Raw genomic sequence first — 57,671 nt, forward strand, 5'->3', positions numbered from 1 at the left:
CGTGGCCCGTGGCGTCTGGTGCTTCCCCAAGCTCTCGGCTTCGCTCGACCAGGGGAGACCCCATTTCTCGGCGTGCCGGCCGACATCCCTCGTACTGGATGTACTTGGGATTTCGGCCGGTGCGGCGAGAGTGCGTGCCAGGCGTCACGGGCCAGGCGGGACTTTGCGGACACGACCTAGGCGCAGAACCTTTCCCACAGAGGTACTTGACCTGGAGCGCGCTCCAGATCCGAGAGTGGAGGGCATGAACACCACAGCTCCTCAGATCGTCCTCGGAACCATGGACTTCGGCACCCGCGTCGCCCCCGAACAGGCCTTCGCGATCCTCGACGCCTTCGTCGCAGGCGGCGGTGTCTGGCTCGACACCGCGAACTGCTACTCCTTCTGGGCCGACCCCAGCGGCGTCGGCGGCGCCAGCGAGCGCGTCATCGGCGCCTGGCTCAGGGCCCGCCCCGGCGCCCGCGACGCGGTGCGCATCGCCACGAAGGTCCGGCAGAACCCGCTCGTCGCGCACTCCTGGCCGCAGAGCGCCGAAGGGCTCTCCGCCGACGCCGTCCGCGCCGGAGCGCAGGAGAGCCTCGGGCGTCTCGGGGTCGACTACGTCGACCTGCTCTGGGCCCACGCCGAGGACCGGGGCGTGCCGTTGGAGGAGACGGTCGGCGCCTTCGGTGAACTGGTCGCCAAGGGAACGGCGCTACGGGTCGGCGCGGCGAACCACGCGGCATGGCGGGTCGAGCGCGCCCGGTCACTCGCACAGGAGCAGGGCGTGGAACCGTGGACGGCCCTCCAATTGCGCCACTCCCTCGTCCAGCCCCGCCCCCTCACCCCGCTCGCGGAGGCCGGCCACCGCCTGCTCACCGCGGATGACCTGGACCTGGCGCAGGATCAGGGGCTCACCGTGTGGGCGTACACCGCGCTGATGTGGGGTTCCTACGTGCGGGCGGACAAGCCGCTGCCGGAGCCCTATGATCACCCCGGCAACACCCGGGTGCTCTCGGTCCTGGACGACACGGCCAACGACGTCTCGGCCTCTCCGAATCAGGTCGTCCTGGCCTGGCTGATGCGGCAGGGCATCGATCCCATCGTCGGCGTGAGCCGGGTGGAGCAGATCGAGCAGGCACTCGCCGCACGCGATGTGCGGCTCGGTGACGACCACGTGGAGCGCTTCGCCCAGGCGCGGTAGCAGCAGCCGGAAAGAGAGTCCATGACCACCACCGCCCTCACCCCCGCGACAGCCGCAGAGCGCACCGGCGTCTCCATCGACACCCTGCGCTACTACGAACGCGAGGGGCTCATCGGCCCGATCCGGCGCTCCTCCGGCGGGCGCCGCGAGTACACCGACGACGACGTCTTCTGGATCGGCCTGGTCACCTGCTTCCGCGAGGCCGGCCTCGGCATCGCGGACCTGCGGGGCTTCGTCGCCATCCTGCGCGCCGAGCACCCCGCGCGGGACCGGGTCGCCTTCCTGCGCGAGCACCGTGCCGAGCTGGAGCGGCGGGTGACGGCGCTGCGCCGGGCCATGGAGGTCCTCGACGGGAAGATCGCCTACTACAGCTGAGCTGCCACAGTCGAGTGCGAAGGGCTCGCTGCCGGTTCCGGTCCGTGCAACCAATGGAGTGGCGGAGCAGAGGCCCGAGGTATGTCATATGCCTGCGATCTTATTATTTACGTACTTTGCTCGGTATGAGTCTGAGTCTGAGAGCATTCCGCGCGACGCGTACCGGTGCCAGACGCACTCCGGCGAAACGGTGGGCCGCCACCGGGCTCGGCGTGCTCGGCCTGGCGGCTGCCGGGCTGGGCCTGCCGGGGCAGATGGCCGCCGCACAGCCCGTGGGCGTCCCACTGATCGACGAGACGTTCACCGGAGCCGAAGCGCAGGCGGGGTTCGAGGCGTTCGGACCCGCGTGTCTGACCGGTGCCCCGCAGGGCCCGGCCGCCGGACCTGGAACGCATCCCCTCTCGGGATGTCCCGCCGGCGCGACCGGGCCGGTGCCGCCGGACAACGCGGCACCGAAGGGCTACCTGCGCCTGACCGACGCATCGAACGACCAGTCGGCAGCGGTCCTCTACAACCACGCACTGCCCGCCAACCAGGGGCTGGTCACCAGCTTCGACCAGTGGCAGTACGGCGGAACGACCAACCCTCCCGCCGACGGAATCTCCTTCTTCCTCATCGACGGCGCGGCGTCACTGACCTCGCCGGGAGCTTTCGGCGGCAGCCTCGGCTACGCACAGAAGCTGCCCGACGACAACCCCGGCAATACGTTCCTGCCGGGTGTCAACCGGGGCTATCTCGGGGTCGGTCTGGACGTCCTCGGCAACTACTTCGGGGACTGGGAGCACCGCGGCAACGGCTGTGCCACCCGGTCACCGGCCGGCACCTCGTTCCGTATCCCCGCACCGGGGCAGAACATGGTGACGCTGCGGGGGCCGGGGGACGGCACAGAGGGGTACTGCTTCCTCGACGCCACCACCAGCAACCACTCGACGACCGGGCCCTGGCCCTCCACCCTGCCAGGGCAGCTGCACGGGCCCACGGCCTCGATCCCGCCCGGCTCCACCCCGGACGAGGCGGAGGCCCTGCTGGAGCCGTCGCGCCGCACCGTGACCGTGGAGATCTCCCCGTCCCCCGATCCGGTGATCACGGTCTCCATCGATTTCCATGACGGCGGCGGCAGTCGGCAGGTGCTCTCGGCTCCGGCCCCGCAGCCCGTGCCGGACACGTACAAGTTCGGCTTCGCCGCGTCCACCGGCCTCTTCACCGACGTCCACCTGATCCGTAACCTCACGGTTCACCCGGCGGCCGCGTTGCCCCAGCTCAACCTCGTCAAGCAGGTGTCCCAGGAGCCGCCGCCGCCCTCACCGCTGACCCCGGGCACCAAAGTCCCCTACGAGTACGTGGCCACCAACAGCGGCAACGTCCCGCTGACCGACGTGAACGTGACCGACGACAAGGTCACGGACATCAGCTGCCCCCGGACCACGCTCGGTGTGGGCGAGACGATGACCTGTACCGGTACGTACACCGTCACCGACGCCGACGGCACGGCGGGCTCCGTCACCAACACCGCCACCGCACAGGGCAAGGACGGTGAGACCCCGGTCGTCTCACCGCCCGACGACGTCACGCTGCCCGTCCGGGCCGGGCCCGGTGTGCGGCTGGAGAAGTCGGCCGACGACACCCGGGTGTACCGGGCGGGCGACGAGGTGACGTACACCTACACCGTCACCAACACAGGGCCCGAGCAGCTGACCGGGGTCGGTGTCACCGACGACCGGGTGAGCGATGTGACGTGCGGTGCGACGACACTGGCGCCGGCCGGGCAGGCGGGTGACAGCACCACCTGTACCGGCGTCTACACCGTCACGGACGCGGACGCGGCCCAGGGGTCCGTCACCAACACCGCGACCGCGCAGGGGCAGGCCGGTGAGACCCCGGTCGTCTCGGAGCCCGACGATGTCACCGTGGTCGTCGGGTCCGAGCTGAGCCTCCGCCTGGAGAAGTCGGCCGACGACACCCGGGTGTACCGGGCCGGTGACGAGGTGACGTACACCTATACCGTCACCAACACAGGCGACACCCCGCTGACGGACATCGCGGTCACGGACGATCTCGTACCGGACGTCACCTGCCGGTCCACCACCCTCGCGCCGGGAGCCACCACCACCTGCACCGGGACCTACACCGTCACGGAGGCGGACGCGGCCCGCGGCACCGTCATCAACGTGGCCGCCGCGCGCGGTGAGGCCGGCGGAACCGAGGTCACCTCGCCGCCCGACGACGTCACACTCACGGTCAAGGGCAAGGAACCGTGTCACGGCAAGGGCTGTCACAAGCCGCACCCGTGCCACGACGACAAGGGCTGTCACAAGCCGCACCCGTGCCACGACGACAAGGGCTGCCACAAGCCGCAACCGTGCCACGACAAGGGCTGCCACAAGCCCACTCCCACTCCCACCCCGACACCGACGCACACCAAGAGTCCCGCGCCGCACCCCGGTCACGACACCCACCACGGCGGCGGCCACCTCGCCGATACCGGCGCGGGAACGACGCTCCTGGCCGGCGGTGCCGGTCTGGCGGGCGCCGGTCTGCTGCTGAAGGCCGCGTTGACGGTGCGTTCCCGTCGCACCCGGACCCGGCTGTGAACCAGCTCTGAGCTCCCCTTTCGTCCCCCGCTTTGCTCCGGTGGGCCACCTTGCGACTAGTTTGTGTGCAGCACAGGTACGCAGGCCCGTGGTGTCAGAGGTGCACGGGGGACGGGAGGTCGGGGAGAGTGTCGCTTCGCGGAGGTGATCCAGCCGAGATCGGCGGCTATCCGCTGGAGGCGCGGCTCGGCTCGGGTGGCATGGGCACGGTCTTTCTGGGCCGGACCAGTTCGGGGCGGCCCGTCGCCATCAAGCTGATCCACCAGCAGTACGCCGGGGACGACGAGTTCCGCATCCGCTTCCGGCAGGAGGTGGCGGCGGCCAGGCGGGTGAGCGGCGCGTTCACCGCCGCCGTGGTCGACGCCGCCCCGGAGGCCGAGCAGCCGTGGATGGCGACGACCTACATCGAGGGGCACACGCTCGCCCAGCACATCGCGGAGAAGGGCCCGCTGAACGGGGCGGAGCTGAGGCTGCTCGCCATCGGACTGGCCGAGGCGCTGCGCGACATCCACCGGGTGGGCGTCGTCCACCGGGACCTGAAGCCCTCCAACGTCGTGCTCTCGCCCGAGGGCCCGCGCGTCATCGACTTCGGCATCTCGCGCGCCGCGGACCAGCAGACGCTGACGATGACGGGGCGGGTCATCGGGACGCCGCCCTTCATGTCTCCGGAGCAGCTCCAGGCCCCGCGCGGGGTCGGGCCGCGCTCCGATGTCTTCTCGCTGGGGACACTGCTGGTGTACTCGGCGACGGGACACGGGCCGTTCGACGCGGACAGCCCGTACATGACGGCGTACCAGGTGGTGCACGAGGAACCGTCGCTGGGCGCCGTGCCGGCGGCCCTGCGCGCGGTCGTCGAATCGTGCCTGGGCAAGGATCCCGAAGAGCGCCCCTCGGCGGACGAGCTCCTCGTGCTGCTGCGGGACCTGCCCGCCGACCTCGGCGGCACCGAGGCGAACGGGGCCGGTACGGGCCGCACCCGCGACGTGATCACCCAGGCCCACCTCGCGACGCGTGGCACCGGGGCGTCGTCCGGCCCGGAAGGTCCCGGTACGGGCAGCCCAGTCGCCGGCCGGCTGCGCCGTAACTGGCGCCCCGTGCTCGCGGCCGCCGTCGCGGTCGCGGCGATCGGCGGGGGAGCCGCCGCACTGAACGCGGGCGGCCTCGGTGCCGGCGGCGACGACGGCAGGGGCACCACCGTCGCGGCGCCGGGTGCCGCGCTCCCCGCCGGCTTCCGGCCGTGGCACAGGACCGTGCCGAGCGGTCGTGCGGACATCTCGGACGAACTGCGGTGTGTCTCGCGCGGCGAGGCGCTGTTCTGCGGTGGCGGCGGCGTGGTCGCGACCCGCGTCCGGGCTCAGGACGGCTCGCGGGTGTGGACGGCGAAGAGCCCGGGAGTGCCCGTTCAGGGCATGCACCTGGTCGGCGCCACCGACGACACGGTACTCGGCTACCGCTTCGCGGACCAGGACGCCCCGCAAGGCCCGCCCAGCGAGGTGGTTGCCCTCGACGCGGACACCGGCCGCGAGCTGTGGTCCGTGCCCTCCGGCGCCCAGTCGACGGCCGTCACGGGCCGCACCCAGGACGCCGTCGTGGCCGGATCCGCCGTCGTGACGGTCGACTCCTCCGGCTCCCGCTTCGAGGCCCGGGACGCGCACAGCGGGAAGACCGTCTGGACGACGCCGTTCCCCTCGGGTACGCAGTGCGCTCCCGTCGAGGCCGGCCCGCGGCTGATGGCGATGTGTGCGACGAACACGGAGGTGGACGACCTGGATGTGCGCCACCCCACCCTGTACACGGTCGACCGCGCCTCGGGGACGCTGGGCAGGCCCATCGAGGTCGACGGCCCGGCCGTTCCGGTGGGCGCCGCCGACGGCAGGCTCGTCCTCCTCCAGGAGCGCCGGGAGGGCACGGCGACGGTCGGCTACCGGGGCGTGGCGCGGGTCGACCCGCGCTCGCGGAAGGTCACGTACTCCGCACTGGCCAGGACGTACGAGGGAACGCCCGGCATGGCCGGCGGCACTCTCTGCGTGAGCGGCCAGACCGGGCTCATCACCGCGTTCGACCCCGCCACCGGCCGGGAGAAGTGGTCTCGGCAGACGAACGTGGAGGGCGCGTCTGGGCCCGTCGCGGGAGGCGGCGCGCTGTACTTCAGCTCGGCCACCGGCCGGGTCGTCGCGCTGTCACCGTCCGACGGCAAGGCCCTGTGGTCGACGGACCCGCAGGCCGACGGCCTCACGGGCGAGTCGGGCGCGGACCCGCGGGTGACCGTCGTGGGGCGGGCGCTGGTCGTCGCCGCGGACAAGAACACCCTCTTCGCCTTCGACACGCAGCACCCGCCGAAGTCGGGCTGACGCCCGGCGGCACTGCCACCGGGCGTCTTCCGGGCCGGGATATGGCTCCGGGGGTGGCACGCGCCACCCCCGGAGCCATATCCCGGCCCGCTCTCAGGTCTGCGGACGGCTGCCGTGGTTCGCGCTGTTCTTGCGGCGGGCCTTCTTCTTGCGACGTCGCTTCGAGGACATGGATATCTCCTTGATCTGCCGTTCTGCCTCAGTATCCAACGGAATGCGTTCCGCTGCGATCGCTGTGCCCCTACCCACGGAAACGATGTCAAACATCCGGTGTGTCCCCTCGGCCGTCGGTCAGGAGAGGGGCGGCCGCCACTCGAACATGAGGATCGTCGCGTCGTCCCGCAGGCCCGTGCTGCCGGAGTCCAGGATCGCGTGGATGAGGCGGCGCAGCGTCTCCGGTGCCAGCTCACCGGCGGCCGAGGCCCGCACGACGTAGTCGACGAAACGCTCCAGGCCGAACTCGGTGCCGTTGCGCATGCGGGACTCCGTCGCCCCGTCGGTGTACAGCAGTACGCGGTCCCCGGGCTCCAGCGAGATGCGGTGCACCTGGCGGGTCGCGGCGCTCAGCGTGGACAGCAGGCCCATCGGCGGTTCCGGGTCGCGTTCCATCGCGCCCGGCACCAGTGTCTGCTCCCGGATCAGCAGCGGGGCGGGGTGTCCGCAGTTGCTCCAGCGCAGTACTCCGCCGGCCAGGTCCAGCTGGAGCAGCACGCCCGTACAGAACTGGTCGGGCAGCCAGGTGGCCAGTGCCGTATCGACGCTCTCGACGAGTTGCGGCAGGTCGGCACCGGTGCGGCGGGCGTTGCGGCAGGTGGCGAGGGAGACGGCCGTGGTGAGCCCGGAGGCGAGATTGTGCCCCATGGAATCGAGGATCGCGGCGTGCAGGGTCGTCTCGGTCAGCGCGTGATCGAACGCGTCCCCGCCGATCTCGTAGGCGGGCTCCAGCACCGCGGTCGAGACGACCGACGCCGTGCCGATCGTCCGGGGCGGCAGGAACGCCCGCAGCATCTCGGCGGGCAGCCGCATCGGTTCGGTCCGGGTGCGCCGTACGAAGCTGTCCTTGTAGGAGCGCTTCGACGTGATCATCATGGCGAGCAGCGAGGCCAGTGTGCGGGCGCGGCGCAGGGTGACCGGGTCCAGGCCGGGGGAGTGCACGGCGACGACCCCGAGCCGTTCCGCCCCGTCCAGGAGGGGCAGCCAGGCGATCAGTTGCCCGGTGCCGGAGTCCTCGACCCGCAGGGACTGTGTGCGGTAGGCCCAGCCCGCCAGGGAGTCGTCGATGGTCAGCTGAGAGGTGCTGAGGGTCAACGGGACCAGCAGGCGCTGCTGGAGGTCGGAGAGATAGACCACGGACTGCCGCAGCCCCAGCGCCTCCGAGCAGCGCGCCGCGGCGGTGGCCAGGTCGAGCGTCGAGTTGGCCGGATCGGCGAGGAACTCGCCCAGCAGGCCGTCAGCGGCCTCGGAGGACCACACGTCAGCTCCCTTCGCCGCGATCCGGGACGGCCTGCGTCCCGCACACCCGGCGGACGCGGGCGATGCGCGGCGTGCACGATTCTGCTGGGACATATCCCGGGCCGCACACGCGGCGCCGCTGTTCGGAGCAGCGGCGCCGCAGGTGCGGTGCCCGGCCGGGGCAGAGCTGCGGGTACCCGTCGCGTACCTTGGCGACTGTTCTCGCGGAGTCCGGCCGCCACCGGCCGGGACGGCCCTGACCAGGGCTGTTTGACGGTCCGGCCCGGCGGACGAGACCTGGACGCTGCCGGACGGGCGGCGGCCGCGACACCTGAGTCGAGATCGGAGCGCACGATGAAGGCAGTCCGTTTCAGCCGGTTCGGAGGCCCGGAGGTCCTGGAGATCGTGGATCTTCCCGATCCGCACCCGGGTCCGGGGCAGGTCCGGATCGCCGTGCGCGCGGCCGGGATCAACGCCAGCGACTGGAAGAAGCGCCAGGGGCTGATGGACCAGGAGCTCCCGCAGACCATGGGCTACGAGGCGGCGGGCATCGTCGACGAGCTCGGTGCGGGCGTCGCGGACCTGGCCGTCGGTGACCGGGTGTTCGGCTTCTCCGCCGACGGGGTGGCCCAGGCGGAGCTGGCGGTGCTGTCCGCCTGGGCGCCGGTTCCGCCGTCGCTCGGCTTCGCCGCGGCCGCCGCGCTGCCGGCCGCCGTCGAGACGGCCACCCGGGCGCTCGACCAGCTGGGTGTGGGGGCGAGGGCCGCCGGGGCGGGACGAGACGGCGAGCCCGGGGGCGGCGGCACGCTGCTCATCAGCGGCGCGTCCGGAAGCGTCGGCAGCGCCGCCGTACAGCTCGCCGTGGTGCGCGGCGCACGCGTGATCGGCACCGCCAGTCCGGCGAACCACGGGTATCTCCGCTCGCTGGGGGCCGAGCCGGTCGCCTACGGCGAGAGCCTCGCCGAGCGGGTCCGCGCGCTCGCACCGGACGGCGTCGACCTCGCGCTCGACGTGGCCGGGAGCGGTGTCCTGCCCGAGCTGACCGAGCTGGCGGGCGGCGCCGGGAACGTCGTGACGCTCGCGGACTTCATGGGCGCGCGGGAGCACGGGGTCCGGTTCAGCAGCGGGGACGTCGGACGCGCGCTGCACGCGCTCGGCGGGATCGGCGAGCTGATCGAGTCCGGGCGCTTCGCCCTCCCGGTCGCGGAGACCTTCCCACTCACCGAGGTCGCGGAGGCGCACCGGGCCGGGGAGGGCGGCCACGCGCGCGGGAAGCTCGTGCTGCTCGTCGACGGCCCCGCGCCCGGGGCCCAGTGACACGTACGCCGGGCCGGCCGGCGTCGCCGGGCAGCCCGACGACGCCGGCACACGGCAGACCGGTCAGGCTCCTTCGAACACGGCTCGGGTGCTGGTGACGACGGCACACTTGCCGGCCGCCCAGCGCAGTGCCATCGCATGGTCCCCGGCGGAGAAGTCGGCCACCGCGTCGGCCACCACGAAGGCCTGGATGTCCTGCATCCAGGCGTCGCACGCGGTCATCAGGACGCCGATGTGGGCGTAGACGCCGGTGATGACGATCTGGTCCCGGCCCTGTTCGCGCAGCCGCTCCAGGAGATCGGTGCGCACGAAGCCGCTGTACTTCCACTTGGTGAGCACCGCGTCGTCATCGTCGGGCGCGATGTCGTCCGCGATGGCGGCGGCGTGCGGGTCGTCGGGCAGGCCAGGACCCCAGAAGTCCTGCTGCAGGCCGCGCTCGTCGGGGCTCTGCCCGCCGGGCTGCGCGGTGTACAGCACCGGTACGCCGAGCCGCTTCGCCTCCTTCCTCAACTGGGCCACATGCGCGAGCAGTTCGGGGACGGGTGAGGACCGGCGGTCGTAGGCGGACAGGAAGTAGTTCTGCAGATCGTGGACGAGGAGTACCGCGCGTGCGGGGTCGACGGTCCACTCGACCCGGTTGGCGGGCAGTTCCTCCGCGCTCGGCATGGGGTACGGGGCGATGGCGGGCAGGGCCATGGTGCTGGGTTCCGTTCGGGTTCGTCAGGTTCGTCTGGTTCGGGGAGAGGGCCGGGCGGCCGGCGGAGGGGGTCAGACGGCCGGGGCGGCGGCCGCGGCGGTCCGCAGTTCCTTCTTGGAGATCTTCCCGACGCCGGTCTGCGGGAACGTCTCCACGAACTCGACCCGGTCCGGCACCTTGTACGCGGCCAGCCCCCGTTCCCGTACAAAACGTTTGATGTCCACCGGCTTCACCGGGCCCTCGCCCGGGTGCAGGATCACGTACGCGCAGACGCGTTCGCCCAGATACGGGTCGGGCTCGGCCACCACATTGGCGTCGTGCACCGACGGGTGGGCGAGGAGGTGGTTCTCCACCTCCTCGGCGGCGATCTTCTCGCCACCCCGGTTGATCTGGTCCTTGGCGCGTCCTTCGACGACGAGGTGACCGCTTCCGGTGACGCGGACCACGTCGCCCGTGCGGTAGAAGCCGTCCTCTGTGAACGAGCGGGCGTTGTGCTCGGGCGCCCGCCAGTAGCCGCGGATCGTGTAGGGCCCCCGCGTCAGCAGGTGACCCGTCTCGCCCGGGGCGACCTCGCGGTCCTCGTCGTCCACGACCAGGATCTCGTCGTCCGGCGAGATGGGCCGCCCCTGCGTGGTGACGATCGTCTCGACCGGGTCGTCCAGCCGGGTGTAGTTGACCAGGCCCTCGGCCATTCCGAAGACCTGCTGCAGGGTGCAGCCGAGCGCCGGGCGGACCCGCCGTGCCGCCTCCTCGCTGAACTTGGCGCCACCCACCAGCAGGACGTCCAGGCTGCTGAGGTCGTGCGCGGTAGTGGTGGCCGCACGGGTCCACAGCAGGGCGAGCGGGGGGACCAGGCCGGTGATGGTGACCTTCTCCCGTTCGATCAGCGGGAAGGCGGCCTCGGGGGACGGCCGGGGGCACAGCACCACGCGCCCGCCGGCGTAGAGGGTGCCGAGCGAACCGGGGGAGGAGAGCGGGAAGTTGTGGGCGGCGGGCAGCGCGCAGAGGTAGACGCTCGTCTCGTCGACGCCGCAGATCTCGTTGGAGCCGCGCAGCGAGTAGATGTAGTCGTCGTGGGTGCGCGGAATCAGCTTGGGAACGCCGGTGCTGCCGCCGGACAGCTGGAGAAAGGCCAGTTCGTCCGGGCGCGGGGCGCCGTAGCCGACCGGATTCTCCGCGATGTCTGCCAGCGCTTCGAACTCGCCGGGGTCGCCTGCCGCGACGAACACGTGCCGCAGCGTTCCGGCGCCCGCGCGCGCCTTCGCCGCCAGCTCGCGGTAGTCGTAGCCCTCGTGCTCGGCCGGGATGACGTACGCGACCGCCTCGGTGAACTCGCAGAAGTACGAGATCTCCGTCTCACGGTGGGCGGGCAGGGCGAAGACAGGCAGTGCGCCGATCCGGAACAGCGCGAAGACGACCTCGAAGAACTCGGCGATATTGGGCAGTTGCACCACCACCCGGTCGCCCTTGGTGATGTTCCGGGCGAGGAGGCCCGCGGCCAGCCGGTCGGCGCGCCGGTCCAGTTCTCCGTAGCTCCAGCGTTTTCCGGCGGCCGGATCGACCACGGCGATCCGGTCCGGGTGCGCCTCGGCGCGCTCCCGGAGCATGGAGCCGAACGTCTCTCCGCGCCACCAGCCGGCCCGCCGGTACCGCTCGGCGAAATCGGCCGGCCAGGTGGGTGCGTCGTGCGGGCTCACAGCTCGGCCCCCACAGCGCTGAGGAAGGTACGGAACTTGGCCGCCGTCTCCGCGGTCTCCGCCTCCGGCTCCGACGCGGCCACGATGCCGGCGCCCGCGTAGAGGCGCAGCGTGCGCTCCTCGGCCTCGGCGCAGCGGATCGTGACGACCCACTCGCCGTCGCCTCCGGCGTTGCCCCAGCCCACCACTCCGGTGAAGAAGCCGCGGTCGAACGGCTCGGTCTCCGCGATGACCTGACGGGCCGTCGCGGTGGGTGTGCCGCACACCGCGGGTGTCGGGTGCAGGGCGCACGCGAGCGCCAGGGCCGAGATGTCGGGGGAGGAGAGCGTTCCGGTCACCGTGGTGGACAGGTGCCACATGGTGGCGGTGCGGATCAGGGTCGGCCGGGCCGGGACGGTCAGCTCGGCGCAGTGCGGAGCGAGGGCCTGGTGGACGGCGTCCACGACGACGGCGTGCTCGTGCAGGTCCTTCACGGACTCCAGCAGGGTGGCGGCGCGGCGGACGTCCTCGGCCAGGTCGCTGCTGCGGGGGGTGGACCCGGCGAGCGGATTGGCGACGACCTGCTGTCCATGCCGGGAGACCAGCAGTTCGGGGCTGGCGCCGATGAGGGTGCGGCCCTGGCCGGTGGGCAGCGCGAAGGTGTAGCCGACCGGGTCGCGGCGGGCCAGCCGCTGGAGCATCGCGGGCAGGTCCAGCGGTTCGGTGGAGGTGAGTTCGAGGGTGCGGGCGAGCACCACCTTGCTGAATTCCCCGCGCCACATGCGCTCCACCGCGGCGGCGACGCCCGCTCCGTAGACCTCGGGTGCCGGCACCGGGCGTATCCGCCAGTTCGCGGAGCCGGAGATGCCGACGGGCAGGGCGATCAGGGGGTCGGAGGCGAGCGGCGGCGCGATCCGCAGCTCCGCCGGCACGGCGAGGGCGGCCGGTGACTCGTGGTCGAAGGGGACGGCGCCGATGACCACCGGCGATTCCTGCCCGGACGCACGGGCCTCGGCCAGGGTCGCGGTCACCCGCTCGTCGAGCGGCCGTCTGTCGTGCGGCACGGGGCGTGCCGTACCGGATGCCAGCAGGGTGCGGCCGGGGGTGGCGAGGAAACGGTCACCGGGCCGGTAGCCGTCCAGCAGCGAGGTGGCCGCGCCTACGGCCGGGTGGGCCGGATCGGCCGGGGGTACGTGCGTGGCGACCTGGGATGCCGTCGGCACAGGGACTCCATTCTCGATGTTCCGTCAGTGGGGGTACGTACGGGCTGGGCGCGGTTCAGCGCAGGGTCGCGCCGCCGTCGACGTACAGCTCCTGCAGGGTGATGTGGCGGGCGCGGTCCGAGGCGAGGAAGGCGACGGCGTCGGCGATGTCCTCGGGGGCGGCGATCCGGCCGAGCGGTATGCCGGTCCGGTAGGAGGCCTGGTCCCCGTCGATGACCCGCTGCTCCGCGCCGGAGTCGGTCCACAGGGCGCGTTGCATCGCCGTGTCGGTGGACCCGGGCGCGACGACGTTGCAGCGGACGCCGCTGCGGGCGAGTTCGAGGCCGAGACATCGGGTGAACATGGCGGCCGCCGCCTTCGACGCGGCGTAGGCGGCCATGCCGGTGCGAGGAATCCCGGCGGCGTTGGAACCGACCGTGATGACACTGCCGTTGCCCCGTCCGGCCATCAGCGGTGCGACGGTCTGCGAGACGTGGAAGACGCCGGTCGTGTTCACCGCGAACGTCTCCGACCAGTCCTCTGCGCGGAGTTGGGTGGCCGGGCCGGTGCGCAGGATGCCCGCGACGTTCACGAGTACGTCCACCGGGCCGAGTTCGCGCTCGACGCCCGCCACGGTGCGCTCCACGGAAGGCCGGTCGGTGACGTCCATGACGTACGGCTCCAGCCGGCCCGCCGAGGACGTGTCCCCCGGCTTCTCGGCCTGTAGCCGGTTCCACCGCAGGGCCAGGGCGTCGATGCCCTCCTGCGCACGGTCGGTAGCGGCCACCCGGGCGCCGAGGCCGGCGAACAGCTCAGCGACGGCCGCTCCGATGCCTTGTGCGGCACCGGTCACCAGGACAGTACGGCCATCGAACTCGCCGATTCCGCCCGGTATGCGCTCAAACATGAGCAACCTCCTACGGGGTAGTTAGGTAAGGGTAACCTAACTTATTCCGCCGATCGATGCGAGGAGGTCGATGGGCGTCAGTGCGTGCAGAGGTGACGGTCAGTCATGGAGGCGCGCGGGGTTCGAGAGGGGGAGTGGTGCCGGGATCGCGTTCGGGTGTTCGGTGTCAATGGGTTAGGTTAGCCTTGCCTGACCTTGAACGGGAGAGGGGGGCGGTCATGCGTGCGGAACCATCGAGGGGGACGTGCGAGTGCCTTCTCCGTCGGCACCGGGGTGAGCGGACCGAGCGGCCGCGCAACCTGGTGGGTTCGCCCGCGGAACGGCCAAGTGGCCGATGAGGCAGCCGAGTTCTCCCGTGAACGCCATGACCGGGTGCGCGCGTACGCGCCGCCCCGTGACGTGGCCCCGTAGTCATCGCCGCCGACGCGCACCGCGCGGTCGGCGCCCGTCCCGCAGGAGCCGTCCGATGAACCAGACCTTGTCGCCCGAACGCGTCCGCGCGGATGTCGCGGAACTGCTCGACTGCGACCCCGCCGAGATCGCGCCCGAGGGGAATCTGGTCGATCTGGGCCTGGACTCGATGCGGATCATGGCCCTGGTCGAGCGCTGGCGTGCCGCGGGGGCGTCCTCCCTGGAGTTCCCCGACCTCGCGGAGAAGCCCGAACTCGCGCACTGGACCGCGCTGCTGACGGAGCGTACGGCATGAGCGGGACCGATCACCGGCACCGTCATCTGGACCGGATCGCGGAGGTCCGGACGGGCCGGCAGGCGGAGAAGGTGGGCTACCCGATCGGCATCCGGGCGACCGAGGTCGTCCGTACCGCCATGGTCGGCACCGGCCTGCTGCGGGTGACCCTGGGCGGGTCGGGCGCCGAGGGGTTCGAGGCCCACGCGTCCGACGAACACGTGAAGCTGATCTTCCCGGATCCGGACGGCACGCTGCGACTGCCCGAGCGGAACGGGGCGATGCTGCGCTGGCCCCGGCCGGCGCTCGTCTCGCGCGAGTACACCGTGCGCCGCTACGACCCGGCCGCGCGGGAGATCGACATCGACATCGCCCCGCACGACGGCGGACTCGCCTCGGACTGGGCGCACGCGGCCCGGCCGGGCGACGTCATCCATATCGCGGGGCCGCCCGGCGGGCTGATCGTCCCGGACTCCTACGACCGGTATCTGCTCGCCGGCGACATCACGGCGCTGCCCGCGATCGCGCGCCGGCTGGAGGAGCTCCCGAGGGGCGCGAAGGGCTGGGCGTTCATCGAAGTCGCCGATGCCACGCAGGAGATCGAACTGTCGGCGCCCGAGGGCTTCGAGGTGCGCTGGCTGCACCGCGGCGGCCTGCCGGCCGGGACCGGCGACGCGCTGGTGCGGGCCGTGACCGAGGTGGCCGTGCCCGAGGGGGAGCGGGCGTACGTGTGGGTCGCGGGCGAGGCGGGTCAGATCAAGCCGCTGCGCCGCTGGGTCCGTGACGAGTTGGGGCTGGCGAAGGCCGACCATGACATCACCGGTTACTGGAAGCGCGGCGTGGCCGACTTCGACGAGGACGAGCACTGATCCGACCGGGTGCGCGGGCGTGACGCCTGGCACCCGGTTGCTCTGCCCAAAGATCATCAACTAAGGTAAGCCTTACCTAAGTATCAAGGAGCATTGCATGTCCATACGCAGATCGTCCGGCCTCGTCGGCGCCGTGTCGCTGGCCCTCCTCCTCACCGCGTGCGGGTCGTCGTCTGACGGCGGGTCCGATACCTCGAAGGCGAGCGGGACCCGGGTGTTCGCCGCGGACAACGGCAAGATCACCATCCCCGCCCACCCGAAGCGGGTCGTCGCCACCGGCTACGCCGTGCCCGCCATGATCGAGGCCGACGCGCCCCTGGTCGGGATCTCCTCCTGGCAGCGCGGCGAGCCGATGATGACCAAGGACGACCTCGCCACGTACAAGAAGCTCCCCAAGGTGGCGGGCGAGCAGGCGGCCGAGACCAACTACGAGGCCGTGGCCGAGGCCGAGCCCGACCTGATCATCATCGGGGTCCCCGCCCCGGTGCTGGGCGACATCGACATCAAGCGCCTGGAGTCCATCGCCCCGGTCCTGGCGATCGGCCCGACCGTGCCCTCCGCCTGGCGCGAGCTGTCCCGCAAGCAGTCCGACGCCGCAGGCGCGCTCAAGCAGTTCGACGTAGCGAAGAACACCTACGAGGAGAAGGCCGCGGCGCTGGCCAAGAAGTACAAGAGCGTGCTGCCCCAGCTCAAGCTGGGCCACGTCGGCGCGTACGGTGACGCCGCCAAGGGCACCTTCCAGCGCGAGTTCGACGGCTCATGGGGCACCAACATCGCGGACGACATCGGCGCGAAGTACTACGGCAAGGTCAAGAAGTCGGGACCGGGCTCCCAGTCGGTCAGCGAGTACCCGTCCATCGAGGAACTCCCGGCCGCCTTCCGCGAGGCCGACGTCATGACGTACTCGGTCAACGCCGACGGCAGCGTCCCCAAGCCCGTCCAGTACGTCCTGGACTCCAAGCTCTGGAAGAACCTCCCCGCGGTCAAGGCCGGGAAGGCCTTCCCGTTCCGCTACACCGAGGCCGCGACCTACGGGGAAGCCCTGAAGACCCTGGACGCGATCGACAAGTCGCTCGCTCCGCTGCTGAACCGGTGACCGTCGCGGGCCGCGCGTACCGGGCGGCGAGATCCGGGCGGGCCATGCCGCAGATCGGCCTGCTCGCCGGCGGACTGGTGCTGCTGGCGGCGGTCGCCGTACTCAGCATGGGCGTCGGAGCCCGACACGTTCCGCCCGCAGACGTCGTGCGGGCCCTGCTGGACTTCCGGGGCACCGACGACGACCACGTGATCGTGCGGGACATCCGGGCGCCGCGCGCACTGCTCGCTGTCGCGGTGGGCGCCGCGCTCGCGGTGTCCGGCGCGCTGATCCAGACGCTGGCCCGCAACCCGCTGGCCGAGCCCGGCATCCTCGGGGTCACCGCGGGCGCCGGGTTCGCCGTCACCGTCGGCTCCGCGCTCGGCCTGGCCACCGGCCAGGCGGGCGAACTCGGCTTCGCGATCACCGGATCGGTACTCGCGGCGCTGCTGGTCGCCGCGGTCGGCCGGCGCTCACCGCTGCGCCTGGTGCTCACCGGCGTCGCCCTGACCGCGGTGCTGGGCGGTGTCTCGCTGGGCATGCGGCTGATGCTCCCGAACACCTTCGACAGCTACCGGTTCTGGTCGGTCGGATCGCTGGCCGGGCGCGAACAGGTGCCGCTGGCACTGCCGTTGACCGCGATCGGCGTGTCCCTGCTCGGCGCGCTGCTGCTCAGCCGGGCGCTCAACGCCCTGACCCTCGGGGAGAGCGTGGCGCACACCCTGGGCGCCGGGGTGGGCCGGGTACGGGGCGTGGCCCTGGTGCTGATCACCGTGCTCAGCGGGGCGGCCACCGCGGTGGCCGGTCCCATCCTCTTCGTCGGACTGATCGTGCCGCACCTGGTCCGCAGACCGGCGGGGGGCTCGGTGCCCTGGCTCATCCTCTACACGATGGTGCTGGGCCCGGTCCTGCTGCTCGTCGCCGACATCTGCGCACGGGTCCTGCTGCCCACCGGCGAGGTGCCGGTGGCCATCGTGACCGCCTTCCTCGGTGGCCCCATGCTGATCTGGGCCGTGCGCCGCTACGGGGCGGGGTCACTGTGAACAAGTTCGGACTGAGGGCCGAACGCCGCACGGTGCTGCTCGTCGCCGTGATGGTGGCCCTGATGCTCGCCCTGGGCCTGCTCGGGCTCTGCTACGGGGCGTCATGGTCTTCCCCCGGCAAGGTGTTCGCCGTGCTGAGCGGCGCGGACCATTCCGTGGTGATCCGGGACTGGCGGCTGCCACGGGTGCTGGCCGGACTGGTGTTCGGCGCCGCCCTCGGGGTCGCGGGGGCGATCTTCCAGAACCTCACCCGCAACCCGATGGGCAGCCCGGACGTCATCGGCCTCGACGCCGGCGCCTACACGGGCGCTCTGGTCGCCATGACCGTACTGTCCGGCACATCCGCGCAACTGGCCACCGGCTCGGTGCTCGGCGGACTGCTCGTCGCGGCCGCCATCTACCTGCTCTCGCTGCGCAGCGGCTTCTCCGGGCTGCGGCTGGTGGTCATCGGAATCGCCTTCAACGCGATGGTGACCGCGATCAACTCGTGGATCGTGCTGCGCGCCGAACTCGAAGTGGCGATCGCCGCCGTCGGCTGGAGCGCCGGCTCGCTCAACGGCGTGGGCTGGTCCGACCTGGGGATTCCCTTCACGGTGATCGCCGTGCTGCTGGCCCTGATGACCGCACGGTCGCACGCCATGCACCAGGCCTCGCTCGGTGACGCGGTCGCCGTGACCACCGGGGTCGGTCTGGGCCGGCTGCGGTTGCTGATGGTGCTGGTCGGCGTCGGCTGCACGGCCACGGTGACCGCTGTGGCCGGGCCGATCGCGTTCATCGCCCTGGCCGCCCCGCAGATCGGCCGCAGGCTCGCGGGCGCCGCCGGAGTGCCGCTGCTTCCGGCCGCGCTGACCGGGGCGGTGCTGCTCCAGGGCGCCGACCTGATCGCCCAGATGCTGCTGGCGCCCGTCGCGCTGCCCGTCGGCGTGGTGAGCACCGCGATCGGCGGCTGCTATCTGATCTGGCTGCTGACCAAGGAGGTGAGGCGCGCGTGACCGCACGCCTGACGGCGCGGGAGATCACCCTGCGCTACGGAGACCGCGTCGTGTCCACACGGCTGAGCCTCGACATCCCCGACGGCGCGTTCACCGCCGTCGTGGGCCCCAACGCCTGTGGGAAATCAACCCTGTTGAGCGCGCTGGTCCGGCTGCTGCGCCCCGACTCCGGACAGGTGGAGCTCGACGGCCGCGACGTCGGCGGCTACGCGACCAAGGCACTGGCCAGACAGCTCGGCTTCCTGCCGCAGGACCCCCTGGCGCCCGACGACATCAAGGTCCGCCAGCTCGTGGGCCGCGGCAGGTTCCCGCACCAGTCGATGCTGGCGCTGTGGTCCGCGCAGGACGAGGAGGCCGTTACGGAGGCCATGGCCTCCGCCGGCGTCGAGGACCTGCGCGAACGGCCGGTGCAGGAGCTCTCCGGCGGACAGCGCCAACGGGTCTGGATGGCCATGGTGCTCGCCCAGCAGACGTCCTACCTGCTGCTCGACGAGCCGACGTCGTTCCTCGACATCACCCACCAGTACCAACTGCTCGGGCTGCTGGCCAGGCTGCGCAACGAGGGCCGCACGGTGGTCGCCGTCCTGCACGACATCAACCAGGCCTGCCGCTTCGCGGACCACCTGATCGCCATGAAGGACGGCCGGGTGGTCGCGGAGGGCGTCCCCGGGGACATCGTGGACGCCGCGCTGATCAAGGACGTGTTCGACCTGCCGAGCGTCATCGTCCCCGATCCGGTGACCGGCACGCCGATGGTCGTACCCACACTTCAAGGAGAGTAAGTTGAGCACCGCAAGCGCGCCCTCGGACGGCCTTCTCGCCCTGACCAGTGCCCAGTTGGGAATCTGGAACGCGCAGCGCCTGGAGCCCGAATCGCCGTACTACGTGGTCGGCGACGTGGTGGAGATATCCGGCACGGAGCCGGTCGACGCGGACGCGCTGGCCGAGGCGGTCCGGGCGACCACAGAGGAGGCCGAGACCCTGCGGCTGCGGGTGTACGACACCCCGGACGGGCCACGCCAGGCGGTGAGCGGGGAACCGGTCGGGCTGCCGGAGGTGGTCGACGTCAGTGGCGCGGCCGACCCTGTCGCCGCGGCCCAGGCCCTCGTCGACGCCGAGCGGGCCCGCACGGGTGAGGCATGCCGGGGGATGACGGACCGGGTGCTGTACGCACGTACCGTCATCAGGCTCTCCGACCGCGAGGTCTGGTACACCCAGCTCGGCCACCACCTGGTCTTCGACGGCTACACCGCCGCGATGCTCGCCCGGCGCACCGCCGCCCGCTACACCGCCCTGGTGCGCGGGACGGAGCCGCCCGCTTCCACCTTCGGCGGGTTCGCGGACCTCGTCGCCGCCGACCGGGCCTACCGGGAGAGCGACCGGTTCACCGAGGACCGCGCCTACTGGGTCGAGCGGTTCACACCGCTGCCCGAACTCGACGACGCGACCGAGACCGACACCGCCGGCGGTTCGCCCGAGCACACCCTGACCGCCCGAGCTGTCGTCACCCCGGAGGAGACGGCCAGGCTGCGCGCCTTCGCCGGCCGGGAGGGCGTCGCCTGGGGCGAGGCGCTGATCGCCTGCTACGCCGCGTTCCTGCACCGTATGCTCGGCCGCACCGACCTGGTGTTCGCGCTGCCGCTGATGTGCCGGGCCGGTTCGGCCGAGCTGCGCACCCCCGCCATGGCCGTCAACGTGCTGCCGCTGCGGGTCACCGTGCGCGGCGGGGACGGACTGGGGGAGCTGAGCCGTCGGGTCGCCGCCGCCATGCGCGAGATGCGGGAGCACCAGCGCTACCGGGGCGAGGACCTGCCCAGGGACCTCGGAGCACCCGGCGCGGGCGCCCTGCTGCACGGACGCGGGATCAACCTCAAGGCGTTCGACCTGGCGATCGACTTCGCCGGGGCCGGCGGTGTGATGCGCAACGTCGCGGGCGGACCGCCGGAGGACATGGGCCTCAGCGTCCTGCCGACCCGGGACGGCGGGCTGCTGCTCGGCTTCGAGGTCGACGCCCGGTCCAAGGACCAGGCCTCGGTCGACGCCCTGCTGTCCGGGCTGCTGGCCCTGCTGTCCGGGCTGACCGACGGACTGCCCGTCGGCCGGATCGCCCTGACCGGCGACGCGGAACCGCCGGCCCAGTGGTGCCCGCCCGCCCTGCCCGGCACCCCGCTGGACGTCCCGGCCGCGTTCGCCGCGATGGCCGCCGCAGGCCCCGGCCGTACCGCCCTGGTCTGCGACGGGGACCGGCTGACCGCGGCGGACCTGGCGGACCGGGTGCACCGGCTGGCCCGCGCGCTGCGGGCCCGGGGGATCGGCCCCGACGACGTCGTGGCGCTCGCGCTGCCCCGTTCCGCGGACTCGGTGGTCGCGCTGCTGGCCGTGCTGGACGCCGGCGCCGCGTTCCTGCCCCTGGACGCCGCACACCCGCCCGAGCGGCTGCGTGAACTGATCGAGGACACCCGCCCCGCGCTGGTCCTGACCGCCGGCGCGACCGAAGGCCTCCCGTGGGAGACCCTGCTCGACGAGGCGGCCCCGCTGTCCGGCGCGCCCCTGACGGCCGGTGAACTGGCCGCGCCCCGGCACTCCGAGCACCTCGCCTACGTCATCCACACCTCCGGATCGACCGGACGCCCCAAGGGCGTCCTCGGCCGGACCGGCGGGCTCGCCTCGCTGCTGCACCACCAGCGGGCCACCGTCGTGGCCGAGGCCGAGCAGGCCGCGGGCAGGCAACTGCGCGTCGCGCACACCTACTCCTTCGCCTTCGACTCCGCCTTCGACCACCTGGTGTGGCTGCTGTGCGGGCACGAACTGCACGTCTACGACACCGAGACCGCCCGCGACGCCGACGCCCTGCTCGCCGCGTACTCCCGCGACTCCATCGACATCGTGGACACCACCCCGTCGATGGCCGCACCGCTGATCGAGGGCGGGCTGCTGGACCTGCGCCCGACGCTCCTGGTCCTCGGCGGCGAGGCCACCCCGCCCGCGCTGTGGCGACGGGTCACCGAATCGGGCGTCACCGCACGCAACATCTACGGGCCGACCGAGGCAACCGTCGACAGCACCACCGCACGGATCGAGGGCGACGGGCCGACGATCGGCCACCCCCTGGCCGGTACCCGTACCTACGTCCTGGACAGCGCGCTGCAACCGGTCCCGCACGGCACGGCCGGTGAGCTCTACCTGGCCGGACCGCACCTCGCCCGCGGCTACCTCGGCATGCCGGGGGCGACCGCCGAGCGCTTCGTGGCCGACCCGTTCGGCGCACCGGGCGACCGCATGTACCGCACCGGAGACCTGGCCAGGTGGCTGCCCGGCCAGGGCCTGGAGTACCGGGGCCGGGGCGACGGACAGGTCAAGATCCGCGGCCACCGGGTGGAGACCGGCGAGGTCGAGGCGGCGCTCGCCGCACTGCCCGGAGTCACCGCGGCGGCCGCCGGAGTGCGCTCCTCCCGGCTGGTCGGCTACCTCGTGTCCACCTCGCTCACCGGCGAGGCGGCCCGTACCCAGCTGGCCGAACGGCTCCCCGAGCACATGGTGCCCGCGGCGGTCGTGGTGCTGGACCGGCTGCCGGTCACCCCCAACGGCAAGCTCGACCGCGCCGCCCTCCCCGCGCCCGTGCTGCCCGGCGGCGCAGGGCGGGAGCCCCGCACCGAGCGGGAACGCCTGCTGTGTGCGGTCCTGGCCGAGGTGCTGGACGTCGAACGGGTCGGCGTGGACGACGACTTCTTCGCCCTCGGCGGCGACAGCATCACCGCGATCACCGTCAGCAGCCGGCTGCGGGCGGCGGGCCTCGCGCTGCGCCCCCGGGACCTGCTGGCCCGCCGCACCTTCGCCGCGCTGGCAGCCTCCGCCGAACCGCTGACACAGGCGCCCGAGCCGGCGGACGAGCCGGTCGGGCCGGTACCCGCGCCGCCGATCGTACGCGGCCTGCTCGACCCGCATCCGGACACCGGCACCGTCGCCGGGTACGCCCAGTGGACCGCGCTGCGCGTCGGTGAACTCGCCCACCACGAACTGGTCACCGGCGTACGGGCCGTGCTCGACCACCACGACGCACTACGGCTGCGGGTGGCCGACGGGCTGGAGGTCCTGCCGCGCGGCACGGTGCGTCCTGTCGTCGACGAAGTCCGCGGTCAGGACGTGACCGCCTTGGCGGAGCGGCTGGCGGCCGAACTCGACCCGAGCTCCGGCGACCTGCTGCGGGCGGCCCTGCTCCGTACCGGCGAGGACACCCCGGACCGGCTGGTCCTCGTCGTGCACCACCTCGCCATGGACGGCGTCTCCTGGCGCATCCTGCTGCCCGACCTGCACACCGCCTGCACCGGCGGCACGCTCGAACTGGTCGGCGCGTCCTGGCGGCAGCACGCGCTGCTCCTCGCCGGACAGGGGGAGTCCGGCGCCCGGCGCGGCGAACTCGACCACTGGCGGACCGCGCTCGCCGCCGCCCCCCGGCTCGGCGCCCGGCCACTGGACCAGCGGCGGGACACCGTCGCCACCGCCCACCGGTCCGTCACCGTCGCCTCTGCCGAGGCCACGGAGGCGCTCCTGACCACGCTGCCCGCCGCCTACCGAGCCGGAGTCGACGAGGTGCTGCTCGCCGCACTCGTTCTCGCGCTGCGCGGCTGGGGTCTGACCGGCGACGCGCTGACCGTCTCGATGGAGGGCCACGGCCGCGAACACCTCGACCTGGGCCGCACGGTCGGCTGGTTCACCAGCGAGTACCCGGTGCGCGTCCCCGCCCGCGACGACGTAGGGCAGGCGATTCGCGCCGCCAAGGAAGCCCGGCGCGGCGTCCCCGACGGCGGGGTCGGCTACGGCGTCCTGCGCCACCTCGACCCGGAGACCGGACCCGAGCTGGCCGCCACCCCGCCGCCGGACGTACTACTGAACTACCTCGGCAGGTTCGCCCCGTTGTCCGCGAGCGGCTGGGACCTGCCGGAGCGCGACGCGTTCTCGGTGATCGAGCCCGGGGACAAGGCACTGGAACAGATCCTCGCCCTCAACTGCTTCGTCCACGAGGAGGGCGCCCCCCGGCTCGCCGTCGAATGGACCGCCGCGACCGGAGTGCTCGGCGCCGACGCGGTGACCGCCCTCCAGCAGGCCTGGGCCGCAGCCCTGGACGCGCTGGCCGCGCACGCGCTGCACACCGAAGGCGGGCTCACGCCGTCCGACCTCCCGCTCGTCGGCCTCGACCAGCCCGCCATCGACGCCCTCGAACGCACCGGCCCGATCACCGACGTCCTGCCCGCCACCCCGCTCCAGGTCGGGCTCTCCTTCCACACCATGGTCCGCGAAGACCAGGACACCGACGTCTACGTCGTCCAGGCCGTGACCACCCTGGCCGGCGAGCTGGAGCCGGACCGGATGGCGGAGGCCGCCCGCGAACTGCTGCGCCGCCACCCCGCCCTGCGGGTGTACCTGGGCACCGCCGGGGACGACGTGGTTCAGGTCATCCCCGCCGAAGTCGCCCTGGAATGGCGGCAGGACGACCGGTTCCCCGAAGCGGCCCGCGCCGATCTGGAGCGCCCCTTCGACCCGGCCAGGCCCCCGCTGATCCGCTTCCTGCTGTCCCGCGTCGGGCCCGCGGAGCACAAGCTGGTCATCACCAACCACCACGCCCTGCTGGACGGCTGGTCGATGCCGCTGGTCGGCCGTACCCTGCTCGCCCTCTACGCCGAACTGAGCGGCGGCCCCGCCGTACCGGCCGCCCCGCCCCTGTCGGAGTACTTCCGCTGGCTGGCCGGCCGGGACCGTCAGGCGTCACTCGCCGCCTGGCGCAACGCGCTGGACGGCGTGGACGACGCCACCCGGCTGGCACCCGCGAGCACCGGCACCCTCGTCGAGCGGCCCGGCCGCGAGACCGTCGCGCTGGGCCACGAGTTCAGCGACCGGCTGCGCGCGTTCGCCCGCGAGCAGGGCGTCACCCTGACGACCGTCCTCCAGACGGCATGGGGCCTGCTGCTGGGCCGGCTCACCGGCCGACGCGACGTCGTGTTCGGCTGCCCGGTCTCCGGCCGGCCCGCCGAGGTCGACGGCGTCGAATCGATGATCGGCCAGCTCGGCACCACCATCCCGGTACGCGTCCGGCACACCCAGGACCAGACCGCGGCCGCCCTGATGGCACAGGTGCACGCCGAGAGCGTCGTACTGGCCGAGCACCACCATACCGGCCTGCCCGAGATCCAGCGGGCCGTCGGCGTCGGCGAACTCTTCGACACGATGCTGGTGATGGAGAACTTCCCGCTCTCCAGCCGCAAGCGCACCCCGCTCACCCCCGGACTCGACCTGGCCGGGGTGGACATCACCGACGCCACGCACTACGCGCTCACCGTCATCGTCATCCCGGACGACGAGATCACCATCGGCCTCGGCTACCAGCCGCACGCCTTCACCGCGCAGACCGTGCGCGACTACGGCCGCTGGCTGCGCAACCTCCTGCGGGAGATCGTCGACGACCCGGCCCGGCCCGCACTCCGCCTCCCCGCACTCGACGCGGAGGAGCGGGCCCTGATGCTGCGTACCGGCACCGACGCCGTACCCGCCAAGGAGCGCGGGCACTGGCTGGACGAATTCGCCGCGTGGGTACGCCGCAAGCCGCGCGCAGAGGCCCTGGTCTGCCGCGACCGCAGCCTCAGCTACGAGGAACTGGACCGGCGGGCGAACCAGCTGGCCCAGGCGCTGATCGCACGCGGGGTCAGGCCCCAGGACCCGGTCGCCGTGCTGCTCGGGCGCGACATCGAGATGACCGTGGCGCTCTTCGGCGTCGCCAAGGCCGGTGCGGTGTACGTGCCGATGGACACGAGCTACCCGCGCGAGCGGCTGGCCTACATGTTCGACGACATCAACCCGGCCGCCGCCGTGACGACCGGCGCCGAACTCCCCGTCGACCGCGACATCCCGGTCCTGCGGGTGGACGAGCCGGCCACTCTCGCGGCCGTCCCCGACACCGACCCGGCCGGGGCACGCGCCCGGCTCACACCGGACGCGCTCGCCTACGTCATCTACACCTCCGGAACCACCGGGCGCCCCAAGGGCGTCGGCGTGACCCACCGAGGCGTTCCCGACCTGATCGCCCTCCAGGAGGAGATCGTCGGCGTCACCGAGCACGACCGCTACCTGCACTTCGCCTCGACCGGCTTCGACGTCGCGTTCTGGCAGACCATGGTGCCGCTGCTCTCCGGCGGCACCTCCGTGATCGCGCCGGAGGAGGTGCGGGTACCCGGCGACGAACTGCTCGACTACATCACCGAGCACCGGGTCACCGGAGTGAACCTGCTGCCGTCGTTCCTGGCCGCGATGCCCGACGACCGCACCGTAGAGCCCGACGTGTTCTTCGTCGTCGGCGCCGAGCGCCTCGACCCCGAGCTGGCGCGACGCTGGGGCGAGGGCCGCCGGGCGCTGTTCAACGCCTACGGCCCGACCGAGGTCACCATCAACTCCGTCACCTGGCAGTACGACCCGGACGACACCGGACCGCTGCCGATCGGCCGCCCCGACCCCAACGTCCGCGCCTACGTCCTGGACAGCGGGCTCCAGCCGGTGGGCACCGGCGTGACGGGCGAGCTGTACCTCGCCGGGCCGAGCCTGGCCCGGGGCTACCTGGGACGACCCGGACTGACGGCAACCGCGTTCGTCGCCGACCCGTTCGGCCCGCCCGGCGAACGGATGTACCGCACCGGAGACCTGGTGCGGTGGCGGCCGGACGGACAGCTGGTCTTCCTCGGCCGCGCCGACCACCAGATCAAGATCCGCGGCTTCCGTGTCGAACTGGGCGAGATCGAGTCCACCCTGACCGGCCACCCCGACGTCCGCGCCTGCGCCGTCATCGTCCGCGAGGGCAGGCTCGTCGGCTACGTCATCCCCGTCGACGGCGCCGACCTCGACACCGCGCGGGTCCGCGCGCACCTGGCCAGGGAACTGCCCGACCACATGGTGCCGACAGCGCTCGTACCGATCGGCCGGCTGCCCCTGAGCCCCAGCGGCAAGCTCGACTCCGCCGCGCTGCCCGCCCCCGAGACCGAGGCAGCGGCCCGGCGTGAACCCGCCAACCGTGCCGAAGCCGTCCTGCTCGGCGTGTTCCGCGACGTCCTCGGCACCGATGACATCGGCCCCGAGAGCAGCTTCTTCGCCATCGGCGGGGACAGCATCGTCTCGCTCCAAGTGGTCTCGCGCGCCCGCCGCCAGGGACTCGGCCTGACCGCCAAGGACGTGTTCGAGGGGGAGACGGTCGCCGGGATCGCGGAACGGGCCGCCGCCCTCGACGCCGGACAGGCCCCCACGACCGGAGACGCCCCGCTGACCCCGCTCATGCGCGACCTGCTGCACCGCGCGGGAACGGCCGCGGACGGATTCTGCCAGTGGGTGGAGGTCTGTGTCCCGCCGGGCGGCGACGAGACGAGCTGGCGGTCCGTGCTCGACGCGCTGCTCGCCCGACACGACGTACTGCGGGCCCGTCTGACCGGCGACACCCTGCACATCCCGCCGGCCGGCGCGGTGACCGCCGCCGACGTACTCACCCGCATCACGGCGACCGGCGACCTGCGGGCCCCGTCCGACGCCGCGATCGCCGCGGCCCGCGCGTCGATGGACCCGCGCACCGGTCCGCTGCTGCGCGCGGTCTGGGTGGACGCCGGAGCGAACCGGCCGGGCCGGCTCCTCCTGATCGCCCACCACCTGATCGTCGACGGAGTGTCCTGGCGCGTCCTGCTGGACGACCTGGAGCACGCCCACTCCGGCGGAACGCTGACCCGGCACGGCCAGTCCTTCCTCGGCTGGGCGCGCTCACTGCGCGACGCCGACCGGAGCTCCGAACTCCCGCACTGGCGGCGGATGACCGCCACCCCGGCGCTCACCAGCCCCCTGGACCCGGCCCGCGACACCGTCGCCACCGCGAAGCACCACGAGATCCGGCTCGACCCGGAACCGACCCGCGCCCTGATCACCACCCTGCCGGCCGCCTACCGCACCACGCCGGACGCCGTACTGCTGACGGCACTCGCGCAGGCGGTACGGGACTGGCGCGGCACACCCGAGGTGCTGGTCGCGCTGGAGAGCCACGGCCGCCCCCGGCAGGTCGACCTGTCCCAGACCGTCGGCTGGCTCACCGCCGTCCACCCCGTCAGGCTCGAAGCGGGCGACGACGTGAAGGCGGTCAGGGAGCGGCTGCGCGCCCAGGGCGACGGCCTCGGCCACGGCATCCTCACCGCCGCGGGCCTGCTGGACCCGGCGGCACCGGAGATCGCCTGGAACTACCTCGGCCGCTACCCCGGAGCCCCGGACCGCGAGACGCCGTGGCAGGCGCCCCCGGACGCAGACCCGCTCGGCTCGAACGGCTCCGACGCGATGCCCCTGCCGTACAGCCTGATGGTCAACGCCCTGGTACGCGACGACGCGCTGGGGATCCGGATCACCTGGCCGTCCGCGCTGTTCACCGCCGCCGAGACCGAAGCCCTGGCCGGGCACATCCGGGACGCGCTCCTGCGCGTCGCCGCCGCCCCCGAGCTCAGCGCACTCGACCACGACCGACCGGCCGCCGACGTGCAGCCGCTGACCCCGTTGCAGGAGGTGATGCTGCGGCACTCGCGCACCGAGCGCCCCGACCCGTACACCGTGCAGTCGGCGTTCTCCCTGGCCGGCCCGCTCGACACCGACGCGCTGCGCGCCGCGGGCACCGACCTGCTGGGCCGCCACCCGAACCTGGCCGCCGTGTTCCCCGCCGATCTGGCGGTGATCCCGCGATCGCCCCGGCCGGACTTCCGGGTGGTGGACGGTCCCGCCGAAGAGGCGCTCGCGGCCGATCTGGCCGAGCCGTTCGACCTCGCCCACGGCCCGCTCCTGCGGCTGACCGTGATCCGGAGCGGCCCCGAACGCGCCGAGTTGGTCCTGACCAGCCATCACGTGCTCTCCGACGGCTGGTCGGCCCCGCGCATCCTCACCGAACTCTTCGCCCTCTACACGGCGCGGGTGCGCGGCGAGGCCCCGGATCTGCCCGCCCCCGTCCCGTTCGCCGGCTACCTGCGCTGGAGCGCCGAGCACGAACCCGACCTCAAGGCCTGGGCCGCCGAACTGGACGGCCTGCCCGAGGGCGACTACCTGGGCGGCGGCCGGCCCGGCCCGGCCTGGCAGGAACCCGAGGTCATCGAGTTCGACGCGGATCTGGTGGCCCGACTCACCCGCCTCGCGGCCCGGCGCGGCCTCACCGCGAACACGCTGGTGCAGGGCGCGTGGGCGGTGCTGCTCGCCCGCCGGTCCGGCCACCAGGACGTCTGCTTCGGTGCCATGGTGTCCTGCCGCCCGCCGGAACTGGAGGGCGTGGAGGAGATCATCGGACTGCTGGCCAACACCGTGCCGGTCCGGGCCCGGCTCGACGGGACTCTCGCGGAGACGCTCACCCGGCTCCAGTCCCGGCAGCGGGCGCTGATCGAGCACCACCACGTGCCCCTGTCCGAGCTGGAACGGCTGACCGGACGGCACAGGCTGTTCGACAGCATGGTGGTGTTCGAGAACTACCCCGTCGACCCGGACCGCCTGCGCGAACCCGCCCCAGGGCTCACCGTCGTCGGAACCCGCTTCCGCGAGGCCACCCACCACCCGGTGACCCTGACCGTCATGCCGGACGGCGACGGCTGGACCGGCGTGCTGGCCCGCCGGATCGACGCCCCCGGACTCGCGGCGGAACTGCTCGACCTGCTCGGGAACATGGACGAGCGCTTCGACGACGACATCCTCGGCCTCCTGGAGGACCGATGAGCGCGAACGCCGCACCGCAGCGGGAGCGGGTCGACCGGGAACTGCTGCGGATCGCGTTCATCCTGGTGCTCGGCACCTTCATGGCCACGCTGGACGCCACGATCGTCAGCGTCGGAATCGACCGTCTCACCGACGAGTTCGACGTGTCCGTTGCCGGGATCCAGTGGGTCACCACCGGCTACCTGCTGGCCGTGGTCGCCGCCGTGCCCGCGTCCGGCTGGCTGGCCGACCGCTACGGCGGCCGGCGGACCTGGCTCGCCGCCGTGGGCGTCTTCCTGCTCGGCTCCGTGCTCTGCGCGTCGGCCTGGTCGGTGACCAGCCTGATCGTGTTCCGGGTGATCCAGGGCCTCGGCGGCGGCCTGCTGCCCGCGACCGGACAGGCGCTGCTGGCCCGCGTCGCGGGGCCCGGCCGCACCGGGCGGGTGATCAGCGTCGTCGCCGTCGTCCCGCTGCTGTCACCGGTGTTCGGCCCGCTGGCAGGCGGCTCCATCCTCTCGGTGGCGCCCTGGCCGTGGCTGTTCCTGGTCAACCTGCCGATCGGCCTGGCCGCCGCCCTGCTGGCCCGCCGCTACGTACCGGCGGTACCCCCGGCGAACCGGCGGACGCCGTTCGACCTGCGAGGAGCCCTGCTGCTCTCACCCGGACTGGCCGTGCTGGTGTTCGGCCTGACCGAGGTCGCCCACGGCCGCACCGCCCCGGCCACCGCGGGCATCGCCGTGGGCCTGGCGATGCTGGCCGGCTTCACCGTGCACGGCCTGCGGACCCGTGGCACCCCGCTGGTCGACCCCCGCCTGTTCACCCGCCCCCCGTTCGGCGCCGCCGCGCTCTCCCTGCTGGTCCTGGGCGCGTCGGTGTTCGGCACGATGTTCCTGCTGCCGCTCTACTTCCAGACCGGCCGAGGTATGTCGGCCTGGGAGGCGGGACTGCTCCTCGCCCCACAGGGGATCGGCGCGGCGGCCGGCTCCGTGCTGGTCACCCGGACGATCAGCAAGGTCGCGCCGAGGACCCTGGTCATCACCGGCATCGTGCTGATCCTCGTCGGCACCGCCCCCTTCACCCAGCTCCACCACGGCCTCCCGGACGCGGCGATCGCCGCCGCGCTGGCGGTCCGCGGCTTCGGCATGGCCATGGTCGGCGCACCCGTGATGAACATCGTCTACAGCCGCATCGAGCCCGAACACCTCCCCCGTGCCTCCGGCGCGCTCAACCTGCTCAACACGGTCGGCGGTTCGATCGGCACCGCCGCCCTCGCGGTGGTCCTGCAGAACCGGCTGTCGGCCCGCGCCCCCGACATCCCCGCCGCGTTCGGCGACACCTTCTGGTGGGTCCTCGGCTTCTGCCTGTGCGCTGCGGCGGGTGCGACGAGACTGCCGAGGACGGGGGTCAGGAGGGGGGTTCCGGAGAAGGCCTGAGGTTGCTGTCCGGCCTCGCGGCGGCCGGACTCCGGCATCACCTCCCGAGGACCCCGGCCACCTCGTCCGCCATCACGCGGTAGCCCGCGTCGTTGGGGTGCAGGGCGTCGCCGTGGTCATAGGCCGGGCTGAGACGGTCCGGGTCGGACGGGGCGGCGAGTGCCCTGTCGAAGTCGGCGTACGCGTCGAACTCGCCGGACCGGCGGATCCAGTCATTGACCTCGTTGCTGACCCGCGCCGCGTGCGGACCCCAGTGGTCCGAGCCCTTGAACGGGAGCAGTGTCGCACCGACGGCCTTGAGGCCCTTGTCGTGCGCGGCACCGATCAGCGCGCGGTATCCGGCGATGAGTTCGCCTGACGAGACAACCGGAGCGGGCCGGTATGTGGGCGGCGGGTTCGGACCCTTGACGGCTTCGCTGAAGCCGATGTCGTTGACCCCTTCGAGGATCACGACCGTGGAGGCGCCGGGCTGGTCGAGGACGTCGCGTTCGAAACGGGCGGTGGAACGCTCTCCGAACCAGGCGGAATCGTTGAGCACCAGGTTGCCGCCGATGCCCTGGTTGACGACGGGCCGTCCGGTGCGCTCGGTGAGGGCGTCGGAATAGCGGTGGTTGGTGTTGGGCGTGGAGCCGAAGCCGTCAGTGATGGAGTCCCCGAAGACGATGATGCCGCCCTCTGCGGGTGTCCCGCACGACGGCTCGGCGGGCTCTCTCGCGGTCCTTCCTCCCTTCCCGCCGCCTACCTCGATCCCGGAGAGGTAGTACCAGGACTGGGTACTTCCGGTGTACGCGGCGCCCGACGTATCGGCCCGGTGGTCGCCGTTCGCGCGGTAGGTGTCGGCCCAGCCCTGGGCGTGGAAGGTGGCGGGACCCGTCGTGCCCGCGAAGTACAGGGTGACCGTGACCGACTCCAGGCGTTTCAGCTTCAGCGGGGCCGCGTCACTGCGAAGTTCTCCGTGCGCGGGTACTGCCGCGGACCGCCTGCCGCCGAAGGTGAGATGACGGACCGTGCCCTGCCCGACCGCAGGGCCTCGCGTGGTGCGCGCGATCGTCGCGCCGGTGATCCTCAGCGGCGCGGTGCCGTACGTGTTGGAGAGGCGAATCCTTGCCAGGTCGCCGGCCTTGGTGACGCGGACGACCTGGCGTACGGATTGGTGGGAGAAACCCTCCTGGGACCAGTTGGGAGTGAAGCCCGTGCTGGGGAGCTGCGGGGATGCGCCCCACGCCGCGGTCCAGACGGCGGGCGCGGCCTCGCTCGGGGCGGCCAGGATCCCGGTGGCCAGGGATCCGGCGATGAAGGGGGCAGCGATACGGCGCACGAGAGTGGTGTCCATGAGTGACCCCTAATGGGTTAGTGGTTCCGTTAAGGTGCTCGAACCGTAGCAGGTCGAAGGGGCCTAACGGAACTCGTGGCCCGTTAGTGAGGCTTCAGGGTTGCCCTACGGGGTGGTTCGCAACATTGAGGAAGTCTTTGCCCGTGGCTGGAACGCGTTGCTCCGCCTGATATCGGGGCTCCGCCACGGGTGGATGTAGTCCCATGCGGCGTGATGAGCGGCCGAAAGCGTGCGGGTGGAGGCCCCGGCCGCGTTACGGCCACGTTGACCGTATGCAATGGCGCGACGCATTCTCGTTATGTAACTGCGCAGTACATCTAGTTCGGCCGGGAGCGGCGCAGGCCTCGAATCCGCTGTTCAGCTGTGGTTCCCGGACCCCGGTCGACGACAGCACGCAGGAGGTAGCGCATGTGTGGCATCACCGGCTGGGTCTCCTTCGAACGCGACCTGCACAGTGAGTCCGCGACCGTGGACGCGATGACGGAGACGATGTCCTGCCGCGGCCCCGACGACCGCGGCAGCTGGATCAACGGTCCGGCCGCCCTCGGGCATCGCCGGCTGGCCATCATCGACCTGCCCGGCGGGCGCCAGCCGATGACGGCCGACACTCCGCAGGGCACCGTCGCCCTCGTCTACTCCGGGGAGACGTACAACTTCACCGAGCTGCGCCGCGAACTGGCGGGCCGAGGGCACCGGTTCACCACGAACTCCGACACAGAGGTCGTGCTGCGCGGTTATCTGGAGTGGGGCGAGGCGGTCGCCGAGCGCCTCAACGGCATGTACGCGTTCGCCCTGTGGGACGGCCGCCACGACAAGCTCGTCATGATCCGCGACCGGATGGGCATCAAGCCCTTCTACTACTACGAGACCGCGGACGGCGTCCTGTTCGGCTCCGAACCCAAGGCGATCCTGGCCAACCCGCTGGCCCGCGCCCGCGTCGGTCTCGACGGGCTGCGCGAGCTCTTCGCCTTCGTCAAGACACCCGGCCACGCCGTGTGGGAGGGGATGCACGAGGTCGAGCCGGGCACCGTCGTCACCGTTGACCGCAACGGACTGCGCCGACACGTCTACTGGCAGCTGGAGACCCGGCCGCACACCGACGGCAAGGACGAGTCCATCGCCCATGTGCGCTCGCTCCTCGACGACATCGTCCGACGCCAGATGGTCTCGGACGTGCCGCGCTGCACCCTGCTCTCCGGCGGCCTCGACTCCTCCGCCATGACGGCGATAGCCGCCCGCCAACTGGCCGAGAGCGGCGAGACGGTGCGCAGCTTCGCGGTCGACTTCGTCGGGCAGGCGGACAACTTCGTCGCCGACGAACTGCGCGCCACCCCGGACACGCCGTACGTGCACGACGTCGCACGGTCATCGGGCACCGATCACCGGGACATCGTGCTGGACTCGCACGCGCTGGCCGACCCGGAGGTGCGGGCCCAGGTGATCAGGGCCCGGGACATCCCGATGGGCTTCGGAGACATGGACGCCTCGCTGTACCTCCTGTTCCGGTCCATCCGCGAGCACTCGACCGTCGCGCTCTCGGGGGAGTCGGCCGACGAGGTCTTCGGCGGGTATCTGCAGTTCTTCGACGAGGAGGCGCGGCGCGCCGACACCTTCCCGTGGCTGGTGCGCTTCGCCCAGCACTTCGGGGACGACTCCGATGTGCTGAGGTCCGACCTGACGGCGGCCCTCGACATTCCCTCGTACATCCAGGACAGCTACGCCACGGCGGTCGCGGGAATCCAGCGGCTGGCGGGCGAGAGCGACTTCGAGTTCAGGATGCGCAAGATCTGTCATCTGCACCTGACCCGCTTCGTGCGCGTCCTGCTCGACCGGAAGGACCGGGCGAGCATGGCGGTCGGGCTCGAAGTGCGTGTGCCCTTCTGCGACCACCGCCTCGTCGAGTACGTCTACAACACGCCCTGGTCGCTGAAGTCCTTCGACGGCAGGGAGAAGTCCCTGCTGCGCGAGGCCACGGCGGACGTGCTGCCGAAGTCGGTCTACGACCGGGTCAAGAGCCCCTATCCCTCCACCCAGGACCCCAAGTACGCACTCGCATTGCAGGAACACGCCAAGGACCTGCTGGCGCGGCCCTCGCATCCGGTATTCGACCTCGTCGACCACGACCGGGTCACGCGCGCGGCACGGCACGACGCACCGCAGATCACCCAGGCGTCCCGGCGCGGTCTGGAACGCACCCTGGACCTGGCGCTGTGGCTCGACCTCTACAAGCCGGACATCTCGCTCTCCTGAGCGGCGGCGAGCGGCCGGGGACCGGCCTGATCCCTTCCTGCTCGTGCCGGGATCGAAGCCTGCCCCCCGCCACGAGTGCTCGGAGAACAACTGGGTGGACGATGACCCGGTGCCGCCGGGGTCGTTCCGCGCAGCGTCCGAAGCGTTTCCGCTCTGCCGGGGGGCGGGCACCTTGGGCCGGCGCTTGCCGGAATCCTTGGGGAACTCCCTGTCGAAAACGAACGGACCGCCAATGGCGGTCCGTTCGCGAGATGGTCACTCCGTCGACCGGCGGCGCAGGGTGGCGCGACGTGGAGGTTGACTAAGCATCAATGTCCATGCTGTGGCGGTGCGTGTGGGTGTGCGTCATCCGCCGACGCAGTCGGGGCACAGTCCCCGGTACGTCACCTCGGCCTCGGAGACGGTGAAGCCGAACCGTTCGGAGTCCGGCAGCCCGGCCAGCGGGTCGGCGTCGGGGTGGACGTCCCGGATGGTGCCGCACGCGGAGCACACCAGATGCTGGTGCGGGTGGTGGGCGTTCGGGTCGTAGCGCCTGGCACGACCGTCGGTGCCCACCTCGATCACCTCGCCGAGCGCCACCAGCTCACCGAGGGTGTTGTAGACGGTGGCGCGGGAGATCTCCGGCAGCCGTGCGACGGCGCGCACGAGCACCTCGTCGGCCGTGAAGTGGACGTGCTCGCCCGCGAGGACCTCTGCGACCACCCGGCGCTGAGCGGTCATGCGCCAGCCGCGTTCACGGAGTCGTGTCAGCAGGTCACTCATGCCCACCAGCCTCACTGTGCGTTGTCCGGCGAATGATTCGCGCAGACCCGTCTGTCGTATTGACTTGGACTAGGTCCATCGTAGGATCGGTTCCGGCTGACAGCCAAGGGTCAGGTCAACAGCAGGGGAAAGTGCGTGGCTTCAGGAGACGGGTGCGCTCACGCCGGCATCCGGACCGTGACCGCCTCCAGCGGGAGGCGATCGCCTTCGGGGCGCCCGTACGCGCGCGCCGCCGCGCCCGCCCCGCGAGCCCGTCACCGCCTGGGCCGCCACACTCAGTGCCACCACGCTCAGAGCCATCACACCCGGATCCATCGCCACCCTCGGTTCCACCACCCTCAGTTCCAAAGCAACGTGATCCGCCCCGTCCGGAAGGATTTCCATGACTGAGAACCACGACGCGATCGTCACCGACCCGAAGACCGAGGAGGTCTCCGGCTGCCCGGTCGCGCACGGTCGCGCGCCGCACCCGACCCAGGGCGGCGGAAACCGCCAGTGGTGGCCGGAGCGGCTCAACCTGAAGATCCTCGCCAAGAACCCCGCCGTGGCGAACCCCCTCGGTGAGGACTTCGACTACGCCGAGGGCTTCAAGAGCCTCGACCTCCCGGCCGTGAAGCGGGACATCGCCGAGGTGCTCACCACCTCGCAGGACTGGTGGCCCGCCGACTTCGGCAACTACGGCCCCTTCATGATCCGGATGGCCTGGCACAGCGCGGGTACCTACCGCATCAGCGACGGACGCGGCGGCGCCGGCGCCGGCCAGCAGCGGTTCGCCCCGCTCAACAGCTGGCCGGACAACGCGAGCCTCGACAAGGCCCGCCGGCTGCTGTGGCCGGTCAAGAAGAAGTACGGCAAGAACCTCTCCTGGGCCGACCTCATCGTGCTCACCGGGAACGTCGCCCTGGAGTCGATGGGCTTCAAGACCTTCGGCTTCGGCGGCGGCCGCGCGGATGTGTGGGAGCCCGACGAGGACGTCTACTGGGGCCCCGAGACCACCTGGCTCGGTGACGAGCGCTACACCGGCGACCGGGAGCTGGAGAACCCGCTCGGCGCGGTCCAGATGGGCCTCATCTACGTCAACCCCGAAGGCCCGAACGGCACCCCGGACCCGATCGCCGCGGCCCGCGACATCCGCGAGACGTTCCGCCGGATGGCGATGAACGACGAGGAGACGGTCGCCCTGATCGCGGGCGGCCACACCTTCGGCAAGACCCACGGCGCGGGCCCGGCGGACAACGTCGGCCCCGACCCCGAGGCCGCCCCGCTCGAACAGCAGGGTCTCGGCTGGCAGAGCACGTACGGCACCGGCAAGGGCGCCGACGCGATCACCAGCGGGCTGGAGGGCATCTGGACGGACACCCCGACCGCCTGGGACAACAGCTTCTTCGACATCCTCTTCGGGTACGAGTGGGAGCTGTTCAAGAGCCCTGCGGGCGCCCACCAGTGGCGGCCCAAAGACGGCGGCGGCGCGGGTACCGTCCCCGACGCGTTCGACGCCTCGAAGACCCACGCGCCCACCATGCTGACGACCGACCTCTCGCTCCGCTACGACCCGGCGTACGAGGAGATCTCGCGGCGCTTCCACCAGAACCCGGACGCGTTCGCGGACGCCTTCGCCCGCGCCTGGTTCAAGCTGACCCACCGCGACATGGGCCCGATCGTGCGCTACCTCGGCCCCGAGGTCCCTGCAGAGACGCTGGTGTGGCAGGACCCGCTCCCCGAGCAGACGTACGAGACCGTCGACGCCTCGGACGTCGCCTCGCTCAAGGCGCAGATCCTCGACTCCGGCCTGAAGGTGTCGGAGCTCGTCTCCGCCGCGTGGGCGGCAGCCTCCTCCTTCCGCGGCAGCGACAAGCGCGGCGGCGCCAACGGCGCACGCATCCGGCTGGAGCCGCAGAACGGCTGGGCGGTCAACGAGCCGGACCAGCTGGCGTTGGTGCTTCGTCTCCTGGAGAGCGTCCAGGAGACCTTCAACTCCGCGCAGTCCGGCGGCAAGCAGGTCTCGCTCGCCGACCTCCTCGTGATCGCGGGCGCCGCGGGCGTCGAGAAGGCGGCCAAGGACGCCGGCTTCGACATCGAGGTCCCCGTCACCCCGGGCCGCGTCGACGCGACGCAGGAGCAGACCGACGTGGAGTCCTTCGTCGAGCTGGAGCCGGCCGCCGACGGGTTCCGCAACTACCTCGGCAAGGGCAACCGGCTGCCGGCCGAGTACCTGCTGCTCGACCGGGCGAACCTGCTCACCCTGACCGCCCCCGAGCTGACGGTCCTCGTCGGCGGGCTGCGGGTGCTCGGCGCCAACTACCAGCAGTCCTCGCTCGGTGTCCTCACCGAGACCCCCGGGGTGCTGACCAACGACTTCTTCGTCAACCTGCTCGACCTGGGGACGACGTGGAAGTCGACGTCAGAGGACGCCACCACCTTCGAGGGCCGCGACGCCTCCGGCAAGGTGAAGTGGACCGGCAGCCGCGCCGACCTGGTCTTCGGGTCCAACTCGGAGCTGCGCGCGGTCGCGGAGGTCTACGCGAGCGATGACGCGAAGGAGAAGTTCGTGAAGGACTTCGTCGCCGCGTGGGACAAGGTCATGAACCTGGACCGGTTCGACCTCGTCTGATCACGGGGACGGGCCGTCGCGGCAGGGGAACCCCTTGCCGCGACGGCCCGTCCCCGTCGGGTGCGTCAGGCCGTGGCCACCGCGAAGACGTGGATCACTCCGCCTTCCGTGGTGGACGGCAGGGTCACGCTCGCGAGCTGCTTGCCCGCCTGGAGCGCGATCGGGGCGGTGGCGAAGATCTCGGTGCCCACCGGGTCCGTACCGCCGCCCTGGACGTCGCGGTACTCGGTGTGCACCGCGACGGTGTTGCCGAACGACGGCTTCTCCGCGCCGCCGCCCAGCGTCCAGTCGCTGAAGCCGACCTCCGCCTGCTGCGTGCTGCCGTCGGTGTACGTCAGCGTCGCCTGCCCGGAGGCCGAGCCCTCGGCCGCGCTGCCCAGCAGGCTGAGCTTCGTGTCACCGGAGTCCGAGGGAACGTTCAGCACCTGCGGTTCGGTGCCGGCCACCTCGATGTTGTCAGGGTCGCCCGCCGCCACCTCCGGCCAGCCGAAGTCGAAGCCGCCGGAGGAGACCGTTCCGCCCGGTGCCGCGCCCGCCGCGGCGAGTGCCTTGGCCGAGTAGCTCCAGCCCTCACCGTCGAAGTTGGCCTGCGGGTTGTCGTCGTCCGTCGAGATGGCCGTGCTGTTGCGGTTCCACAGCATGCCGTTCTTCTCGGCCACGGTCACGGAGGCCGAGGTCTTCGGGAGCTCCTCGCCGGTGGACGACTTCAGCGTCACCGGGACCGTGTAGTGGCCCTCCGCCGTGTCCGCGGCGGCCGACACCTTGAGCACGGCGCTCACCGAACCGCGTGCCGGGACGGTGAAATCACCCTCCGCCGGAGTCACCGTGACACCGGCCGGAGCCTTCGCCGTCCAGTGGACCGTGGTGGCCTTCGTCTCGATGCTCTGCACCTTGACGGTGGTCTCCGCGCTGCCGGAGCCCGGCTCGATCTTCAGCTGCTCGGGAGTGGCGCCGGTGAAGTACTTCAGGCCACCGCCGGGGAAGGACGGCGGGACGTCGGCCTTCGCCGCACCCCAGGAGGTGTCCGCCGTGGTGCCGAGGGTGTAGTCCAGCCTGCCGCCGTGCGTGACGAGTGAGGCGGGCACCCAGGGCTTCGTGGAGGTGCGGCCGTTGACCTTCAGACCGTGGATGTAGGTGTGGTCCGCAGAGGCGGCGGGTGCGTCGACCGTGATCGTCTTTCCGTGCCCGGTGTGCACCACGGCGTGCGGGAACAGCGGCGCGGTCAGGGTCAGATCGGCCCGGCTGGGGTTCTGCGGGTACATGCCGAGCGCGGAGAAGACGTACCAGGACGACATCGTCCCCGCGTCGTCGTTGCCGGGGATGCCACCCGGGGTGGTGGTCCAGAGCTGGTCCAGCTCCGCGCGGACCGTCTCCTGCGTCTTGTACGGGGTGCCCAGGTAGTCGTACAGATAAGGGGCGTTGATGTCCGGCTCGTTGGTCGCGTCGTAGCGCGTGTCGTCCTTCGCCGAGAAGTCGAACGTGCCGTCCGGTGTGCGGAAGAAGGCATCCAGCCGCTTCACCGCCTGGTCGTCACCGCCCATCGCGCCGGCGAGGCCCGCCACGTCCGAGTACACCATCCAGGTGTAGCGCGCGCTGGATCCCTCGACGAAACCGCTCCCGGTGCCGGGCGTGAAGGTGCCCGCCCAGGTGCCGTCGGCCTTCCGGTCGCGGATGTAGCCGCCCTGCGGGGTGGCGTTGGCGTCGAAGACGTTCGTCCAGTTCCCCGAACGGTCCAGGAACCTCTTCGCGTCGGCGGTCCGGCCGGTCTGGCGGGACAGCTCGGACAGCCCGTAGTCGGCCGCCGCGTCCTCCAGCGTTTCGGCCGCGCCGCCCCAGCAGTGGCAGTTGTCCGCCGGTACGTATCCGAGCTCCAGGTACTTGTCGAGCGCGGGCCGCTGGCCCACGCACTCGACGTTGCAGCCGGAGCTGTCCGAGTCGTTCGCGGTGGGCACCGTCGCCGCCTTGACCAGCGATTTCAGCGCGCCCTTGACGTCGAAGTCATGGCCGCCGAAGGCGTAGATCCCGGCGAGAGCCGCGTCGGAGGGATCGCCCGACATCACACTCGTCTTGCCGTTCTCCAGCAGCCAGCGGTCCCACTCGCCGCCGCGCTGGCCCGCGTAGTTGTAGAGCGACTGCGCGTAGTCGCTGCCCGCCTTCGGGTTGAGCAGTGTCATGAGCTGTACCTGCGCGCGGTACTGGTCCCAGCCGGAGAAGGTCCCGTACTGGGCCTTCTGGCCCTTGGCGATCCGGTGCGGCTTGCGGTCGGCGCCGAGGTAGCGGCCGTCCACGTCGCTGGTGAGGGTGGGCTCCAGCATGGAGTGGTAGAGCGCGGTGTAGAAGGTGGAGCGCTGGGCGTCGGTGCCGCCGCCCACCTCGACCGACTTCAGCGTCCTGTTCCAGACGCCGGCCGCCCGGTGCCTGATGGAGTCGAAGCTGTCGTGGGGGCCGTTCTCCGCACGGAGGTTGGCCTCGGCGTTCTGCGGGCTGACGTAGGAGACGGCGACCTTGGCCCCGGCCTCCGTCGTGCCGTCGGCGAAGGTGACGTACGCGCCGGAGCCCTTGCCCTCCACGGCGTTGCCGGACGAGCTGTACCCCGTACCGCCGGATGCCCCGGTGGAGCCGGGCTCGACCGTGCCGTCGGTCCACGTGCCGGTCTTCGCGAACGCCTTGTCGAAGTGGGCGGTGAAGTAGAGCGTGTAGAGGTCCTTGCGGTTGTTCGCGCTCTGCGGACCACAGAAGTTGCCCGCGGTGACGGAGCCCGTCACGGTCCGGGCCGCCTTGTCGATCTTCACAGTGGCACCGGTGCTGCCGCTCTCCGAGTTCGACGTCCGGAAGAGCATGCTCGCCGGCTTGTCCGCCGGGAAGCCGAACTTCCCGGAGCCGGTCCGGGCGGTGGTCGTGAGCGCCGCGGACGCGCCGCTCGCCAGGCCGACCTTGTAGTAGCCGGGAGTGGCGGTCTCGTCGGTGTGCGAGAAGCCGCTGGCGTACTTCGCGTCGGTGGTGTCCGCGCTGGGCGAGGAGTCCACGTCACCCACGTACGGCATGATCGGGATGTCGCCGTTGGCGCCCGAGCATCCGACGCCGTTGAGATGGGTGAGGCTGAAGCCGCGGATCTTCGTCGCGTCGTACTGGTAGCCGCCGGGAGCGGGGGTCGAGACCTGCTTGCCCTTCGAGTTCTGCGGGCTCCAGGCCAGCATGCCGAACGGCTGCACCGCGCCCGGATAGGTGTTGCCCGCGTTCGATGTGCCGATCAGCGGATCGACGTACGAGACGGGGTTCTTGACGGTGCTGTGGGGGGAGGCCGCCGATGCGGGGGAGGCCGTGGTGGCTATTCCCAGCGCGGCCATGGCGGCGACGGCGACGGAACTGATGACTCTGAGCCCGGCGTGGGTCCGGTGGTTGTGCGTGTCTGACACCGTTCCTGCCCTTCGTGTATGACGAACGGTCAACGCGCCGGGAGCGGTACGCCGTGACCACTCCGCGACGGCGTCGCTCCCGACAACGTTGTCAACGACGTGAGGATGCTCCTCCTGCCGCTCCGGGGTGTCAAGGAAAGGCTTGGGGAACGACGGAGGGCGTGCCGCTTGTGAACAGCGGCACGCCCCTGGGCCCGATGCCCGATGGACTACAGGTCGAACTCGGCCGGAGCGATGCCGGCCGAGAAACAGGCCTCGCGGACCACGGCGCGTTCGGTGGCGTCGAAGTTGCCGTCGGCGCCGCCGATGACGATGCCGATCTGGATGACCGCGCGGGCCTCTGTGGGCTTCTTGCCGACCTTGCCGATGGTCTGGAGGAGGCTGACCTTCCCGAAGTCGAAGTCCGAGATCAACTGCTGGCAGTAGTCGTTGAACCGGCGCTGAAGATCCTCCGCGGGGAAGTTCCGCAGTACTTCGTTCCCCGCGATCAGGGAGGCCACCCGCTGCCGCTCCGCGGGGTCGATGGAGCCGTCCGCCGCGGCCACGAGGGCGCACATGGCCATGCTCGCGTCGCGGAAGGCCCCGCTCTTGAGTTCGTTCTTCTTGGCGTTGAGCTGCGTCTGCATCGTCGACGCCGATTCCTTGACGCGGTCCCACAGTGCCATTCGAAATACTCCAGGTCGGTCGAAGTGGTGAGTGCCGGCAGGTGCGCGAGGGCGCGTCTTCCGGCGGGAGGGTGCTACAGGTGCGCGGCGACGGCCGGCATCAGGTCCTGGAAGGTGCGCCCCTGTGCCGCGGTGCCGATGGCGGTCATCTGCCACCCCGTTCCGGACCGCTGGACCTTGGCCATGATCTGCGCGGTGTGGCGCCCGCCGCCGGTCAGTGTGTAGCGGGCCAGTTCCTGTCCGGTGGTCTCGTCGACCAGTCGGCAGAAGGCGTTGTCGACCTCCTCGAAGGTCTGGCCGGTGAACGAGTTCACGGTGAAGACGATCTGGTCGACGTGGGCCGGGACGCGCTGCAGGTCGACGACGATCGACTCGTCGTCACCGCCCTCGCCCGCGCCGCCGACCCGGTTGTCGCCGTTGTGCCGGACCGAGCCGTCGTCGCTGGTCAGGTGCTGGAAGAAGACGACGTCCTGCGGGGCCGCGCCCGCGAAGAGGACGGCGGAGGCGTCGAGGTCGATCTCACGGGCGGTCAGCCGGGCGAGGAACCCCCTGCGCGGTGCGGACTTCCAGCCCAGACCCATGCGCACGACGGTGAGTTCACCGCCGCCTGTCTTGGTGAGGCTGATCTGCTGGCCCTTGGTCAGGTTGACGGTCATGGCTCCACTCTCGGCAGGGGGCGGCGGTTCGACGGTGACCCGGAGCGGGTCAGAGGCTGACTCCGAAGTCGGCGACGATCCCGCTGAGCCCGGCGGCGTAGCCCTGTCCGACGGCGCGGAACTTCCACTCGTCGCCGTTGCGGTACAGCTCGCCGAAGACCATGGCCGTCTCCGTGGAGGCGTCCTCGCTGAGGTCGTAGCGGGCGATCTCGGCCCCGCCCGCCTGGTTGACCACGCGGATGTAGGCGTTGCGGACCTGGCCGAAGCTCTGGCCGCGTCCCTCCGCGTCGTGGATCGAGACGGGGAACACGATCTTGGCGACCTCGGCCGGTACGCCCGCGAGGTCGACCTTGACGATCTCGTCGTCGCCCTCGCCCTCGCCGGTGAGGTTGTCACCGGTGTGCTCGACCGAACCGTCGGGGCTCTTCAGGTTGTTGTAGAAGACGAACTGCTCGTTCGAAGGAACCTTCCCGGACTCGTCGCACAGCAGGGCGCTGGCGTCCAGGTCGTAGTCCGTGCCGGTGGTCGTACGGACGTCCCAGCCGAGACCGACGAGGACCGCGGTCAGTCCGGGGGCCTCCTTGGTCAGCGAGACGTTTCCGCCCTTGGCGAGGCTCACTCCCATGGTTCTCTCCTCTGTTCATCGCGCCGCGCATCGTTGCGACCGCGCGTGATCGCACGGACGCCGAGTACCGGCAGCTGAAATCTACAGCACTGTAGAGTTGGCGTCCGGAGTGTCGCCCCCGGTCTCCGCCGGGCTCACGGGACGTCCGCGCGGCTGGGTAGGATGCCCCGGCGTCCGGCAGTTGAACGAGTGGCCGGGCAGTCGTGCGAAAGGGGCCGCGTCGTGGGCGGAGAGAAGGACGGCGGGCCGCCGGAGCCTCGGGCCCGCAGGCGTGGCCAGGGCGAGTTGGAGACCCAGGTGCTGACCGTGCTGGGCGGAGCGAGCGAACCCGTCACCGCGGCGTGGGTGCAGGAGCGCCTCGACGGCGGGCTGTCGTACAGCACCGTCATCACCATCCTGACCCGGCTGCTCGACAAGCAGGCGGTCACCCGTACGGGTTCGGGCCGCCCCGTGCTGTGGCAGTCGACCGCGAACGGGGCCGGCCTCACCGCGTTCCGCATGCGCCGGCTCCTCGATCAGCGGGACGACCGCGACGCGGTGCTGTCCAGTTTCGTCTCCGCGCTGTCGCCGGACGACGAGGAACTGCTGCGGTCGCTGCTCGGTGAGAGCGGCTCCGGCCCGGCCGCGGACGAGTCGGAGAGTTGACCGATGGGTGTCTTCGTCTGTCTGCCCCTGGTCCTGCCTCTCACCGCGCTGCCCATCGCGCGCCTCGCCGAGCAGCACCTGCACCCGCGAAGTGCCGCCCGGCTGCTCGCGACCATTGCCGTGATCCTGGCGTCGTGCAGCACTGTCTGCCTCGGTCTGCTGGCCGTGGTCGGCACGGCCCAGCTGCCCGGCAACCCGCTCCCCGACGGCTGGTCCGACGACGAGGTCAGGAAGGCCATTCCGCACGACAGGTTCGTCGGCAAGACGGCGATCGCCGCGCTCATGGCGGTGGCCGCGGGCTGCTCGTCCGTCCTGTGGCGCCACTACCGTTTCCGCTCCCGGGCGCACCGCACGCTGGCCGGACTGCCGACGACGGCCGAGGTCGCCGTACTGCCCGACGGTGTGCCGTACGCCTACGCACTGCCCGGCTCGCCCGGCCGGATCATGGTCTCCTCCGCGATGCTCGACTGCCTGACGGAGGCCGAGCGACGGGCGCTCCTCGCCCATGAACGGGCCCATCTCGCCGGCCGGCACCACCGGCTTCTGCTGGCCGTTCAGCTGGCCGGCTGCGCGAACCCGCTGCTGCGCCCGCTGCGCGCGGCCATCACCTACAGCACGGAGCGCTGGGCCGACGAGGAGGCGGCGGTCACCACCGGGGACCGGCGGCTCACCGCCCGTACGGTCGGCAAGGCGGCGATCATCTCGCACCGGGCCGCCACCGAGACCGTCGCGGCCTTTGCCTCGGCCGGCCCCGTCCCCCGGCGGGTCGCCGCGCTGCTGGGGCCGGTCCCGCCGGAGCAGGGCTGGCCTCCGATCCACACCCCGACCGGGATCGCCGCGTTCGTCGCGGCGGTGGGCACGGCCCTCTCCACCGGGTCCTCGCTGAACGCGGCCTTCGCGCTCTTCGTCGCGCTGGAAGCGGCGACGCCGCTGTAGGGCCCGGCTGGGCGACCCGGTTCACAGGACCCGGCGGAATCCCGGTATTCGGCGCAGCACCTGGGCGGCCGCGAAGCTGACCGGTACCGCGCAGGCCGTGACGAGTGCGAACGCGCCGAGCGCCGGAAGCCCATGGCCCGCCACGGCGAACTGGAGGGCCACCACGATCGGTACGTGGATCACGTACACCGCGAAGGAGCCGGCCGCCAGGGACCGGCTGAACCGGGTGTTCCACCGCGCCTTCTTCCGGAAGAGGACCAGCAGCCCGGTGCACAGGGCGACGCAGAGCAGGCTGTCGAACGCGGACCACAGCAGCGAGGCCCCGTTCGCGCCGCCCGCTCCGAAGAACGGGGCGTCGGCGCCCACGGCGAACAGCAGGACGGCACCGGCGAGTCCGGTCCACAGCCAGACCCACCCCGTCCGGGCGGGAAGCCGGTTGAGCCAGTCGCCGCGCCGGGCGAGTATCCCGAGGACGAAGAAGGCGGCGTACTGCGGCACCCGGGCCGGCTCGACCTGGAGGAAGTCGAGGAACGGCACCCAGGTGTCGAGGGGATACCGCACCCGGACGGCGAACGTCGCGCCCGTGAGCACCACGGTGAGGGCGAGGAGCGCGAGGTGTCCGGGCACCCGGCGCGGCGGGAGGGCGCCAGGGGCGGTGGCGGGGGAGCGGCGGAAGGGGCGGGCCACCAGGCGGCAGAGCGCGTACAACAGGCTGTAGGCCAGCAGGTTCTGGATGAACCAGAGGTGCCCGAACTGCAGGTCGGGCCAGGACGGTCCGCTCCAGTCCCCGGGCCGCTCGCCCAGCCCCAGGTACACATCGGCGAAGTACCGGGGGAAGGAGATGTCCGGATAGCCGCGGTAGTGCACGTAGTAGGCGTACATCAGCGCCGGTACGAGGGTCAGCGCGCCGGCCAGCACCGGCACACCGAGCCGGAGCAGCCGGCCGCGGACGAACGACCGGCCGCCGCGCCGGGCGTACGAAGCCGGCACGAAGTAGGCCGAGACGAAGAAGAAGAGGCTCATGAAGAACGTGCCGTCGAGCGCGGAGAGCGTGGCCAGGACGCCTGTCCGCGGCCCGCCCTCCACGTACCACCAGTCGGCCGGACCGTAGGCCTGGGCGCAATGGTGCGCCACCACCAGGGTGATCAGGGCGATGCGGAGGGTGTCGAGCCAGTCGAGATGTGGGCCCTTGACGAGGTGAGGAGAGAACGGCGTCGTGCCGCTGTCGGCATCGAGGTGTGTGTTCATCTGTTCACTATGCTCAACACATGTACACCCGGACATCAGGGAAATCCCTGAGAGGGCGTCAGGGTTCCTCCGTCGGCGCGCGGCCGGGGTCTGTCAGGCGGCCGGTCCGGTCTCCCCGGTCGCGTCGCCGAAGAGACCGTGCAGCAGCAACCGCTGGTTGGCGGCGCTGCGTTGGGCCAGCACCTCGGGTGCGAACATCGGCCGGTCGAGGCCCGGCTGCATCACCCGCTCCAGGAGCAGCGGTCCGAGTACGAGGCAGAGGATCTGGAACGGTGCCCAGGTCTGCGCGCCGGGGTCCGACCTGATGCCCTCCGCCGTCGCGAGCCGCTCCAGCTCGCCCCGTGCGCCTCGCAGCAGGCGGGCGAAGAGGTCGGCGCTCGCCTCGCTGTCCTCCAGCAGGACCTGCCGGAGATACCCCCGCAGCACCGGATCGGCGCCGAACAGCCGCGCCGAGACATCCCCGAGCGAGGCCATCAGATCGCCGGACCGCGACTCGATCCCGGCGAGAGCCTCCCCGATCCGGCCCAGTACCTCCTCGTCCACCGCGGCCCGCAGTCCCAGCTTCGAGCCGAAGTGCCGGGTGACGAGCGCGGGCGACAGCCCGGCCGCGGCCGCGACCGCCCGCGTCGAGGTGGCCTCGAAGCCCCGTTCGGCGAACAGCTCCAGCGCACACCGCCGCAGCCGCGCCCGTCCCGTCAGGTCCTCCTGAGCCACGTTTTCCATTCCGGGAGGCTAACCGAGCCGGTGCCCCGACGGCCGGGCGCGCCGGGTCCCTGGGCCCGGAGCACCTTCCGGACGCAGTCAGCGCAGCGACTCGGGCAGCTTCTCCCGGTGGATGACGCCGAGTCGCTGCGTGGCGCGGGTCAGCGCCACGTACAGTTCGCTGGTTCCGTACCGGGCCGGCTCCACGACCAGTACATGGTCGAATTCCAGCCCCTTGGCCTGCCTGGGTTCGAGCAGCACCACCGGGCGGGTCAGATCGGGCTCCGCACCGGCCGTGACCTCGTCGAGCGGGGCCGCGATCTCCGCGTGGAGCGCCGCCGGCGCGATCACCGCGAGACGTCCCTCCTCGGGCGTCAGCTCCGCGACCGCCCGCGCCACCGCGCCCGCCAGATCGTCCCCGGCGTCCCTGATCCACGGCACCTCGCCGGTGGACCGCACGGAGCCGGGCGGTTCGAAGGAAGGGTCCTGCGCCCGTATTACCCGGGCGGCCAGCTCCATGATCTCGGCGGGCGTACGGTAGTTGACCTTGAGTGTGGTGTGCTCGAAGCGGTCACCCACGTACGGCTCCAGGATCTTCTCCCACGAGCCGACGCCCGCTTCCTCCGAGGTCTGGGCGGGGTCGCCGACCAGGGTCATCGCGCGGGTCGGTGAACGGCGCATCAGCAGCCGCCACGCCATGGGCGACAGCTCCTGTGCCTCGTCGACGATGATGTGACCGAACGCCCAGGTCCGGTCGGCGGCGGCGCGCTCCGCCGCGCTGCGGTGGTCGGCCTCCTCCTGCCGCTCCGCCATCCGTTCGGCGTCGATGATGTCGTGCGCGGCGAGCGTCTCGGACTCCTCGTCCTCGAACTCGTACGACTCCGAGCCCCTCGACAGCTCCAGGACGCCCTGCGCGTAAGCGATCCGCTCCTGGCGCTCGGCCTCGGCGGCGGCCCGCCCGGCACTGTCGTCGACCCCCAGGAGCTCCGCCACCTCGTCCAGCAGAGGGACATCGGCGGGGGTCCAGGTGCCTTCGCCGGGCGCGCGCCGGATGGCTTCGGCGTCCTCGTCCGGTACGTACCCGGGCTCGGACAGATAGTCGGTGAGGAACCCCTCCGGGGTGAGGGGCGGCCACAGCTCGTCGACCGCGGCGTGCACCTCCTTGCTGAGGGCGACGTTCCTGCCGAGCTGGGCGACGTCGTCGGGGCCGAGGAAGTTGGGCCCGCCGTGCGGGTCGGCGCCGATGAGCTCGGTGAGCTGCGAGGTGAGGGCGTCGATGACCCGGAAGGCGAAGTGCGGACGGGCCAGGTTGTGGGGCAGCCGGGTGTCGCGGGCCGCCTGCCGGGCCTCGTAGGCGATCTCCCAGTCCAGGACGAGGTCGCCGTCGTCGTGCCGGATGATCATCGGGGCGCCGGGCTCGGGCAGCTGTTGCCGGTCGCGGACGGCGAGGGCGAGCGCCTCCGCCATCGCCGCACCGCCCTTGACGGCGGCGGCGCGGCGGGTCTCTGTGCCGTCGGCGTGCACCCCGGGGAAGAGCTCGGCCTGGGTGGCGAGCAGGACGCCGGTCTCGCCGAGCGCGGGCAGCACCTCGCCGATGTAGCGCAGGAAGGCCGGGTTCGGGCCCACGATCAGGACGGCCCGCTTGGCGAGCAGCTCGCGGTGCTCGTACAGCAGATAGGCCGCTCGGTGCAGCGCCACCGCTGTCTTGCCGGTGCCGGGGCCGCCCTCGACGACCAGGACACCGCGGTGCGGGGCACGGATGATGCGGTCCTGCTCGGCCTGGATGGTCCGCACGATGTCGCCCATGCGGCCGGTGCGGGCGGAGTTCACGGCCGCGAGGAGCACCGCGTCGCCGCTCGGATCCTCGAAGCCGGTGCGCTCCCGGTCCCCGACGTCGAGGATCTCGTCGTGCAGCTCGGTGACGGCGCGGCCCTCTGTGGTGATGTGGCGGCGCCGGCGCAGCCCCATGGTGGTGTGACCGGTGGCGAGGTAGAAGGGGCGGGCCACCGGCGCGCGCCAGTCGATCAGCAGGGGGGTGTGCGCGGTGTCGTCCTCGCGGATCCCGATACGGCCGATGTGGTGGGCCGCGCCGGTGGCGAGGTCGATGCGGCCGAAACACAGCGACCCGTCCACGGAGTTCAGGGCAGCCAGCAGACCCGAGCGTTCTGCGACGAGCACGTCGCGCTCGTGACGGGCCTGCAGTCCGGTACCGACCGGGGTCAGTGCGTCCTGGACGTGCTGGGCGGCGACTCCGCGCAGTGCGTCGACACGGTCGTAGAGCCGGTCGATGAATTCCTGCTCCCCCTGCAATTCGGAGCTTTCCCGAGTTGACAAAATGGCTCCCTGCCGGATATCGTTTTGCTTAGTGGCCCCCCGTGAGGGGCCTTTTCTGTGGGCGCACAGAAACACTCAATATACCTGGGAAAATCCCCGGCCCGCAATCGCGGACCGGGGATTTTTCGACTGTGCTCATGGACTGTGCTGGTCGACGGCGCTCATCGACGGTGCGACCCGCGATGTCCGCGTAGGCCGTGCCGAGGTGACGGTCACTCCGCCGAACCGGGGCTCTTGCGCCGGCCGGCGTTGAAGCGTGCTTTCTTCTGACGGTTACCGCACGTGTTCATATCGCACCATTTGCGGGTGCGGCTCTGGCTGGTGTCGAAGAAGGCAGCCCGGCAGGTGGGCGATGCGCACAGTGCAAGCCTTCCGTCCCGTTCGCCCGAGATGACGCTGATCGCGTCGGCGGCGATCACGCCGAGGGCGTCTTCCACCCGCGAACCCGGGCCGAGCTGCCATCGCCGCTTGCCCCCGGGTGTCAGGACGGCAGCGGCCCGGCCCTGAGTGCTCCGGTCGTTGATGACCTGGACGGCGGACGCGGGGAGAGCGTCGCCGGTCGCGGCCGCCGTCGCCGCGGCGTGAATCGACTCCCTCAGCTCCCGGGCGAGGTCGAGCTGGGCGGTGCCGCAGGACTTCACGGCCAGGCCGTTCACCGCCAGCCAGTCGACGAGCCGGCGCGGCGCGGGAATGCGCTCCACAGGGGTGCCGTGACGCTCCGACAGGGTCCCGGTGAAGCTGGTCGCCAGCACGCTGCCGAGGCGGAAGTCAGGGAACTCAGCTTGCATGGAACCACCTTAGCCGGTTGCGTTCCGGTGTGGCGGCATGTAGAACCGTCTTAGACGGTTCGCGATGGTGTGCAGCCGGTTCCGTGATGGCCTGGAGGTCTCATGCCGCGTCAAACCAGTGACGTTCAAGCGTTTGAAGCCCACGCGACAGAAGCCGAACTCGACGATCTGCGCGCCAGACTGGCCTCGGCGCGCCTGCCCGAGGCCGAGACGGTCCGTGGGACCGCGCCCGGCCCGCACCGATGGGAGCAGGGCGTCCCGCTCGCCGACCTCGTCGGTGTCGTGAACTACTGGCGCACCGGGTACAACTGGCGGCCGTTCGAGGAGCGCCTCAACCGGATCGGTCAGTTCCGCACGACGATCGATGATCTGGGAATCCACTTCCTGCACCGCCGGTCCACGCGGGCGGACGCCACCCCTCTGCTCCTGACGCACGGCTGGCCGGACAGCATCGCCCGGTTCGTCGACGCGGTGGACGAGCTGGCGGATCCAAAGGACGCGGCCGCGCCGGCGTTCCACGTCGTGGTGCCGTCCCTGCCGGGCTTCGGTTACAGCGACAGGCCGGCCACCACTGGTTGGGGAACCGAGAAGATCGCGGCCGCGTGGGTGGAACTGATGGGAAGGCTCGGCTACAGCAGGTTCGTGGCCCACGGCGGCGACTGGGGAGGCAATATCACCACGGTCCTCGGCGGCAGGTTCCCGGCGCACGTTCTCGGCATCCACACCACGTTCGCCGAGGCGCCGCCCGGAATGACCACGGACGGACTGACGGCGACCGAGCGCGAATGGACCGAGGACACCGCCGACTTCTGGCGACACCGCGCGGCATACGCGAAGCAGCAGGCGACCCGTCCGCAGACCATCGGCTATTCGCTCGTCGATTCACCGGTCGGGCTTCTTGCCTGGATCCTCGACAAGTTCGCGGAATGGTCGGATACCGAGGACAGCCCGTTCGAGAAGATTTCCATCGACCGCGTTCTTGACGACGTCACCCTGTACTGGCTGACGCGGACCGGCGCCTCTGCGGCCCGTATCTACTACGAAAGCCACAACTCGCTCGACCCCGGACTTCGGGTCGACGTCCCGTCAGCACTCACCATGTATCCCCGCGACGTAGAGAAATGCCCGCGCCCCTGGGCGCAGGAGCCCGCGCCCCTGGGCGCAGGAGCGGTACCGGAAGATCGTCCGATGGGCGGAGCCGGAAAGCGGGGGACATTTCCCGTCGCTGGAGGTTCCCGGGTATTTCGTCCAGGATCTGCGAGAGGGCCTCGCGGCAGTGCTGGCGGCACACCGGTGAACGCGGCTAAGGGCTGTCCCGCCAGGAATTGCGGGACAGCCCTCAGGTGCCGGGGCTCGATCACCGCCTGATGCGGCTGAGGGTGTTCGCCCGGCAGCTTGCCGGACTTCCGTGAGAGGCGTGAACCGCGAGCCCCGTATGGACCAAAAGGGAGAGCCCTTAGGCTGCCAACCGTCCCCGTCACCGTCCCCGATCCAGGAGCGCGCACGATGTTCGACCCCGCCCAGCAGCACCCGTACCCCGACGCGTTCCAGCCGGACGCAGCGCCTGCCCCGCACGCTCTGCTCGCACCGCTGAGCGGGTTCCTGGGCACCTGGGCCGGGCGGGGCAGTGGTGAGTACCCGACGCTCGCCGAGGAGTTCCGGTACGCGCAGCAGGTGACCTTCAGTCATGACGGGCGGCCCTTCCTCCATTACGAGGCGCGCGCCTGGCTGCTCGACGCGGACGGCGCCCCGTTGCGGCCGTCCGCACGGGAGAGCGGCTGGTGGCGGATGCAGGCGGACGGGCGGGTGGAGGCGCTGATCACTCAGCCCACCGGTGTCGCGGAGATCCTGACGGGCCGTGCGGCCGACGGCGTGGCCGACCTCGCCACCCATCAGGTCGCGCTCGCCCCCACGGCCAAGGAGGTCAGCGCCACCCGCCGTCGCTACACCCTGACGGATGACGGCACGCTCGAATTTGTCCACGACCTCGCGGCGGTCGGCCAGCCGCTCCAGCACCACCTCGCGGCGCGGCTCCGGCGCGAGGGCGGCAGCAGGCCGCACTGATCCGCTCGCCGTGACGGGTCGCCGGCCGTCGTCCCGTCCGTCCGACGGCGCCCCCGCTCATACCCCGGACAGCACGTCCTGCAGCCGGGCCGCGAACGCCCGCGGGTGCGTGGTGTTGCCGTTGTGCCCGCCGGGGAACGGGACGGCCTCCCGGCCGACCAGTCCGGCGAGGCGTTGTGCGCACTGGCCGACGAAGACGGATGGCGCCGTGGTGCTGCCGCTCGCGGGCACGATGCGTACGGGAGTCGCCCGCAGCGCTTCCCGGTCGAGCTCGGCTTCGATGACCGCGGTGAAGTCGCGCTCGATGAAGAAGCCGAAGTTGGCCGCACGGTACGGGGTGAGCGGCATCGGGGTGAGCCCCGGTTCGGTCTCCTGGCACGCCGGGTCGATGCCGAGGACCCGGGCGATCTCGGGGAAGGCCGCTTCCAGACCGCCGTCACGGTGGACATCCTGAAGGTGCGCCAGCTCGGCGGCGTGCCGCTCGCGCTGTCCGGTGGGCAGCAGGGACGGCGTGACCGGGTCGTGTGCCACGAGCACCCCGAGCTGCTCGGGGTGGGCGAGCGCCAGGTGCAGCCCGATGGCGGCGCCCATGCTGCACCCGAGCATCAGGGCGGGCTCATCGGTCAGTTCGGCCAGCAGCCGGTGCACGTCGTCGGCGTGCCGCGCCATGGTGACGCGCTGTCCGGGATCGTCGATCGTGCTGCGGGAGAGGCCCCGGCGGTCGTAGGTGACCACGGTCCAGCGGTCCACGAGCCGGTCGACCAGGTCGGTGCTGCGGTCGGCGTCGCCCTCACCGCTCTGGGAGACGAGCAGCAGGGGACCGGAGCCGCGGGTTTCGTAGTGGAGCGTGGCGCCATCGGTGTCGAGGAACATCAGGATCTCCCGGTCTCAGTGGTGGGCGGCGCCATGAGCGCCGGCCGATACCTCACACCGTAGTGCATCTATTTAGATGCATTGATGAAGATGCATTGGCGGCGCGTGTCGGGTCGCGGGCGTCGTGGCCGCCCAGTGGGAGGGCTTGATGAAATGTCCCGATTGGGTGGTTAGTCGCATACGCCACTAATAATCCACTGAAGCGCTTTTTTTCATAGCCCAAAAGTTATGAATATTGAGCAAATCGCCCTTTTCGGGCTCAGTGGTCAGCATCACCTTCCCGGCCCGGGACGCGGTGCGTCCGGCCTCGGTTCCCTGTTGTGCCAAGAAAGTTGACTTCCCCCGAGAGGTCTGATGCTGGGCATTTCCTTTAATTGATCTTGCGAATCAATTGGGATCAAGAATTCCGGGCTTGTTTCGTCCGGCGTTTTTCGCTTACGGTCACCGTCAATCCGGATGGAACGCCGAATCCTGCCGCCGTCCGGGAACCCGACCCACTCACCTACGGCAGGAGCGGGGGACCCAGGTTTACTGCCGGTCCGGAACCCGGAGCGGCTAGGGGTTAAGTCGACATCACGTGCGGCCGGACATCTCCAGTCCGAACCCGACAGCTCACCTCGCAGGCGGCGGAGAGGAAATACGCCATGCCCATCACGGGTAAGTACCGTCGTTTCAAGTCCACCACCCTGACCCGCGGCTTCATCGCCGTGAGCACGGGCGGAGTCGTTCTCGCGCTCCCCCTGATCGGGGCCGGATCGGCTTCTGCCGCACCGGCGCACCCCGCCGTCGCAGAAAAGTCGGCGTCCTCGACCCCCTTTGCTGCCAAGGGAATTGCGGCCCACCAGGCGGAGTCCACCGTCTATTCCGTGGTCTCCGGCGATTCGCTTTCCAAGATCGCCCGTGGGCATTCCCTCAGTGGTGGCTGGGAGCGGCTCTACCAGGACAACCGGAGTGCGGTCGGTGAAAACCCCGACCTGATTCACCCGGGCCTCAAGCTGACCATCGGCGCCAAGTCCGCCGCCGTAGCGCCGAAGGCGGCTCCCTCCGCCGAGTCGAAGGAAAAGCCCGCCACCGAGGAAAAGCCCGCGTCCGACGCCGCGCAGTCGTCCGACCGGTCCGAGGGGTCCGACCGCGCCGACCGCTCCGAGCGGACGGCCGCGCCGGTCGCGGAGAAGACCACCGAGACCACCGCCACCGAGACCTCGGCCACCGCTCCCGCGCAGGCCGCGACGGCGTACACCGACGACCTCGACGGCTGGATCAAGGAGTCGCTCGCCGTGATGGCCCAGAACGGCATCCCGGGCAGCTACGACGGCATCTACCGCAACGTGATCCGCGAGTCCTCCGGTAACCCGCAGATCGTGAACAACTGGGACTCGAACGCCGTCGCCGGCACGCCCTCCAAGGGTCTCCTCCAGGTGATCCAGCCCACCTTCGACGCCTACCACGTGGCCGGTACGTCGACGGACATCCTCGACCCGGTCGCCAACATCACCGCCGCGTGCAACTACGCCGCGGCCACCTACGGCTCCATCGACAACGTCTTCGGCGCCTACTGACATACCCGGCTCCGCCTTCGGGAGGAACCGGGCGCAGGGGTGGGAAGGAGCCATGCGGCTCCTTCCCACCCCTTTCGCGTGCCGTGCGGCCCCTGCGGACCCGCTCGGGCCGCCTCGCAACCGGGTGCGCGATGGCACTATGAACCTTTCATCCCGCGCGCTACCCTCCGCCGCATGATTTCCACGGTGGTCTGGGGAACCGGCAATGTCGGCCGCGCGGCCATCCGCGCCGTCGAGGCCCATCCGGCCCTGAATCTGGCGCACGTGCTTGTTCACGATCCGGGCAAGGTGGGCCGCGACGCGGGCGACCTCGCCGGGACCGGCCGCGATCTGGGCGTCGCGGCGACCGACGACATCGACGCGGTGCTGGCCACCGCTCCCGGCGCGGTGGTGTACGCGGCCTCCGGGGACATCCGCCCCGACGAGGCGCTCGCCGACATCACCAGGGCGGTCCGGACCGGGGCGGTGGTCGTCACCCCCGCCCTGTACGCCCTCTACGACCAGCGGAGCGCCCCACCCGAGCTGCGTGACCCGGTCCTGGCCGCTGTCGCGGACGGCGGCGGCTCACTGTTCGTCTCCGGCGTCGACCCGGGCTGGGGCAACGACGTGCTGCCCCTGATGATCAGCGGACTCGGCAGCACGGTCGACGCGATCCGCTGCCAGGAGATCTTCGACTACTCCACCTACGACCAGCCCGACGCGGTCCGGGACCTGATCGGCATGGGCCACGCCATGGAGTACGAGCCGCTGATGCTCGCGGCCTCCGTCCCGACGATGGTGTGGGGCGGCCAGCTGCGGCTGATGGCCAGGGCCCTGGGCGTGGAGCTCGACGACATCCGCGAGACGATGGCCCGGCGGCCACTGGAGACGACGGTCACCACCCGGACCATGGGCGAGTTCGCGGCGGGCACCCAGGGCGCGGTGCGGTTCGAGGTGCAGGGCATCGTCGAGGGTGAGCCCCGCATCGTCATCGAGCACATCACCCGCATCCACCCCTCCTGCGCCCCGGACTGGCCGTCGCCGCCCGACGGCGCCGGCGCCCACCGCGTGATCATCGAGGGCCGCCCGCGGATCGAGGTCACCGTCGAGGCCACCGACGAGGACGAGAACCGCTCGGCGGGCGGCAACGCCACCGCGGTCGGCCGGCTGGTGAACGCCATCGACTGGCTGGTGGACGCGGAACCCGGACTCTACGACGCACTCGACGTCCCCCTGCGCCCCGCAGCCGGCAGACTCGGAAGGAAACAGCCATGATCATCGACATCCCCGAGGGCCAGGAGCCGATCGGATACGTGTGGGGCGACATGGTCCCCGGCATCGGGATGGCCGCCGCGAACTTCTCCCTGTCGGTGTACCAGCACACGACGCTCGGCCTGCGGGAGTTCGAGGCCGCCCGGCTGCGGATCGCCCAGATCAACGGGTGCCTGTTCTGCCTGGACTGGCGCACCGAACGGGACGGCGAGAAGGTCGAGGAGGAGTTCGCAGACGCGGTGAACGAGTGGCGCACCGCCGGAGCGTTCGACGACCGGACCCGGCTGGCCGCCGAGTACGCCGAGCGGTACACCCTGGACCATCACGGTCTGGACGAGGAGTTCTGGGCCCGGATGACCGCGCACTACAGCCAGCGCGAGATCGTCGAGCTGAGCATGAGCATCGGCTCCTGGCTGGCGTTCGGCCGGCTCAACCACGTACTGGGTCTCGACGCCGTGTGCGTGCTGCCCGGCCACTGAACCGTGAGCCGGATGCCCCGGGCCCGTGCGTCGCGCCCCTGGCCCGGGGCGTACCCGGGAGGAGACCCGTCCCGTCATCTCCTCCCGGCCGGCCTGCCACCTCGGGCCGGTGTCACAGATCGGTCGCGATGATCTTCTCGATGTTCCGTTCGGCGAGTGCCGTGATCGTGACGAACGGATTGACGCTGGTGTTGCCGGGGATCAGCGCGCCGTCGATCACGTAGAGGCCCGAATACCCGTGCAGGCGACCGTAGTTGTCGGTGGCACGGTCCAGCACCGCACCTCCGAGGGGGTGGTAGGTGAGGTGGTCGCCCCAGATCTTGTACACACCGAAGAGGTCCGTCCGGTAGATCGTCCCCTCCTTCGCGTTGATCTTGTCGAAGATCGTCTTGGCCATGTCGATGGACGGCTGCTTCCAGGCGGTCTGCCAGTTCAGGTCGACCTTGCCCGTCGCGGGATTCCAGGAGAACTGGGCGCGGTTCGGGTTCTTCGTGATCGACAGGTAGAACGAGGCGAACGTCTCGATCCCGGTCGGCAGCGGCGCGACCTCGGCGAACGCGCCGCCGGCGGCCCAGTTGTCGATGCCGCCGCAGGGGATGCTCGCCTGGACCGCGCCGGTCGGGTCCCACAGGTGGTTGGCGCGGCCGCACATGACGTTGCCGTTGTCGCCCCAGCCCTTGCCGATCTCGTCGTTGAGGGCGGGCAGCTTGCCGGTCGCCTTCAGCTCGGTCAGCAGCTTGCTCGTGCCGACGCTGCCGGCCGCGAAGAACACCTTGTCCGCGGTCACCGTCTTGGTGGCCTCCGTGCTCCCGTCGGTACGCAGCTGGTCGATGACGACGGTGTAGCCGCCGGCCGACGCCGGGGCGACCGAAGTCACCTTGTGCAGGGGCGAGATGGTGACGTTCCCGGTCGCCATGACCTGGGCGAGGTAGGTCTTCTGCAGCGACTTCTTGCCGTAGTTGTTGCCGTAGAGGATCTCACCCGCCAGTGCCGACTTGGGTACGGTGCCGGCCGCCTCCTGCTCCATGTAGTCCCAGTCGTACACGTCCGGCACGAAGACGAACGGGAAGCCTGAGCGCTGCGCCTGCTTGCGGCCGACCCGGGCGTACTTGTAGCAGTCGACGCTGTCGAACCAGGCCGGGTCCACGGTGCCGACGCCGAGGCCGGAGTTGGCGCGCGGGTAGTAGGTGGAGTACATCTCGTCGGCGTTGACCGTGGGGAGGACGGCGCCGAAGTTCTCCCGCTTCGGGGTGACGGCCATGCCGCCGTTGACCAGCGAGCCGCCGCCGACGCCGCGCCCCTGGTAGACCGTGATGCCGCTGAAGTCCTCCGCGTCCAGGATTCCGGTGTAGCGGGGGATCGACCGGTCGATGGGGAAGCCCAGGAAGTTGCTGAGGGGCTGCTTGGTCTTGGTGCGCAGCCAGTACGAGCGGCCGTCGGGGCTCGTCGTGTTGGCGAAGATCTTGCCGTCGGAGCCGGGGGTGTCCCAGGACATGCCCATCTCGACCATGTGCACCTTGATGCCCGCGCGGGCGAGCCGCAGGGCCGCCACGGAGCCGCCGTACCCGGTGCCGATCACCAGGACCGGAACGTGCTCCCCGCTGCCGATCACCGTGGCTCGGGCGCGGCTCGCCGCCTGGGCGACGGTGGCGTGCCCGGAGAGGGCCGCAGCCCCCACTATGAAACTTGTTCTAGCGATGAATCTGCGACGCGAGACACCGCTCGATCCCTTGTCGGGTAAGCTTGAGTCCGTCATGTGACGTTCCTCACTCTCGATCGAATGGGAACGAGTTCTACTGGCGCTCGCATAAGAAGTCACTACATACCTGCGAGTAATTTCTCTGGGGCTCGGCCGCCCGCCGACTGCCGCCGCCTCATCGCCTCCGGGTGCGGCA

General features: G+C 71.3%; 39 protein-coding genes, 1 pseudogene and 1 riboswitch. Of the genes and pseudogenes, 22 read left to right on the forward strand and 18 right to left on the reverse strand.

Translation table 11 applies throughout. The annotated features are described in order from the left end of the window. The first annotated feature begins 244 nt into the window (after nucleotides 1-244). The 4 genes from ACZ601_RS16695 to ACZ601_RS16710 all read left to right on the forward strand — a co-directional run bounded on the left by ACZ601_RS16695 (nucleotide 245) and on the right by ACZ601_RS16710 (nucleotide 6,500). The gene (locus tag ACZ601_RS16695) at nucleotides 245-1,183 is read left to right on the forward strand and encodes an aldo/keto reductase (RefSeq protein WP_469538245.1); all 939 of its coding nucleotides are present in this window, start codon (nucleotides 245-247) and stop codon (nucleotides 1,181-1,183) included. Nucleotides 1,184-1,204: 21 nt separating this feature from the next. Beyond that, nucleotides 1,205-1,558, forward strand: a complete 354-nt coding sequence (locus ACZ601_RS16700) for a MerR family transcriptional regulator (RefSeq protein ID WP_469538249.1) — start codon at nucleotides 1,205-1,207, stop codon at nucleotides 1,556-1,558. A 125-nt stretch (nucleotides 1,559-1,683) separates the two neighbouring features. Then, entirely contained in the window at nucleotides 1,684-4,149 is a 2,466-nt protein-coding gene (locus ACZ601_RS16705) for a DUF7507 domain-containing protein (RefSeq protein WP_469538252.1), read from the forward strand. A 128-nt stretch (nucleotides 4,150-4,277) separates the two neighbouring features. Continuing rightward, on the forward strand, nucleotides 4,278-6,500 hold the full coding sequence (locus ACZ601_RS16710) for a serine/threonine-protein kinase (RefSeq protein ID WP_469538255.1): 2,223 nt from the start codon (nucleotides 4,278-4,280) through the stop codon (nucleotides 6,498-6,500). Nucleotides 6,501-6,593: 93 nt separating this feature from the next. Here the strand turns inward: ACZ601_RS16710 and ACZ601_RS16715 are convergent, their stop codons facing one another. Together ACZ601_RS16715 and ACZ601_RS16720 are read right to left on the reverse strand one after the other, a co-directional pair. Further along, nucleotides 6,594-6,710 carry a 50S ribosomal protein bL37 gene (locus ACZ601_RS16715; RefSeq protein WP_371632074.1) on the reverse strand — a complete coding sequence of 39 codons (117 nt, stop codon included), beginning with the start codon at nucleotides 6,708-6,710 and terminating at the stop codon, nucleotides 6,594-6,596. Between the two features lie 81 nt (nucleotides 6,711-6,791). Further along, complete coding sequence (locus ACZ601_RS16720; RefSeq protein ID WP_469538258.1) at nucleotides 6,792-7,973, reverse strand: PP2C family protein-serine/threonine phosphatase; 1,182 nt, start codon at nucleotides 7,971-7,973, stop codon at nucleotides 6,792-6,794. A 333-nt stretch (nucleotides 7,974-8,306) separates the two neighbouring features. On the opposite strand from ACZ601_RS16720, the gene ACZ601_RS16725 reads away from it, so the two are divergent. Further along, nucleotides 8,307-9,269 carry an NADP-dependent oxidoreductase gene (locus tag ACZ601_RS16725; protein WP_469538261.1) on the forward strand — a complete coding sequence of 321 codons (963 nt, stop codon included), beginning with the start codon at nucleotides 8,307-8,309 and terminating at the stop codon, nucleotides 9,267-9,269. Between the two features lie 63 nt (nucleotides 9,270-9,332). Here ACZ601_RS16725 and ACZ601_RS16730 read toward each other — a convergent pair whose 3' ends face one another. The 4 genes from ACZ601_RS16730 to ACZ601_RS16745 all read right to left on the reverse strand — a co-directional run bounded on the left by ACZ601_RS16730 (nucleotide 9,333) and on the right by ACZ601_RS16745 (nucleotide 13,751). Further along, the gene (locus ACZ601_RS16730) at nucleotides 9,333-9,965 is read right to left on the reverse strand and encodes an isochorismatase family protein (RefSeq protein ID WP_469538264.1); all 633 of its coding nucleotides are present in this window, start codon (nucleotides 9,963-9,965) and stop codon (nucleotides 9,333-9,335) included. A 72-nt stretch (nucleotides 9,966-10,037) separates the two neighbouring features. Further along, nucleotides 10,038-11,663, reverse strand: a complete 1,626-nt coding sequence (locus ACZ601_RS16735; protein ID WP_469538267.1) for a (2,3-dihydroxybenzoyl)adenylate synthase — start codon at nucleotides 11,661-11,663, stop codon at nucleotides 10,038-10,040. Beyond that, a complete protein-coding gene (dhbC, locus tag ACZ601_RS16740) occupies nucleotides 11,660-12,865 on the reverse strand; it encodes an isochorismate synthase DhbC (protein ID WP_469538270.1) in 1,206 nt (401 codons plus the stop codon). The genes ACZ601_RS16735 and dhbC overlap by 4 nt, the downstream gene beginning before the upstream one ends. 55 nt (nucleotides 12,866-12,920) lie before the next feature. Next, nucleotides 12,921-13,751, reverse strand: a complete 831-nt coding sequence (locus ACZ601_RS16745; protein WP_469538272.1) for a 2,3-dihydro-2,3-dihydroxybenzoate dehydrogenase — start codon at nucleotides 13,749-13,751, stop codon at nucleotides 12,921-12,923. 466 nt (nucleotides 13,752-14,217) lie between these two features. On the opposite strand from ACZ601_RS16745, the gene ACZ601_RS16750 reads away from it, so the two are divergent. From ACZ601_RS16750 to ACZ601_RS16785, 8 genes are all read left to right on the forward strand, one after another. Further along, a complete protein-coding gene (locus tag ACZ601_RS16750) occupies nucleotides 14,218-14,457 on the forward strand; it encodes a phosphopantetheine-binding protein (RefSeq protein WP_390091284.1) in 240 nt (79 codons plus the stop codon). Then, on the forward strand, nucleotides 14,454-15,305 hold the full coding sequence (locus ACZ601_RS16755; protein ID WP_469538275.1) for a siderophore-interacting protein: 852 nt from the start codon (nucleotides 14,454-14,456) through the stop codon (nucleotides 15,303-15,305). Before ACZ601_RS16750 ends, ACZ601_RS16755 begins: the two co-directional genes overlap by 4 nt. 97 nt (nucleotides 15,306-15,402) lie before the next feature. Then, entirely contained in the window at nucleotides 15,403-16,401 is a 999-nt protein-coding gene (locus ACZ601_RS16760) for an ABC transporter substrate-binding protein (RefSeq protein ID WP_469538278.1), read from the forward strand. Then, on the forward strand, nucleotides 16,398-17,423 hold the full coding sequence (locus tag ACZ601_RS16765; protein WP_469538283.1) for a FecCD family ABC transporter permease: 1,026 nt from the start codon (nucleotides 16,398-16,400) through the stop codon (nucleotides 17,421-17,423). The genes ACZ601_RS16760 and ACZ601_RS16765 overlap by 4 nt, the downstream gene beginning before the upstream one ends. A gap of 50 nt (nucleotides 17,424-17,473) precedes the next feature. Then, a complete protein-coding gene (locus ACZ601_RS16770; RefSeq protein WP_311307968.1) occupies nucleotides 17,474-18,415 on the forward strand; it encodes a FecCD family ABC transporter permease in 942 nt (313 codons plus the stop codon). Further along, nucleotides 18,412-19,197: an ABC transporter ATP-binding protein gene (locus ACZ601_RS16775; RefSeq protein ID WP_469538286.1), complete on the forward strand. Its 786-nt coding sequence runs from the start codon at nucleotides 18,412-18,414 to the stop codon at nucleotides 19,195-19,197. The genes ACZ601_RS16770 and ACZ601_RS16775 overlap by 4 nt, the downstream gene beginning before the upstream one ends. Before the next feature lies 1 nt (nucleotide 19,198). Beyond that, nucleotides 19,199-29,167: an amino acid adenylation domain-containing protein gene (locus tag ACZ601_RS16780; protein WP_469538289.1), complete on the forward strand. Its 9,969-nt coding sequence runs from the start codon at nucleotides 19,199-19,201 to the stop codon at nucleotides 29,165-29,167. Then, complete coding sequence (locus tag ACZ601_RS16785; RefSeq protein ID WP_469538292.1) at nucleotides 29,164-30,579, forward strand: DHA2 family efflux MFS transporter permease subunit; 1,416 nt, start codon at nucleotides 29,164-29,166, stop codon at nucleotides 30,577-30,579. The genes ACZ601_RS16780 and ACZ601_RS16785 overlap by 4 nt, the downstream gene beginning before the upstream one ends. 37 nt (nucleotides 30,580-30,616) lie before the next feature. On the opposite strand, the gene ACZ601_RS16790 is transcribed toward ACZ601_RS16785, so the two are convergent. After that, nucleotides 30,617-31,912, reverse strand: a complete 1,296-nt coding sequence (locus ACZ601_RS16790) for an SGNH/GDSL hydrolase family protein (RefSeq protein WP_469538295.1) — start codon at nucleotides 31,910-31,912, stop codon at nucleotides 30,617-30,619. A 408-nt stretch (nucleotides 31,913-32,320) separates the two neighbouring features. On the opposite strand from ACZ601_RS16790, the gene asnB reads away from it, so the two are divergent. Further along, nucleotides 32,321-34,162 (forward strand): asparagine synthase (glutamine-hydrolyzing), encoded by a 1,842-nt coding sequence (gene asnB, locus ACZ601_RS16795; protein ID WP_469538298.1) that lies wholly within the window; start codon nucleotides 32,321-32,323, stop codon nucleotides 34,160-34,162. 345 nt (nucleotides 34,163-34,507) lie between these two features. Here asnB and ACZ601_RS16800 read toward each other — a convergent pair whose 3' ends face one another. Continuing rightward, nucleotides 34,508-34,924, reverse strand: coding sequence for a Fur family transcriptional regulator (locus ACZ601_RS16800; protein ID WP_469538301.1), 417 nt, complete (start codon nucleotides 34,922-34,924; stop codon nucleotides 34,508-34,510). Between the two features lie 382 nt (nucleotides 34,925-35,306). Between ACZ601_RS16800 and katG the strand changes: the two genes are divergently transcribed. Then, on the forward strand, nucleotides 35,307-37,535 hold the full coding sequence (katG, locus tag ACZ601_RS16805; RefSeq protein ID WP_469538304.1) for a catalase/peroxidase HPI: 2,229 nt from the start codon (nucleotides 35,307-35,309) through the stop codon (nucleotides 37,533-37,535). A 65-nt stretch (nucleotides 37,536-37,600) separates the two neighbouring features. Here katG and ACZ601_RS16810 read toward each other — a convergent pair whose 3' ends face one another. The 4 genes from ACZ601_RS16810 to ACZ601_RS16825 all read right to left on the reverse strand — a co-directional run bounded on the left by ACZ601_RS16810 (nucleotide 37,601) and on the right by ACZ601_RS16825 (nucleotide 42,897). Next, entirely contained in the window at nucleotides 37,601-40,882 is a 3,282-nt protein-coding gene (locus tag ACZ601_RS16810; RefSeq protein WP_469538519.1) for a GH92 family glycosyl hydrolase, read from the reverse strand. 278 nt (nucleotides 40,883-41,160) lie between these two features. Further along, nucleotides 41,161-41,616, reverse strand: a complete 456-nt coding sequence (locus ACZ601_RS16815; protein WP_469538307.1) for a tellurite resistance TerB family protein — start codon at nucleotides 41,614-41,616, stop codon at nucleotides 41,161-41,163. Nucleotides 41,617-41,690: 74 nt separating this feature from the next. Beyond that, complete coding sequence (locus tag ACZ601_RS16820) at nucleotides 41,691-42,272, reverse strand: TerD family protein (RefSeq protein ID WP_440578409.1); 582 nt, start codon at nucleotides 42,270-42,272, stop codon at nucleotides 41,691-41,693. Nucleotides 42,273-42,321: 49 nt separating this feature from the next. Continuing rightward, nucleotides 42,322-42,897: a TerD family protein gene (locus tag ACZ601_RS16825; RefSeq protein ID WP_311307190.1), complete on the reverse strand. Its 576-nt coding sequence runs from the start codon at nucleotides 42,895-42,897 to the stop codon at nucleotides 42,322-42,324. Between the two features lie 222 nt (nucleotides 42,898-43,119). Between ACZ601_RS16825 and ACZ601_RS16830 the strand changes: the two genes are divergently transcribed. Both ACZ601_RS16830 and ACZ601_RS16835 read left to right on the forward strand, forming a co-directional pair. Beyond that, nucleotides 43,120-43,542: a BlaI/MecI/CopY family transcriptional regulator gene (locus ACZ601_RS16830; RefSeq protein ID WP_469538310.1), complete on the forward strand. Its 423-nt coding sequence runs from the start codon at nucleotides 43,120-43,122 to the stop codon at nucleotides 43,540-43,542. A 3-nt stretch (nucleotides 43,543-43,545) separates the two neighbouring features. Beyond that, the gene (locus ACZ601_RS16835; RefSeq protein ID WP_469538313.1) at nucleotides 43,546-44,478 is read left to right on the forward strand and encodes a M56 family metallopeptidase; all 933 of its coding nucleotides are present in this window, start codon (nucleotides 43,546-43,548) and stop codon (nucleotides 44,476-44,478) included. A gap of 21 nt (nucleotides 44,479-44,499) precedes the next feature. Here ACZ601_RS16835 and ACZ601_RS16840 read toward each other — a convergent pair whose 3' ends face one another. From ACZ601_RS16840 to ACZ601_RS16855, 4 genes are all read right to left on the reverse strand, one after another. Next, a complete protein-coding gene (locus tag ACZ601_RS16840; RefSeq protein ID WP_469538315.1) occupies nucleotides 44,500-45,726 on the reverse strand; it encodes an acyltransferase family protein in 1,227 nt (408 codons plus the stop codon). A gap of 93 nt (nucleotides 45,727-45,819) precedes the next feature. Further along, nucleotides 45,820-46,449 carry a TetR/AcrR family transcriptional regulator gene (locus ACZ601_RS16845; protein WP_469538318.1) on the reverse strand — a complete coding sequence of 210 codons (630 nt, stop codon included), beginning with the start codon at nucleotides 46,447-46,449 and terminating at the stop codon, nucleotides 45,820-45,822. Between the two features lie 78 nt (nucleotides 46,450-46,527). Further along, entirely contained in the window at nucleotides 46,528-48,738 is a 2,211-nt protein-coding gene (locus ACZ601_RS16850) for a HelD family protein (RefSeq protein ID WP_469538522.1), read from the reverse strand. A 236-nt stretch (nucleotides 48,739-48,974) separates the two neighbouring features. After that, nucleotides 48,975-49,550 carry a CGNR zinc finger domain-containing protein gene (locus tag ACZ601_RS16855; RefSeq protein ID WP_469538322.1) on the reverse strand — a complete coding sequence of 192 codons (576 nt, stop codon included), beginning with the start codon at nucleotides 49,548-49,550 and terminating at the stop codon, nucleotides 48,975-48,977. A 102-nt stretch (nucleotides 49,551-49,652) separates the two neighbouring features. Between ACZ601_RS16855 and ACZ601_RS16860 the strand changes: the two are divergent. Together ACZ601_RS16860 and ACZ601_RS16865 are read left to right on the forward strand one after the other, a co-directional pair. Continuing rightward, nucleotides 49,653-50,847: pseudogene (locus ACZ601_RS16860) on the forward strand (epoxide hydrolase family protein). A gap of 209 nt (nucleotides 50,848-51,056) precedes the next feature. After that, entirely contained in the window at nucleotides 51,057-51,614 is a 558-nt protein-coding gene (locus ACZ601_RS16865) for a nitrobindin family protein (protein ID WP_440576457.1), read from the forward strand. A 57-nt stretch (nucleotides 51,615-51,671) separates the two neighbouring features. Here the strand turns inward: ACZ601_RS16865 and ACZ601_RS16870 are convergent, their stop codons facing one another. Further along, the gene (locus ACZ601_RS16870) at nucleotides 51,672-52,487 is read right to left on the reverse strand and encodes an alpha/beta fold hydrolase (protein ID WP_469538326.1); all 816 of its coding nucleotides are present in this window, start codon (nucleotides 52,485-52,487) and stop codon (nucleotides 51,672-51,674) included. A 452-nt stretch (nucleotides 52,488-52,939) separates the two neighbouring features. Further along, nucleotides 52,940-53,128, forward strand: a riboswitch (cyclic di-AMP (ydaO/yuaA leader). A 3-nt stretch (nucleotides 53,129-53,131) separates the two neighbouring features. Between ACZ601_RS16870 and ACZ601_RS16875 the strand changes: the two genes are divergently transcribed. The 3 genes from ACZ601_RS16875 (at nucleotide 53,132) to ACZ601_RS16885 (ending at nucleotide 55,776) form a co-directional block, all read left to right on the forward strand. Next, a complete protein-coding gene (locus ACZ601_RS16875; protein WP_469538329.1) occupies nucleotides 53,132-54,046 on the forward strand; it encodes a LysM peptidoglycan-binding domain-containing protein in 915 nt (304 codons plus the stop codon). 174 nt (nucleotides 54,047-54,220) lie between these two features. Further along, complete coding sequence (locus ACZ601_RS16880; protein WP_469538331.1) at nucleotides 54,221-55,300, forward strand: NAD(P)H-dependent amine dehydrogenase family protein; 1,080 nt, start codon at nucleotides 54,221-54,223, stop codon at nucleotides 55,298-55,300. After that, nucleotides 55,297-55,776 (forward strand): carboxymuconolactone decarboxylase family protein, encoded by a 480-nt coding sequence (locus ACZ601_RS16885; protein WP_469538333.1) that lies wholly within the window; start codon nucleotides 55,297-55,299, stop codon nucleotides 55,774-55,776. The genes ACZ601_RS16880 and ACZ601_RS16885 overlap by 4 nt, the downstream gene beginning before the upstream one ends. A gap of 112 nt (nucleotides 55,777-55,888) precedes the next feature. Here ACZ601_RS16885 and ACZ601_RS16890 read toward each other — a convergent pair whose 3' ends face one another. Continuing rightward, nucleotides 55,889-57,532 carry a GMC oxidoreductase gene (locus tag ACZ601_RS16890; protein ID WP_469538336.1) on the reverse strand — a complete coding sequence of 548 codons (1,644 nt, stop codon included), beginning with the start codon at nucleotides 57,530-57,532 and terminating at the stop codon, nucleotides 55,889-55,891. Nucleotides 57,533-57,671 lie beyond the last annotated feature (139 nt).

It is taken from the genome of Streptomyces sp. NPDC104307, assembly GCF_055584045.1.

Excerpts from the sequence above, each read along its gene's own strand:
- ACZ601_RS16695 (WP_469538245.1), top strand. The coding sequence starts at position 245 with ATGAACACCACAGCTCCTCAGATCGTCCTCGGAACCATGGACTTCGGC.
- ACZ601_RS16700 (WP_469538249.1), top strand. The coding sequence starts at position 1,205 with ATGACCACCACCGCCCTCACCCCCGCGACAGCCGCAGAGCGCACCGGC.
- ACZ601_RS16705 (WP_469538252.1), top strand. The coding sequence starts at position 1,684 with ATGAGTCTGAGTCTGAGAGCATTCCGCGCGACGCGTACCGGTGCCAGA.
- ACZ601_RS16725 (WP_469538261.1), top strand. The coding sequence starts at position 8,307 with ATGAAGGCAGTCCGTTTCAGCCGGTTCGGAGGCCCGGAGGTCCTGGAG.
- ACZ601_RS16730 (WP_469538264.1), bottom strand. The coding sequence starts at position 9,965 with ATGGCCCTGCCCGCCATCGCCCCGTACCCCATGCCGAGCGCGGAGGAA.
- ACZ601_RS16745 (WP_469538272.1), bottom strand. The coding sequence starts at position 13,751 with ATGTTTGAGCGCATACCGGGCGGAATCGGCGAGTTCGATGGCCGTACT.
- ACZ601_RS16750 (WP_390091284.1), top strand. The coding sequence starts at position 14,218 with ATGAACCAGACCTTGTCGCCCGAACGCGTCCGCGCGGATGTCGCGGAA.
- ACZ601_RS16755 (WP_469538275.1), top strand. The coding sequence starts at position 14,454 with ATGAGCGGGACCGATCACCGGCACCGTCATCTGGACCGGATCGCGGAG.
- ACZ601_RS16760 (WP_469538278.1), top strand. The coding sequence starts at position 15,403 with ATGTCCATACGCAGATCGTCCGGCCTCGTCGGCGCCGTGTCGCTGGCC.
- ACZ601_RS16770 (WP_311307968.1), top strand. The coding sequence starts at position 17,474 with ATGGTGGCCCTGATGCTCGCCCTGGGCCTGCTCGGGCTCTGCTACGGG.
- ACZ601_RS16785 (WP_469538292.1), top strand. The coding sequence starts at position 29,164 with ATGAGCGCGAACGCCGCACCGCAGCGGGAGCGGGTCGACCGGGAACTG.
- ACZ601_RS16790 (WP_469538295.1), bottom strand. The coding sequence starts at position 31,912 with ATGGACACCACTCTCGTGCGCCGTATCGCTGCCCCCTTCATCGCCGGA.
- asnB (WP_469538298.1), top strand. The coding sequence starts at position 32,321 with ATGTGTGGCATCACCGGCTGGGTCTCCTTCGAACGCGACCTGCACAGT.
- ACZ601_RS16800 (WP_469538301.1), bottom strand. The coding sequence starts at position 34,924 with ATGAGTGACCTGCTGACACGACTCCGTGAACGCGGCTGGCGCATGACC.
- katG (WP_469538304.1), top strand. The coding sequence starts at position 35,307 with ATGACTGAGAACCACGACGCGATCGTCACCGACCCGAAGACCGAGGAG.
- ACZ601_RS16810 (WP_469538519.1), bottom strand. The coding sequence starts at position 40,882 with ATGGCCGCGCTGGGAATAGCCACCACGGCCTCCCCCGCATCGGCGGCC.
- ACZ601_RS16815 (WP_469538307.1), bottom strand. The coding sequence starts at position 41,616 with ATGGCACTGTGGGACCGCGTCAAGGAATCGGCGTCGACGATGCAGACG.
- ACZ601_RS16820 (WP_440578409.1), bottom strand. The coding sequence starts at position 42,272 with ATGACCGTCAACCTGACCAAGGGCCAGCAGATCAGCCTCACCAAGACA.
- ACZ601_RS16825 (WP_311307190.1), bottom strand. The coding sequence starts at position 42,897 with ATGGGAGTGAGCCTCGCCAAGGGCGGAAACGTCTCGCTGACCAAGGAG.
- ACZ601_RS16835 (WP_469538313.1), top strand. The coding sequence starts at position 43,546 with ATGGGTGTCTTCGTCTGTCTGCCCCTGGTCCTGCCTCTCACCGCGCTG.
- ACZ601_RS16840 (WP_469538315.1), bottom strand. The coding sequence starts at position 45,726 with ATGAACACACACCTCGATGCCGACAGCGGCACGACGCCGTTCTCTCCT.
- ACZ601_RS16845 (WP_469538318.1), bottom strand. The coding sequence starts at position 46,449 with ATGGAAAACGTGGCTCAGGAGGACCTGACGGGACGGGCGCGGCTGCGG.
- ACZ601_RS16855 (WP_469538322.1), bottom strand. The coding sequence starts at position 49,550 with ATGCAAGCTGAGTTCCCTGACTTCCGCCTCGGCAGCGTGCTGGCGACC.
- ACZ601_RS16865 (WP_440576457.1), top strand. The coding sequence starts at position 51,057 with ATGTTCGACCCCGCCCAGCAGCACCCGTACCCCGACGCGTTCCAGCCG.
- ACZ601_RS16870 (WP_469538326.1), bottom strand. The coding sequence starts at position 52,487 with ATGTTCCTCGACACCGATGGCGCCACGCTCCACTACGAAACCCGCGGC.
- ACZ601_RS16875 (WP_469538329.1), top strand. The coding sequence starts at position 53,132 with ATGCCCATCACGGGTAAGTACCGTCGTTTCAAGTCCACCACCCTGACC.
- ACZ601_RS16880 (WP_469538331.1), top strand. The coding sequence starts at position 54,221 with ATGATTTCCACGGTGGTCTGGGGAACCGGCAATGTCGGCCGCGCGGCC.
- ACZ601_RS16885 (WP_469538333.1), top strand. The coding sequence starts at position 55,297 with ATGATCATCGACATCCCCGAGGGCCAGGAGCCGATCGGATACGTGTGG.
- ACZ601_RS16890 (WP_469538336.1), bottom strand. The coding sequence starts at position 57,532 with ATGACGGACTCAAGCTTACCCGACAAGGGATCGAGCGGTGTCTCGCGT.